This is a genomic window from Rapidithrix thailandica (genome assembly GCF_039710355.1).
GTDB lineage: Bacteria > Bacteroidota > Bacteroidia > Cytophagales > Flammeovirgaceae > Rapidithrix > Rapidithrix thailandica.
Genome location: NZ_JBDKWZ010000009.1, coordinates 1 through 57,671 on the forward strand (window position 1 = coordinate 1; position 57,671 = coordinate 57,671).

At 43.3% G+C, this 57,671-nt stretch carries 34 protein-coding genes (1 of these 34 running past the window's edge); 28 read left to right on the forward strand and 6 right to left on the reverse strand.

From position 1 onward, the window contains the following. The 6 genes from AAG747_RS16130 to AAG747_RS16155 form a co-directional block, all read right to left on the reverse strand. A partial coding sequence (locus AAG747_RS16130; RefSeq protein ID WP_346822231.1) for a PAS domain-containing protein occupies positions 1–1,488 on the reverse strand: 1,488 nt, incomplete at its 3' end. Positions 1,489–2,206: 718 nt separating this feature from the next. Further along, positions 2,207–3,868: a sensor histidine kinase gene (locus AAG747_RS16135; RefSeq protein WP_346822232.1), complete on the reverse strand. Its 1,662-nt coding sequence runs from the start codon at positions 3,866–3,868 to the stop codon at positions 2,207–2,209. 233 nt (positions 3,869–4,101) lie between these two features. Beyond that, on the reverse strand, positions 4,102–5,442 hold the full coding sequence (locus AAG747_RS16140; RefSeq protein WP_346822233.1) for a serine hydrolase domain-containing protein: 1,341 nt from the start codon (positions 5,440–5,442) through the stop codon (positions 4,102–4,104). A 79-nt stretch (positions 5,443–5,521) separates the two neighbouring features. After that, positions 5,522–5,944 (reverse strand): hypothetical protein, encoded by a 423-nt coding sequence (locus AAG747_RS16145; protein WP_346822234.1) that lies wholly within the window; start codon positions 5,942–5,944, stop codon positions 5,522–5,524. Positions 5,945–5,980: 36 nt separating this feature from the next. Continuing rightward, positions 5,981–6,418, reverse strand: coding sequence for a c-type cytochrome (locus AAG747_RS16150; RefSeq protein WP_346822235.1), 438 nt, complete (start codon positions 6,416–6,418; stop codon positions 5,981–5,983). After that, positions 6,399–7,004 (reverse strand): SCO family protein, encoded by a 606-nt coding sequence (locus AAG747_RS16155; RefSeq protein WP_346822236.1) that lies wholly within the window; start codon positions 7,002–7,004, stop codon positions 6,399–6,401. Before AAG747_RS16155 ends, AAG747_RS16150 begins: the two co-directional genes overlap by 20 nt. A gap of 298 nt (positions 7,005–7,302) precedes the next feature. Here AAG747_RS16155 and AAG747_RS16160 point away from each other — a divergent pair, with 298 nt between their 5' ends. The 28 genes from AAG747_RS16160 to AAG747_RS16295 form a co-directional block, all read left to right on the forward strand. Further along, entirely contained in the window at positions 7,303–8,130 is an 828-nt protein-coding gene (locus AAG747_RS16160) for a serine O-acetyltransferase (protein WP_346822237.1), read from the forward strand. 110 nt (positions 8,131–8,240) lie between these two features. After that, positions 8,241–9,137, forward strand: a complete 897-nt coding sequence (gene cysM, locus AAG747_RS16165) for a cysteine synthase CysM (protein WP_346822238.1) — start codon at positions 8,241–8,243, stop codon at positions 9,135–9,137. A 234-nt stretch (positions 9,138–9,371) separates the two neighbouring features. Further along, complete coding sequence (locus AAG747_RS16170) at positions 9,372–11,084, forward strand: glycoside hydrolase family 3 protein (RefSeq protein ID WP_346822239.1); 1,713 nt, start codon at positions 9,372–9,374, stop codon at positions 11,082–11,084. A 274-nt stretch (positions 11,085–11,358) separates the two neighbouring features. Then, positions 11,359–12,603 (forward strand): DUF2264 domain-containing protein, encoded by a 1,245-nt coding sequence (locus AAG747_RS16175; protein WP_346822240.1) that lies wholly within the window; start codon positions 11,359–11,361, stop codon positions 12,601–12,603. Between the two features lie 233 nt (positions 12,604–12,836). Continuing rightward, complete coding sequence (locus tag AAG747_RS16180) at positions 12,837–13,418, forward strand: RNA polymerase sigma factor (protein WP_346822241.1); 582 nt, start codon at positions 12,837–12,839, stop codon at positions 13,416–13,418. Positions 13,419–13,626: 208 nt separating this feature from the next. Continuing rightward, positions 13,627–14,598, forward strand: a complete 972-nt coding sequence (locus AAG747_RS16185; RefSeq protein ID WP_346822242.1) for a FecR family protein — start codon at positions 13,627–13,629, stop codon at positions 14,596–14,598. A 145-nt stretch (positions 14,599–14,743) separates the two neighbouring features. Next, positions 14,744–18,313 carry a SusC/RagA family TonB-linked outer membrane protein gene (locus AAG747_RS16190; RefSeq protein ID WP_346822243.1) on the forward strand — a complete coding sequence of 1,190 codons (3,570 nt, stop codon included), beginning with the start codon at positions 14,744–14,746 and terminating at the stop codon, positions 18,311–18,313. Positions 18,314–18,341: 28 nt separating this feature from the next. Next, complete coding sequence (locus AAG747_RS16195; RefSeq protein WP_346822244.1) at positions 18,342–20,057, forward strand: RagB/SusD family nutrient uptake outer membrane protein; 1,716 nt, start codon at positions 18,342–18,344, stop codon at positions 20,055–20,057. Between the two features lie 67 nt (positions 20,058–20,124). Then, the gene (locus AAG747_RS16200; protein ID WP_346822245.1) at positions 20,125–21,441 is read left to right on the forward strand and encodes a sulfatase family protein; all 1,317 of its coding nucleotides are present in this window, start codon (positions 20,125–20,127) and stop codon (positions 21,439–21,441) included. A gap of 55 nt (positions 21,442–21,496) precedes the next feature. After that, complete coding sequence (locus tag AAG747_RS16205) at positions 21,497–22,861, forward strand: sulfatase family protein (protein WP_346822246.1); 1,365 nt, start codon at positions 21,497–21,499, stop codon at positions 22,859–22,861. Between the two features lie 148 nt (positions 22,862–23,009). Further along, positions 23,010–24,560 (forward strand): sulfatase family protein, encoded by a 1,551-nt coding sequence (locus tag AAG747_RS16210; protein WP_346822247.1) that lies wholly within the window; start codon positions 23,010–23,012, stop codon positions 24,558–24,560. 285 nt (positions 24,561–24,845) lie between these two features. Beyond that, on the forward strand, positions 24,846–27,248 hold the full coding sequence (locus AAG747_RS16215; RefSeq protein WP_346822248.1) for a glycoside hydrolase family 95 protein: 2,403 nt from the start codon (positions 24,846–24,848) through the stop codon (positions 27,246–27,248). Between the two features lie 427 nt (positions 27,249–27,675). Next, positions 27,676–28,236, forward strand: a complete 561-nt coding sequence (locus tag AAG747_RS16220) for an RNA polymerase sigma factor (protein WP_346822249.1) — start codon at positions 27,676–27,678, stop codon at positions 28,234–28,236. 351 nt (positions 28,237–28,587) lie between these two features. Beyond that, complete coding sequence (locus tag AAG747_RS16225) at positions 28,588–29,565, forward strand: FecR family protein (RefSeq protein ID WP_346822250.1); 978 nt, start codon at positions 28,588–28,590, stop codon at positions 29,563–29,565. Positions 29,566–29,571: 6 nt separating this feature from the next. Further along, on the forward strand, positions 29,572–32,829 hold the full coding sequence (locus tag AAG747_RS16230) for a SusC/RagA family TonB-linked outer membrane protein (RefSeq protein ID WP_346822251.1): 3,258 nt from the start codon (positions 29,572–29,574) through the stop codon (positions 32,827–32,829). A gap of 31 nt (positions 32,830–32,860) precedes the next feature. Beyond that, positions 32,861–34,288 (forward strand): RagB/SusD family nutrient uptake outer membrane protein, encoded by a 1,428-nt coding sequence (locus tag AAG747_RS16235; protein ID WP_346822252.1) that lies wholly within the window; start codon positions 32,861–32,863, stop codon positions 34,286–34,288. Position 34,289: 1 nt separating this feature from the next. After that, on the forward strand, positions 34,290–34,745 hold the full coding sequence (locus AAG747_RS16240; RefSeq protein ID WP_346822253.1) for a hypothetical protein: 456 nt from the start codon (positions 34,290–34,292) through the stop codon (positions 34,743–34,745). Between the two features lie 4 nt (positions 34,746–34,749). After that, positions 34,750–37,551, forward strand: a complete 2,802-nt coding sequence (locus tag AAG747_RS16245) for a M16 family metallopeptidase (protein ID WP_346822254.1) — start codon at positions 34,750–34,752, stop codon at positions 37,549–37,551. A 15-nt stretch (positions 37,552–37,566) separates the two neighbouring features. Continuing rightward, positions 37,567–39,315, forward strand: coding sequence for a DUF5018 domain-containing protein (locus AAG747_RS16250; RefSeq protein WP_346822255.1), 1,749 nt, complete (start codon positions 37,567–37,569; stop codon positions 39,313–39,315). Between the two features lie 366 nt (positions 39,316–39,681). Next, the gene (locus AAG747_RS16255) at positions 39,682–41,235 is read left to right on the forward strand and encodes a sulfatase family protein (protein ID WP_346822256.1); all 1,554 of its coding nucleotides are present in this window, start codon (positions 39,682–39,684) and stop codon (positions 41,233–41,235) included. Between the two features lie 150 nt (positions 41,236–41,385). Further along, the gene (locus AAG747_RS16260) at positions 41,386–42,003 is read left to right on the forward strand and encodes an RNA polymerase sigma factor (protein ID WP_346822257.1); all 618 of its coding nucleotides are present in this window, start codon (positions 41,386–41,388) and stop codon (positions 42,001–42,003) included. A 248-nt stretch (positions 42,004–42,251) separates the two neighbouring features. After that, positions 42,252–43,286, forward strand: a complete 1,035-nt coding sequence (locus AAG747_RS16265) for a FecR family protein (RefSeq protein ID WP_346822258.1) — start codon at positions 42,252–42,254, stop codon at positions 43,284–43,286. Positions 43,287–43,549: 263 nt separating this feature from the next. Continuing rightward, positions 43,550–47,044 (forward strand): SusC/RagA family TonB-linked outer membrane protein, encoded by a 3,495-nt coding sequence (locus AAG747_RS16270; RefSeq protein WP_346822259.1) that lies wholly within the window; start codon positions 43,550–43,552, stop codon positions 47,042–47,044. 12 nt (positions 47,045–47,056) lie between these two features. Beyond that, a complete protein-coding gene (locus AAG747_RS16275) occupies positions 47,057–48,535 on the forward strand; it encodes a RagB/SusD family nutrient uptake outer membrane protein (protein WP_346822260.1) in 1,479 nt (492 codons plus the stop codon). 215 nt (positions 48,536–48,750) lie between these two features. Then, positions 48,751–50,478, forward strand: a complete 1,728-nt coding sequence (locus AAG747_RS16280) for a tetratricopeptide repeat protein (protein WP_346822261.1) — start codon at positions 48,751–48,753, stop codon at positions 50,476–50,478. Between the two features lie 152 nt (positions 50,479–50,630). Continuing rightward, a complete protein-coding gene (locus AAG747_RS16285; protein ID WP_346822262.1) occupies positions 50,631–52,100 on the forward strand; it encodes a sulfatase in 1,470 nt (489 codons plus the stop codon). A gap of 180 nt (positions 52,101–52,280) precedes the next feature. After that, positions 52,281–55,622, forward strand: a complete 3,342-nt coding sequence (locus AAG747_RS16290) for a ThuA domain-containing protein (RefSeq protein WP_346822263.1) — start codon at positions 52,281–52,283, stop codon at positions 55,620–55,622. Between the two features lie 165 nt (positions 55,623–55,787). After that, on the forward strand, positions 55,788–57,671 hold the 5' portion of the coding sequence (locus AAG747_RS16295; RefSeq protein ID WP_346822264.1) for a right-handed parallel beta-helix repeat-containing protein. The gene runs 207 nt beyond the window's last position; 1,884 of the gene's 2,091 nt are visible here — the first part of the coding sequence; its start codon is at positions 55,788–55,790; the stop codon falls past the right edge of the window.

Consider the following 57,671-nt stretch of genomic DNA (forward strand, 5'->3'; position numbering starts at 1 on the left):
CTCATTGATGAGTTGATGCATCTTCAATACATTATTGTTGATGATACTGATAACCCGCTTTCCCTCTTCATCCAGTAGTTCAAAATAATCTTCTTTTAAAATATCGCTGTAACCGGAAATGGCGCTCAATGGGGCCCTTAAGTCATGTGACACGGAGTAATTGAATGCTTCAAGTTCTTGATTGCGCAATTCGATTTCCTGCGTTCGCTTTTTGATTTCTTCTTCCAGGTGGTTGCGTATTTTCTCCAGTTCAGTAGTGCGTTCTTTTACCTTTTGTTCCAGGTTTTCATTCAATACATGAATTTGATTTTCATTTTTTTTCTTTTCGGTAATATCGCGGATGGCTGCCGAGATGAGCTGACCTCCCTCCACATCGATAGGGCTTAAGGCAATTTCAACGGGGAAAAGCGTGCCGTCTTGCCGCTGCCCTTGCAGTTCCAGCCCTTCGCCCATCATCCTGACTTTAGGACTTTGGTTGTATTTCTCTCTGTAAGTTTCATGCCCTTTTCGAAGAACTTCGGGCATGAGCATTTCTACTTGTTGGCCTATCAAAGCTGCTTGGGAGTAGCCGAAAAGTTTTTCGGTTTGGGTATTGGTCAATTGAATGTTACCTTCTTGGTTTACAATGACCATGGCATCGGGAGCGGCCTCCAATAGCTTGCGAAACTTCTTTTCCGAATCAACTAAGGCCTTTTCATTTTTTTTCTTTTCGGTAATATCGCGGATGGCTGCCGAGATGAGTTGATCTCCCTCCACATCGATAGGGCTTAAGGCAATTTCAACGGGGAAAAGCGTGCCGTCTTTCCGCTGCCCTTGCAGTTCCAGCCCTTCGCCCATCATCCTGACTTTAGGATTTCGGTTATAGTTACTTCTAAATGCTTTATGCCCTTTCCTGAGCATTTCGGGCATGAGCACCTCCACTGGCTGGCCTATCAAGGCGGCTTCAGAATAGCCAAAAAGTCTTTCGGTTTGTGTATTGGTCAATTGAATATTCCCTTCCCGGTCTACAATGACCATGGCATCGGGAGCGGCTTCCAATAGTTTGCGAAACTTCTTCTCAGATTTGCTTAAAGCTTCTTCCTTCTTTTTTTGCTTTGTGATATCTCGAAGGATCTTCGTAAACCCAATGACTTCCTGTTGCTCATTATGCAAGGCTGTGATGACTGCATTTCCCCAAAATAATGATCCGTCTTTCCGCAGCCGCCAACCGGAGTGTTCGGCTTTGCCCAGTTTTTTGGCCTGGTCTAAAACCAGTTCCGGAATTTGTTGTTGCCGGGCATCCTCCGGGTAGAATACGCTGAAGTTTTTCCCAATAATTTCCTCGGAAGTATAGCCCTTGATTTTTTCAGCTCCTCGGTTCCAAGTCATCACATTGCCCTGAATGTCCAACATGAAAATGGCATACTCCTCTATCTCGGAAATCATGTTCCAGACAAAGTCTTCCTTCTTTTGTGTGAAGCTTAAGTTTGACGTTTTATTTATATCCATAATTCAAGTATCAGGTGAAGCTGAAAAAAATATAGATTCTATAAAACCGCTAAGTTGTGAATGAAAACTATTGCCAGCTCATTTAAAGGGATTGCATTGGCAGAGCTGATAGAATGATTTCTTGCGAGGTAGGACTTGGTTTTTTTACTCTATGAATGTTAGTAAACAGGTGTAATTGTTTTGTCAACAAAGGGTTCTTCTTTATAGAATTTCTTCTCTTTCTTTTGAAAAATCACCCGGTAGAATTGACCAAATTTTTTGGCAACGCAAAGAATAATAGCATTTAATAAAAAATTGAAAATGATTAACCAGCTTTCCCGATTACCTCACAACTGTTAATTATGGTGATTGCTCAGCTTTAATAGCTTTCTGCTTCAGCCTATAGATTTAACCGGCAATGTTAGTTTCTTCTGATTTATATTTTTTTATGTAATTTCTAGTATACAAAGTTTATGGTTTGTTTTCCTGATCTATAAGGTAGATTATGCACAATATACTTCATTAATATAAAATTTACTAGTGTTTTGGATTAATTTGTATGTAATACAAGGTATTTGCCAGTTCGGGTAAATGGCCGGGTTTAACAAGTTAAAAATACTATTTCTTCCCCTGTTTTTCAAGGTTGTACAATATTTTTAAGCGAGTATTTTTCTATAAAAATGGGTATTTTGGATAGAGGGGATCAGGGATGGACTCCGGGGGAAGGTTACATTTCTCTTTATTTATCACTCAAGGGCTCAGAGAGTTCCTGTAAAGGCTTTTGGGTAGCCGCTTGTGGGTAGTTGTCAAGTGAAAAATAAAATACGGCTCCTTCTCCTTTGGTCGCTTCCGCCCATATTTCTCCATTATGTATTTTAATGATTTTTTGGGCTATAGCCAATCCAATACCCACGCCATCAAACTCATCTTGGTGGTGTAAACGGTGGAAGACCATAAAAAGCTTGTCGTAATGTCGCATATCAAACCCGTCTCCATTATCTTTTATGTAGTAAACCGTCTTATTTGCTTGAGTGAATGCGCCGATCCGGATTTGGGGGGTGGTTTTTTTGGAAGAGTATTTAATAGCATTGGAAATAAGCTTTTCAAGTAGTTGTAAGATTAAGTTTTGGTCTCCATAGGCCGGGGGCAATGATTCAATGGTTACTAGAGGGGTATTTTCCATGGAATCGATGGTTCTTTCCACCACCCTGGTGACTAATTGCTGCATATGGATGCACTTTTTGTCGATACCTTTTTTGGCAATTTCCACAAAGCTCAAGAGAGAATCGATGAGTATTCCCATTTTTTTGCCATTGTGAGAAATGATATATAGAAGCTTTTGTGCTTCCTCATCCAAGGGGTAATCATGCAATAAGATCTGGGCATAACCATCTACAGCCCGGAGAGGGGCTCGCAAATCATGACTGATAGAATAAGAAAAGGATTCTAACTCTTTATTGGAAGTTTCCAATTGTGTGGTCCGGGTTTTCAGGTCTTCGATGGTTTGTAAAAGTTTGGCCTCCGCTTTTTCCCTGGCGGCATCGGCTTCGTTTAAGGAGCGGATAATGGGCATGCAAATGACAAAGAAAAGGACGATGATGCCCAAAGTATAAATGGCCGCACTAAAATCGGAGCCGAATAGCTTCCGCCACTCTAACAACAACAAACTTCCTCCTAGCATTATAGGAATTAAAATGACTGCTACCAGGATTTTCCGGGCGACAACTCCTCCTGCCCGGTGGCTGGTTATATGCCTCATGATGCCTTGGTTAGGATAGCGATAAATAATGGCTTGTCCTATGAGAAAAAAGCTTAAGGAAGTATGAAAGGCCATGGGGATTTTTTTCAAAAAAGCATAGAACACATCTACTACATAAAGATAACCTATGATCGAAAGCAGTGAAATCAATAAAATGGTAGTTGCCAGATAATCAGCAATCCTTTTGCCCGAAACAGTATGTTTATCCATTAAATAAAGCGAAGTCCCTAACAGTACGAAACATGCGGCAGTATTGATGGCTAAACTATTGGACAAATTCTTTTTTTGATCGATAATCAATTCGCTTTTAAATAGAATTGTATCAATGCCATTTTGTACCTCTAATCCGTATTCAAGTAATTTAACCCCCCCAAGTAAGGCTGTGAGAATAGCTAAGAATTTTCCCAGTTGTTTGTACGGCTTTTTTGGAGTGGCTATGAACAGAAAGGCCATGCCTGAAAAGACAAATAACAGGGCCGTCAAAGGGTTCATGGCGACAACCCCAGGAATGATTCTTTTTAAAAAATCAATCGAAAAAAACCAACCTCCTAAAACGGCAATCGCAATTGTAATGACGATGTAAACAAAGATGTATGCACTGATGAAAAATTGTTTTTGGGCTTTACTTGCTAAAGGTTTCATGCGGTTTTGAAGGGGGCACTTAAAGTTAAAAATCTCCCGGGCTTTAATTTTGAGAGGGAATAAGCAAAAGAAACGTATCCTTTTCATCTAAGCCTGGTTAAACGTAAAAGAACAAAAAATACTTAATTATTAGTACTTTTTAATGAATTATCTTTTGTTAATCTTACTCCTTGGCAGGGGGATTTTTTAAGTGAACTCTGTAATTTAGATGGAAATAAAGGAGATGAAAAGGCTCAATCCTTAAATGCTTTCAATACCTTGTTGATAACTCCTTCCATATCATAGTCCTCTTTTCTGAGGGTTTGTCCCAAGCGGACAATGAGCAAACTATGAGAAGGAATTACCATTACAAACTGACCTTCAAACCCGGAGGCGTAGTAAAGGTCATTGGGTAATGAGGGCCAAAAGCGCTTTTCCGGATGGTCTTTTTCCCCGGCATTCAGCCAGAAGTGCGCTCCGTATCGCCCCATTTCAGCGGCAGGGTTTGGCTGTCGGCTGTAGTCTACCCAGCCTTCCGGCAAAATGCGTTCTCCTTCCCACACACCGTCATTTGCATAAAGCAGTCCGAAGCGGGCCCAATCGTGGGCGGAAGCAAACATAAAGGAAGAACCTACATACAATCCGTTCGCATCGCATTCCATTTCGGCACTGTGCATGCCGGTTTTGGCAAAAAGCTCTTGGTAGGGAAAGTTGTGATAGCTGGCTCCAAGAATTTCACGAAGTTTGAAAGAAATGATATTGGTGGTACCGCTGGTATAATCCCAAAAGGTGCCGGGAGGATATTTTAATGGCTTTTTCAATACAAAGTCAGCTACTGAGGGAGAGTCAAATAACATTTGGGTGACATCCGTACGTCCCAGGTATTTTTCTTTGAATCCCAAGCCGCTACTCATTTGCAAAAGTTGATGAATGGTGAGTTGGTTGCGCAGATCACCGGAGGGCCAAAGATTTACCGGTGCATGAATGTCCAGGCGTCCTTGTTTGACCAGGATTCCTACTAAGGCATTGATCACACTTTTGCACATCGACCAACCCGCTTGTGGTAGTTGGGCATCAAACCCTTCGGCATACTTCTCCATCACCAATGTAGAGTGATGAAATACCAGAAATGCCCGGGTGTTGACTTTCTTAGGTTGGTGAAAGGCATAGTCGAAAGCCTGTTCTAATTGCCGGAGGTTTACCACATGGTCTTGCTCCTTTGCATGAAGACGTAATTGTTGAGGAGGGGTGGTAAAGAACTGATCCTTGTCCAAGCAGTTTTTGGTAACGTCTTCCTCTTTGCTGCCCAGCAATAAAGAACAGCCTGTGCCAGGTTTGTATACAGCGGTTTTAGAAAAAAAACCTCCAAGCGATGCCGTTACTTTTCGAGCTTCCTTGTCAATATTTACATTGACGAAGGGTACCAAAGCCAATTCCCCCTGACTCACAGAAGCAGGGTTCCGGCGGGAGGTAAATACACAGGAAGCATATACTTTGGCAACAAAGGCTGTGAGGATCGGACCCAGCCGAAAAAAGATGTATAGAAAAACCAGGCAGAGGGCAAGCAGCAAGGAAAGGGCAATGAAAAGGATCATGAAAGCATCAACTTAGTATGTAGTATGGGAGGGAAACGGAAACCTTCCGGGTTGTCGACAACCCGGAAGGTTTAGAGGGTTATGGGTATTGACTGATAAATTCTTCAGCTGCCTGAATACTGTTGTTCGTAAGCGTTTGCACTTCAGTAATTTTCTCCTTTTCGCTAAGTAAGTACGTTTTTACTTCTTCCGCTGGAGTTTCTTTCGCAGGTTCTTTGTATGCTTTCATCCAGTCCATCATTTCCGCATCGGCTTTTTGTAAGGAAAGGATTAAGTTACGGGCTTTTTCAACCGAAGGAGTATCCGTAGAATCAATTTTTTCGGTGATAATGTTTTCAAGTTGAGTGGAGAGCTCTTGCAAAGTGCCCATTTTGGCCATGGCATCATCGTGAATTTCCATCACTTCTTTGTGCAATGTTTCATTCTCATTTTGTTTTTCACAGCTTGTGAAAACAGCGAACAAACATAGCAGTAGTACATGGGTCAATTGTAGATGTTTCATAAGAAATTAAGTGTTGTTTTTAAATAATTTGCCTTTTTATGGTTGTGAGTTTTTACAATTTTTCAAATGTTTTTTTACCGTGGCAGCACTTACGGGCTTTGCATCATTGCCCCATTGTTGGTTGATATAATTGATAATATTGGCAATTTCCACTTCGGTAAGTTGGGGAATCCCGGGCATGCTCTGATTGTAAGTGGTTCCGTTTACCGTAATTTCACCACTTTGGCCATACCGAATGATACAGGCAATTTTTTCAGGGTGATTGGTCAAATAATCCGAGCCGGCCAAAGGCGGAATTAAACTTTTTAAACCTTCCCCGTTTTCCATATGACAATTGCCGCAATGGGTTTCATAAAGTGCCTGACTGCGGTTGTCCCCTTTGGAGCTAAATAAGAGTGCCATCGGAATGCCTGCCAACAGTGCTACCGGAAGAATGATTTTTAATAATTTGGAACTACTGGGCTTCTTGTCCATGGAGTAATTGCTTGATATCTTGAATCAAATCTTGGGTTTCGATTTCCTGAGTGCCATCGTATACACCCCGTACTTGTCCTTCGGGGTCTACCAGTATAAAGGCTCCACTATGTGCGTAACCTCCGGGAGAATTGGCATCTTCCATGGCGGTAACCATATAGTGTTTGGCCATTTCAAATATTTCTTTTTTGTCGCCGGTCACAAAGCGCCACCGTTGCCGGTCTACCCCCAGTCTTTCGGAGTATTCTTTTAAAACCGGTACGCTGTCGTTGCGGGTATCAATGGAATGAGAAAGCAATAAGAGTTGATCTTGGTCTTTGAACTCCTCATAGACCGTTAGCATTTGCGCTTTCATTTTGGGACAAATGGTAGGGCAAGAAGTAAAGAAAAAGTCTGTAACATAGTATTTCCCTTTGACCGTTTCATTGTTCACTACCTGGCTGTCTTGGTCTACAAATTGAAATGAACGGGTAACCTTTCCAATTACTGGCAAAGTTTGCTTTTCTTTTGCTGTCTGACAAGAAGCGCTTAACCCTAATAGGATCAACAGACCGAAACCGATATACTGACTAATAAGCTTGTTCATGTTATGTGCTTGTTAATTTTTAGTACTATTTGAATTAGTTATATATAAATTCAGTTTAAGGGTAAAATTTCAAGATAACGAGAGTATCTTTGACGTGATACATGAGTGAGGAGTTGAAACTGTTTTTCACTCTGAAACTTAACGACTTTCCATAACACCAATAATTGTCTGCAAAGGGAGTATTTTATAGTGAAATCCTTTCAGATACAAACCTACTATCCAATTGGGGAAAACCATATGTTTTCCTGCTCCTTTCTCATCACATAAACTATTGGTGAATCCTAATTCAAATGTAAACATGAAAGCCGACTTTATTAAGGAATTGCAAAAAAGGCATGAGAACACAACGATTTTTCCCCCAACGTCTACCATTTGTAAATTAATTACCCGGATTCTGTTGATCATGTTTCCGGAGCAAACGAAACGGAGGCTGCGTTCGGTGAAGGATCTTGAACGGGCTTTTCGAAATATAGAAAATCAGTTGACGGAAATTTTAAAACCCATCTCCGAACAATTGGACGATACTCCCGAGCGGGTTACCAGAGCTTTCATGGAGAAGCTGCCGGAAATTTATCAGCTCTTACAAACGGACATCGTAGCAATTGAACGGGGCGATCCTGCAGCAAAAAGTACCTATGAAGTGATCCGGGCTTACCCGGGGTTTTATGCCATCGCCTTTTTTCGCTTAGCGCATGGGTTGTTTGAATTGAATGTGCCTTTGCTACCCCGCACCATTACCGAATATGCCCATTCAAAAACCGGAATCGATATCCATCCCGGAGCGACTATCGGATCCCCTTTCTGCATAGATCATGGCACCGGAATCGTCATCGGAGAAACTTCCGTCATCGGGAAACACGTGAAGGTGTACCAAGGGGTGACGATCGGGGCCTTGAGTGTTTCTAAAGAATTGGCACTGACCAAACGGCATCCCACCATTCAAGACAATGTGGTGATCTACTCCGGAGCAACCATCTTAGGAGGGGAAACTGTGATTGGGCATGATAGCATCATCGGGGGAAATGTATTTTTAACCAAAAGTGTGCCTCCGCTGTCCACAGTGTATCACCAACCGCAAACCAAAGTAAGGCCTTCTGAAAAGGTGCCGCTCACGGCAAATAATTAACAGGAACACAGCAGCATCCGTATAAGCCGTAGGGGTAGTAATAGCTTCATGCTATAGATCCTGCTATTCTTTACCTTTATAAAACACTAACCAGCAATCATTTTTCAATTATGTCATCATTATTAGATTTTGTAGGAAATACACCTTTGGTGCAGGTGCGTCATATCGTACAAAAACCAAAGGTGAAATTATACGCCAAGTTAGAAGGTCATAACCCTGGTGGGAGTGTGAAAGATCGGGCTGCGTATGGTATGATTAAAGGAGCCTTGGACAGAGGGGAATTAAAACCGGGAATGAAACTGATTGAAGCTACCAGCGGAAATACGGGAATCGCCTTGGCAATGATTGCCCGTTTGTTTGACTTGGATATCGAACTGGTGATGCCGGAGAATGCCACCCGGGAACGCGTCATGACCATGAAGGCATTTGGGGCCAAAGTGACATTGACTCCTCAGAAGGAATCAATGGAAGGGGCGATTGATTACGCTCATGCGAAAGTGGCTGAAGGTGGGTATTTGATGTTGAATCAATTTGCCAATCCGGATAATTACGGAGCACACTACCGGACTACCGGCCCGGAGATCTGGAAAGATACCCAAGGGAAAATTACCCACTTTGTGTCAGCGATGGGGACTACCGGGACGATCATGGGAGTGTCCCGCTTTATGAAAGAGCAAAACCCCAATGTCCAAATTATCGGTGCACAACCGGCTGACGGTTCGCAGATACCAGGCATTCGCAAATGGCAGGAGGCTTATTTACCTAAAATATTTGAACGGGACCGTGTGGACCGTGTCATCGAAGTCTCTCAGGCAGAAGCCACTCAAATGACCCGTAGACTAGCCCAAGAAGAGGGCATTTTTGCCGGGATGAGTAGTGGAGGGGCAGTAGCTGTCGCCACCAAGTTGATCGAAGAACTGGAGGAAGGGATAGTGGTTTGTATCATTTGTGATAAAGGAGACCGTTACTTATCCTCCGATTTGTTTTCCTCCGGAGAGAAGGGTTGATTTGTCGGTTTTTTCAAGAATCTATCTCAACCATCAAATTGACACCTCCTTCTATATGTAAAGGAGGAGGTGTCCGCTAACGTAGGTTGATAGGTTACACTCATTAAAATAGATCCAATCTGTTGTGAAGTTTCCTGCTTGAATTTCAATTGCTTCATTCAGTTTTCTTTTCTAATCCTCAAATAGGAAAAAAAGCTTTGATTGACTAATTTGGAGGGGAACAATTATACCTCTATGAAAAAAACTCCTTTTCACTCGTACCTTCAATCGGAGTGGGTCCAAAGTCAATTAAAACGTCTGAGTCTTGAAGAAAAAATTGCTCAATTAATTCATATTGCAGCGTATTCGAACCGGGACGAATCCCACTATCAAAAAGTTTTATCTCTTGTTAAAACCTATAAGATCGGAGGCTTGATCTTTTTTCAAGGTCATCCGCTCAAACAAGCCGAACTGACCAACCTGTATCAGGAACACAGTGATATCCCTTTGATGATATCGATGGATGCCGAATGGGGTTTGGGAATGCGCCTGGACGATACGTTGAGCTTTCCTTATCAAATGGCCTTGGGGGCTTTGCAAGACAATCGCCTGATTTATGAAATGGGAGCGGAAATAGCCCGTCAATGTAGCAGGCTAGGGATGCAGGTGAATTTTGCTCCGGTAGTGGATATTAACAATAACCCGGCAAATCCGGTAATCGGTTTTCGCTCTTTCGGAGAAGAGAAGGAAGCCGTAGTACAAAAGGCCAAAGCGTATATGCAGGGTATGCAAGACCAAGGGGTTATGGCTTCTGCCAAACATTTTCCCGGTCATGGAGATACCGCTACCGATTCTCATTTTGACCTTCCTGTGATTCATCACAACAAAGCCCGTCTGGAAGAAGTAGAACTATACCCTTTTCGAGCGCTTATTGACGAAGGAATAGGAAGTATGATGGTCGCCCACTTGCAAATTCCTGCATTGGATGACCGCGAAAACACGCCTTCTACCGTTTCCAAGCCCATTGTTACCGGGTTGCTGAAAGAAAAAATGGGCTTTGAAGGCTTGGCTTTTACCGATGCGTTGGATATGAAAGGTATTGCGAACCTGTACGAACCCGGAGAGGTGGATTTGAAAGCTTTTTTAGCAGGGAATGATGTCTTGTTATTTTCGGAAGATGTGCCAACTGCCGTAGAAAAAATTGCCCGGGCAGTTCGCGCTGGTGAAGTTGCCGAAGAGGAACTGGATTTGCGTTGTGCAAAGAACCTGGCCGCTAAGCAATGGTTGGGTTTGACCAGCCACCAACCGGTTGTTCTGGAAAACCTGGTGGAAGACTTGCATCCCCAATCAGCGATCGAGTTAAATCAACAATTGGCCGATCAAAGTGTTACATTATTGAAAAAGCAGTCCACAGGCTTTCCTATGGCTCATTTGGCGGAGGAGCGATGGGCCTCTATAGCCTTCGTATGCCAGACAGAAACTTCCGCTTCAGGCGCCTTACAACATCATACCATAGACAAAGGCTTCCAAGAAAACACAGAGAGTTCTCTGGTATTTTTGCAGCAATTATTGGAAAAGCAACTTCCTGGGAAAGTCAGCCATTACCAGGTTTTCAGTCAAGATAAAAAGAACCTCGACATTGCTCAACTTCTGGAGCAATACGACCGGGTACTTGTGAGTATTCACGGCTTGAAAATGAAGGCATTGGACAATTTTGGACTTTCTCCTGATTTTATTGAAAAACTAAATCGTTTGGCCGCTTCCGGAAAGGCAACCATTTGTTGGTTAGGCAATCCGTATGCTTTGGGTTTGATTGAAAAGAGCCACCAGGCCCGGGAGGTTCTGTTAACGTATCAAGAATCAAGTTATACACAACAGGCGGCGGCTAATTGGCTATTGGGCAAGTTGCAACCTCAAGGCAAGTTGCCTGTTACAGTCAACCAACACTTTGTAAGAGGGCAGGGTTAATAAGCTCTTTCGAAGTAGTTAAAGAGCCTTCTTCATATTCACTATGGGGAAGGTTTTCAATGGCTTTCGGAAAAAGGAGGAAGCTGTGGCTTTAAAAGATTCACCCTGTCTCTTTCACTTGAAAGTCGTATTTTCCTAAAATATTCTCTATTTTTATATGTGTTAATCAAAGACCGCTATGGGTTTTTGATGGATATAAATGTTAGTTGTATATAGCAAATAAGCTGTTTTTGGGATAAAAAAGTACTGGTACTTAATGATGAAATAAATAGATATGAAAAGAAGAGATTTTACCAAAGTATTGCCTGCATTTGCTGCGGTTCCGGCTATTTCGGTTTCTGCTTTCGGAGCCTCTGATTCCCCGGTAAAAAATAAATCCGAGCGCGATTTTTGGGTAGAAACTATACAATCGATTGCAGATCCTTTGCTAAAAGCCTTGGCAAAGGGAAAGTTGAAAGAAAAAATGCCCGTAGAGGCCCGGAAGGGCAGTGAAGAAGGCCGGAAAAAAGTGACGTACCTGGAAGCTTTTGGCCGCTTATTGGCAGGAATGGCTCCTTGGTTGGAATTAGGGGAGGAGGACAGTAAAGAGGGCAAACTCCGGGAAAAATACATTCGCCTGGTACATAAAGCTACGGAACGGGCCGTGAACCCCAAATCACCGGACTTTATGAACTTTACGGAAGGGTATCAACCCTTGGTAGATGCCGCTTTTTTGGCCCACGCTTTTCTCAGAGCCCCTAAGCAACTGTGGGAAAGGCTGGATGACAAGGTGAAACAACAAGTGCTCGAAGCGATGCGATCATCCAGGGAGATTACCCCTTGGTACAATAACTGGCTGTTGTTTAGCGCCACCATTGAAGCCTTTTTTCTCAAGTTTGATCAACAGTGGGATGAAATGCGAGTGGATTATGCCGTCCGTCAGCATTTGGATTGGTACAAAGGAGACGGAATGTATGGAGACGGTCCTGACTTCCATTGGGACTATTACAATAGTTTTGTGATTCAACCCATGTTATTGGACATCGTAAAAGTGCTTAAAGAGAAAAACAAGCGCCTGGGCAAACAATATGAAACCTTATTGAAACGCTCTCAGCGCTATGCGGCAATTCAGGAGCGGTTAATTTCCCCGGAAGGTACCTTTCCGCCTATTGGGCGCTCCTTACCCTATCGTTTTGGGGCATTTCAACTATTAGGACAAATTGCCCTGGAGCATCAATTGCCCAAAGAGGTCAAACCGGCGCAAGTAAGAGGAGCTTTGACCGCTGTGATCCGGCGAATGATTCAGGCGGAAGGGACTTTTGATAAAAACGGATGGCTGAAAATCGGTTTTTGCGGACACCAGCCGGACATTGCGGAAAGCTATATTTCTACAGGTAGTTTGTACCTCTGCTCTGTAGGGCTGTTGCCACTGGGACTCCCCGAAAACGATCCTTTCTGGACTGCCCCTGCAGAAGACTGGACCGCCAAAAAAGTATGGAAAGGTGTCGATATTCCGGCAGACCATGCCTTGTACGGATAATGACAGGAAAGAGGTTAAGAAGGGACCGGCTCTTCTTAACCTGTTCTTCTATAGTGTCGGGGAGGCATTCGGAATTTTGAAAATTTATCTATATTTGAATGACTCTCAGCAATGATCAATCACTTCTAAAAGGCCGGATCTATTTTGTATTCAAACACTCCCATTAGATTTTGGTAAGGAGAAGACTATTTATTTTTAAGAATATGAATTTGAGAAACTAACAATGTAAGGGAATGGAAGGCATGGACGATATAAGCTTATTTAAGGCTCTTCAGCAAAATGACGAACGGGCATTCAAGTTGTTGTACAACCGCTACTGGGAGACAATTTATTACCTTGCCCTGCACAAAACGCAATCTCCAACAGATGCTGAAGACCTTACCCACGAAGTATTTTTGGATCTTTGGAAAAACCGGAAAAAAACCACGATTCAAAGCTCCTTTGCCGCCTATATTACCACGGCTGTAAAGTACAAAGTCTTTCGTTGGATAGATGCCAAATCAGTCAGAAGAAAGCATGCCCGTCATCTGAAAAAGACCGCACCTTTGGAGTATAACCCAGTGGAGCAACAACTTACCTTTAAAGAATTGTATCAGCAGATTGAGCAGAATATTGACAAGTTGCCTGAGAAATGCCGCCTGGTATTCAGGCTGAGCCGTGAACAAAATTATACGGCAAAGGAAATAGCACAACAACTCAATGTATCACCCAATACCGCTCAAAATCATATCAACAAAGCTTTGAAAATCCTGAGGTTAGAGCTGAAAGAATTTTTGCTCTTGGTATTTTTCCTTTCCTATTGGATTGGGAAATAAACGATTGATTAATAGTGTCTTATATTTGTTATGGTTTGAATAAACCTTCCTCCCAAAAGAATATTTGCTCCTTTTTTAAAAAAAATCACTGGTTGAGTAGTTGTTCCCCTTGACTTACCTCACTATATGGTAAAGGTCATCTCTCTTTAAGAGATACTATGCTAAAGTGATCCGCTATTGACAATAGCATTTAACTACGAAACAGATAATGAGTAACAAGGAACGAATTAGCCAATTGGTGAATAAGCTAATGACCGGGAGCATTACAAAGAGCGAATTACAAGAGCTTAATGAATGGTATGACACTTTTGAAGAAGCCCCGTTGGAGTTACCCGGAAAAAGAGAGGATCTTCAAGACCGAATCTATCAAAGGCTTCAAAAAGACCTTCACAAGCCCCGTGTTGCAAAAGCGAAGAAGGACCAATGGAAATATTATATGGGTGTGGCAGCCAGCTTACTACTGATGGGAGTAATGGCTTATGGCTTCATGACCTATTTGAACCTAAAAGAGGGAGAACAACCAGAAGTAACCTATTTAACCACAGAGAATCCATCGGGGCGTTTCACAAATGTGAAATTGCCCGATGGCTCGAAAGTGCGCTTGTACGCGGAAAGTAGTTTACGTTATCCGGAACAATTTACCGGGAATACCCGGGAAGTTTGGTTGAATGGAAAGGCCTATTTTGAAGTTTCTCCGGATACCAATAAGGCATTTATCGTACACTCCCAAGGTTTTTACACCAAGGTACTTGGGACTTCTTTTAATGTAAAAAGTGGAAAAAAGATAGAAGTGTCGTTGGTAGAAGGCCGTGTGGAAGTAGGAAATAACAACCTGCAAACCACAGGCGATGCCGTAGTGCTTGCTCCGGGAGAAAAGGCTGTGTGCCAACCCAAAACGGTAAAAATCAGCAAACAGAAATTGGATTATTGGAGCGATGTAGCTTGGAAAGACGGGGTGTTATATTTTGAAAATGCCACCTATGAAGAAGTTAAAGAAAGGCTGGAGAGCTGGTATGGGGTAAAAATTACAGAGAGCAACACCCGGTCCGTTCAATGGAATTATCAGGGGAAATTTAAGAAAGCCAGTTTGGAAAGGGTACTGGAGCGAATTGCTTATGCGGAAAACATTGAATTTAAAATAGAAGGAAAATCAGTTGTAATCACCTTTAAACACAAATAACATGGAGAAACTCTACGGATTTACTTAAAAAAACCGGTGACAGATTACTACCACCGGCCTCTGTCTCTACCCGGTAAATGTTGGCGCATTCGGGGTAGAAGCAGATTGACAATGAATTATTACTTAATAATCATCCCTTAAAATTATGAAAAATAAACTACTACGAGTAATCATCATGTGCTCAATTTACTCAATGGTAGGTTTAGTAGTACAGACCATGCTTCTGACTGTGCTACTGGCTTCGCCAAATTACGCTCAAAAGGGAAAGAGTGTGAAAGAAATTTACCTGACACTCCGGCTGAAAAACGCAGATTTGCAGACGGTGATTCAGGAAATTGAGGACCAAACCGACTTTTACTTTTCATACGATTTGAAACATCTGGATTCCCGGCGTTTATTTACATTTAACTCCAGGAAAATTTCCTTGAACAAAGTTCTGCAGGAGCTTGCCAAACAAGGCTCATTGAATATACGCAGAATTAACAATGCCATAGACCTGAAAAAAGCGAGTGAGAGGAATAGGGGGTTGGAGGAAATAATGACTCCGGTACAGGACGTGGTGGTATCGGGGAAAGTCACCTCGGGAGAAAACGGAGAGCCTTTGCCAGGAGTAAGTATCCTGCAAAAAGGTACTACCAAAGGAACCAGTACGGACTTTGAGGGCCGTTATTCCTTAAGGGTTCCGGAAGATGCAATTTTGCAATTCAGTTTTATCGGTTACCAGACCAAAGAAGTGACCGTAGGAAACCAAACGACTATCAATGTGGTCCTGCCTTTGGATATGGCAGAATTGGAGGAAGTGGTGGTCGTTGGATATGGCGTCCAGAAAAAAGAAAATCTCACCGGAGCTGTTGAGGTAATTTCCAATGAGCAAATTGAAAACAGACAGTCTCCCACGGTTTCCCAGTTGTTGCAAGGACAATCTCCGGGGTTAACATTCTCTGTAAACAATAATGGATTTCAGCCGGGGGCCAACGTAGGAATAGACATCAGGGGCATTGGTTCCTTAAATGGAGGAGAACCGTATGTGATCATCGATGGAATACCCGGGGATATGAACCGGTTAAACCCGGAGGATATTGAATCCATTTCCGTATTAAAAGATGCGGCAGCCTCTGCGATTTATGGGGCGCGTGCTCCGTTTGGTGTGATATTAATTACAACCAAATCGGGAACCGCCAATCAGAAAATCACGGCTACTTATTCGGGGAGTGTTTCGTTCGCCTCTCCTCAGCGTCTTCCCGAAATGCTGGATTCGCATACACATGCCCGGGTGCTCAACGAAGCTGGGGTACATGGTCGTGGTGGCCAGCCCTACTCCAATGAAGTGATTGACCGGATTGTAGCTTACCAAGAGGGCGATTTTGACTATCTCAAACAGTTTACTGTGCCCGATGCCATTTACTATGAAACCATGCCAAGACCGAATGGTACTTGGGGCTTCAATCAAAATGGCAATGCGAATTACGATTGGTTTGACGAATATTATGGCAATGCCTTGAACCAAAAACATAACTTATCTTTCCAAGGAGGAGGACAAAAAACATCTTTTTACTTCTCCGCCGGTTATTTGGGGCAAGAAGGGGTGTTGAACTATGGCACGGACACCTATGAAAGGGTGAATGTAATGGGGAAAGTGAAAACCAAAATAACGGACTGGTGGGATTTTTCCTATCAACCCCGGTTTATGAAAAGCAATAGGGTGATTCCGAATATGGATAAACAAGGGTCATACGATTTGATTTTTCATCAAATTGCCCGTACCATGCCCAGCAATGCCAAGTACGATGGCTATGGCAATATTATGATCCAATCCAAAATTCCCTGGGTGGATAACGGGGGAACGGATAATATAGAAGTTACGGAAAACTGGCAAACCTTTTCTACGGAACTCCGCCCGTTGAAAGGATGGAAAGTCAATGCAGATTTTGCTTACAAGTCCGTAGATTATTTCAGGTCTGATCAGGAGTTGACGGTATATGATCACTTAGTAGATAAAAGTACCATTCCCAGTGGGAATACGGTGCCTAGCAATATTCAACAATACCATCAAAGCAACAGTTATTGGACTTCCAATATCTATTCTTCGTACAGTCTTACGATCAAGGAGCAGCATAATTTTATGCTCTTAGGTGGGATGCAATTTGAAGTAAACAAAGGGCGAAGCCTAGATGTGATTAAAAACAATATCCTGGTGCAGGATGTACTTTCTTTACAAACCGCTACCGGTGAACCCGCTGCCACAGAGAGTTTAAGTCACTGGGCGACACAAGGGTTTTTTGGACGGTTTACATACGATTTTAAAGGCAAATACTTAGTGGAAGCCAATGTAAGAAGAGACGGGACTTCAAGGTTTAGAGAAGGCAATCGTTGGGGCTTTTTCCCTTCCTTTTCCGTAGGATGGAATGTACATGAAGAACCGTTTTGGAAGGGCTTGAACAAAATTGTAAATACCCTGAAATTTAGGGGCTCGTGGGGAGAGCTAGGCAATCAGAATGTAACCGCTTATCAAGATTTGGCCTTGATTCCGCTCCGTTCAAGTGCTTTGAACTGGATTTTTGATTATGGGCAAACCCGGCCCGTAGGGTATACTGGCACACCAAGCTTAGTCAGTCCCGATTTGACTTGGGAAACCGTAAGTACTAAAAACGTAGGGATAGATGCCGGTTTTTTCAAGAATAAGTTGAAAGTGAATTTTGATGTATTTGAAAGAGAAACAAGTAATATGATTGGTCCCTCGGAGGCCCAACCGGGGGTGTTGGGAGCATCACTGCCTCAGGCCAATAATGCAACCTTGCGTACCAGGGGATGGGAATTGGCTGTGAGATGGAGTCAAACATTAAACAATCAACTTACCTACTATATTACCACCAGTTTGTATGACAGCAGGGCAGTGGTCACCAAATATTTGAATCCTACCGGAACGCTATCCTCTTGGTATGAAGGCAGGGAGCAGGGAGAAATCTGGGGATATACTGTAAACGATTTATACCGCTCACAAGAGGAAGTGGATGCCTATACTGAAGAAATGGACTTAACGGCTATTTGGGGAGGAACCTGGCGGCCCGGAGATGTGAAATATGAGGATACCAATGGCGATGGTGCTGTGAACAATGGCTCTTACACAGTGGATGACCATGGTGATTTGTCTATTATCGGAAATAGCACTCCGCATTATCAGTACGGGATATCTGCCGGGGTGAATTTCAAAGGTTTTGATTTCTCTATGTTATGGCAAGGAACTGCTAAAAGAGACTTGTATTTTAATGGAGATCAAAATATGTATTGGGGTTTCAGAACCTGGAACCAATCCTCTTTATTCCCCGAGCATCTTGATTACTACAGAGATCAAGAAGGGGATAAATATATAGGAGTGGCTATGGGAGCTGACAACCTTAATACCGATGCCTTTTGGCCCAGACCTTATATCCACAACGGGGAAAACAATAAAAACAGGATCGCCTCCACAAGGTATTTGGCCAATGGGGCTTACCTCAGGTTGCAGAATGTACAACTTGGATACAACCTCCCGGAGACTTTTTTAAACAAACTCAGCCTTCAGAAATTAAGGGTGTATGCCTCCGGGGAGAATTTGTTCACCATCACCAAACTGCCTAAAGGCATCGACCCGGTTGCGATAAATAGTACCAGGGGAGTGGGGAAGACCTATGGAGCCGACCGGATTATTTCACTGGGTTTGACTGTCACTTATTAACCGTTTTCTCATTTTAAGCTTGATAAGTATGAAATTTCTAAAATATATTCTTTGCATTCCGGTGTTGGGTCTGCTCGTTTCCTGTGAGGATTTTTTAGACCGTCCCCCTTTGGATGCCATTGGTACGGACAGTTATTGGAAGACCGCCGGAGATTTGGAAAATTATGTGATGCAATTTTACCCGAAGCTTCCCAGTCATGGAACCGGAGCCGGGATGCCCATTGAGGATGCCAACTCGGATAATATGATCTTGGCGGTGGCCAATGCGACTCTGAACGGGGAAAGGCCCATTACGACTGGGAATTGGATTGGTGATTGGGATGAAATTCGCAGCTTGAATATATTCTTCGATAATTATCAAAAAGTGGAGGATGGTTTTGATACCTACAAGCATTTTGTGGGCGAAGCGCATTTTTTTAAAGCTTGGTTTTACTTCCGCCTATTGAGAGTTTATGGAGATGTGCCCTGGTATGCCAAAGAGTTAACACCTGGTGATGAAGATTTGACAAAAGCCCGTGATCCAAGAACCTTGGTGGCCGATTCTGTTTTAGCACATATTGACAAAGCCATTGAATACCTTGATCCCCGCTCAGATGCCGGAAACAGCCGGCTCAACAAAGAAGCTGCTTTGGCTTTTAAAACCCGGGTGGCTCTGTTTGAAGGAACTTGGCAGAAGTATCATGAGGGGACCCCGTTTGCAAGTGAGGGCGCTGATCCGGCAAAATACTTTCAGGCTTGTGTAGACGCTGCCGAAGAGTTAATCAACGGCTCTTATACCAAAGGGATTTACAATACCGGTAGCCCTGACTGGGACTACTACACCCTCTTCGGTTTGGACAATATGTCGCAAGTAGAGGAAGTGCTCTTGTACCGCATCTCCAATTCCGGGGAGTCAATGGGGAATAATGTACAGTTTTATACTACTGTCAGGACAAACGAAATGGGCATCACCTGGTCTTTGGTATCCTCTTATCTGGGAAAAAACGGTGAACCTTATGATTACCTCGGCCTTGCCTCAACTACCAAAGGAAATGCATTTCTTAGTCAGGTAGCGAATGATTGCGATCCCAGGTTGAAAGCTACGGTTTGGATTCCTGGCGATTTAAGGGTTGCTTCTTCGGGAGAAGTATTCGACAAGCCTTTTATTGATAAAGGTGGCGAAGAGGTATGTCCTACGGGTTTTCAAGTGAAAAAATTCTCTAATCCGGGTTCTCCGGGAGCCGGCGGGGTTTGGGGAGGCAATAGTGAAACCGGATATATCCTTTTCCGCTATGCCGAAGTACTTTTAAATTATGCCGAAGCAAAATATGAAATGGAGGGTACGGTTGCTTATGATGCATTGAACTTGCTTCGCCAAAGGGCGGGAATGCCTGACTTTTCGATCAACCCGCAAGGTGCCGACTTAAATCCGGTTGACTATGGTTACCCGGTGACAGATGCTCTTTACGAGATTAGAAGGGAAAGGCGGGTAGAACTCGCTCTGGAAGGGCAACGCCAGGAAGATTACCAACGATGGGCCGCTCATGGATTATTTAAAGGGAAAAAACCATTAGGTTATCCTTTTGATGCTTCGGAGTTTCCGGGCTTTACCCCTCCATTAGATCCGAACGGCCTGATTGACTACTTTGCTAATCAGTTGCCCAGTGGTTTCCAATTCAAAGAAAACCGGGACTATCTGGACGATATTCCTCAAACAGAATTAACCTTAAACCCTAACTTGGAACAGAATCCGGGCTGGGAATAATCAATAGCGGGGTAGTTTATAAACTACCCCGCTATTGTGGTTTTAAAATGTAAAACAAAAATTGAAAATGACTTTTGAGGATTGTAAGCGGTTTGTATTTGGACTCTTAGTATTGTTGACTATACATAATACCTATGGGCAGGACCTGCCGCCGGAAAAGCCCAATATTATCCTCATTATGGCGGATGACCTGGGCTATGAAACTCTTGGCTGTAATGGAGGGGATAGCTATCCTACGCCCCGGCTCGATCAGTTATCCGAAGAAGGAATGTTGTTTGAAAATTGTTTTTCAACTCCACTCTGTACCCCTTCCAGAGTACAGTTGATGACTGGAAAATACAATTTCAGAAATTATATAGGGTTTGGCTTACTTGATCCCTCAGAAAAAACGTTCGGGCACTTTTTACAAGAAGCCGGTTATACAACTTGTATTGCGGGCAAATGGCAGTTGTATGGCAATGCCCGTCAACAAAAGCTGGCCGGAGGACGCACCGGAACTTTGCCTCAAGACGCGGGTTTTGATCAGTATTGTCTCTGGCAGGTGAAAGAATTAGGCTCCCGCTATAAGAACCCTACTGTGGAAATGAACGGCATAGGTACACGTACTTTTGACAAAGGGTATGGCCCCGATATTTTTGTGGAGTATATAGAGACATTTATAGAAACTCATCAAAACCAACCCTTTTTTGTCTACTTTCCCATGTGCTTGACACATGACCCTTTTGTTCCTACTCCGGCATCTTCCGAGTTTGAAAACTTTGATAGCAAGAGCAAAACCAATGATCCGAAGTATTTTGGAGAAATGGTGGGCTATATGGACAACGTTGTAGGCCGCCTGGTAGATAAAGTGAATGCTTTGGGCCTGAGAGAGAATACCTTGATTCTCTTTATCGGAGATAATGGGACGGACCGAAAGATCACTTCTGTGATGAAGGGCCGGGAAATAAAAGGGGATAAAGGTCATACAACGATGGCCGGTACGCATGTGCCTTTTATAGCCAGTTGGAAAGGGAAGGTGAAAGCCGGAACCCATAACAAAAACCTGATTGACTTTACCGATTTTTTGCCCAGCTTGTTGGACATTACAGGCCAAACAACGCAAAAGAAAAGCGAGCGAACCGATGGCTTGAGTTTCTATCCGCAACTCTTAGGGAAAAAAACAAAGGCAAGGGAATGGGTATTTTGTCATTACGACCCCAGGTGGGGAAAGTTCGAACCTCAGCGGTATGTCCAAAATACACAGTGGAAATTGTACGAGACAGGGGCAATTTTTAACTTGCAGAAAGACCCGGAAGAAAAATTTCCTTTACAAGAAAAAGATTTGCCGCGGAAAACCAAGTCCCTTATCCGGCAATTCTATCAGGTGTTGGAAAATTTACAATGATTGTAATAAGCGTTTTTTATTGTCTATCAAATAAGTATAACAACAAGTGAAGAACATGAAGCGAAAATTAAGTACAGGCCTTTTGGGTTACCTTATTTTGAGTGTATGGATGCATTCCTCCCTTTTTGCACAAAGTAAAAAAAGGAAGCCGGCTCCTAATATCATCATTCTATTTTGCGATGATATGGGCTATGGCGATGTCGGGGTATACGGACACCCAACCATCAAAACACCGAATATTGACCGCATGTCTCAAGAAGGGATGAAATTCACCAGCTTTTATACAGGTTCACCGGCTTGTACTGCCAGTCGTTACTCTTTGCTAACCGGGAGGTATCCGGTCATGTCGGGGTTTGGCTGGGTATTGTATCCGAAGTCCGAAAGAGGCATCCATCCGAAAGAGCACACCTTGGCCGAAGCTTTGAAAGAAAAAGGATATACTACGGCCATGTTTGGCAAATGGCATTTGGGGAGTACGAAAAAAGAGTATTTGCCCCGGCAAAATGGGTTTGACGAATATGTAGGCTTACCATATAGCAATGATATGTTACCACCGAAGTGGCCGGATATTCCTTTACTCCAAGGAAATGATACATTGGAACTCAATCCCGATCAAACCAAACTCACCGAATTGTATACACAAAAGGCAATTGAGTTTATCCGGAATCACAAACAAGACCCTTTCTTTATCTATTTGCCTTATGCAATGCCTCATGTGCCTTTGCATCCGGGGAAGAAGTTTGCCGGAAAGTCTCGTAGAGGCACGTATGGCGATGTGGTAGAAGAGGTCGATTGGAGTGTGGGACAAATCTTGGAAACATTGAGAAAAAACGGGCTGGATAAAAATACCTTGGTATGGTTCACCAGTGACAACGGCCCTTGGCTGATTAAAGGGGCTGATGGAGGTTCGGCCGGTTTGTTGAGAGATGGGAAAGGAAGTACTTGGGAAGGAGGAATGCGGGTACCTTCCGTGGCCTGGTGGCCAGGGCAAATTGAAGAACAGTCCGTAAATGGTGAACTGACCAGCACGATTGATTTATACCCGACTTTGCTCTCATTAGTAGGTGGGACAGTACCGACCGACCGGCTGATGGATGGTAAAGACATTGCTGCTTACCTCTTTCCGAAAAAGAACCGGAACGTAACCACTAAACCTTTCTTTTATTATGGTTTTAATCAAACAATCTTTGCTGTACGTAAAGGCCCTTGGAAATTGCACATAAGAACGCACAGCCAATTAAAGGTGGATTACTTTAATAAAGAATTGCCTCTCTTGTTTAATTTGGAGGAAGATCCTTCTGAAAAATATAACTTGGCAAAACAGCATCCCGAAATAGTGAATGAACTGTTGAAAGAAATCGAAGCACAACAACAAAGGGTAGCTGGAAACCCGGATTTTTATACCCTATCGGCTCATTGATACAATCAGGTGAACAAACGCTAGAAAAGCAATCTGTGATTTCTTTCTTATTTTCGTAGGAATCATTTCACTTCATGATCAAATTGCGGTTCATGAAATTGTTATCGATCACTTTTTAATACTAGCCACAATTAAAACCTCATTCAGCATGAATAAGAACCTACTATTCCTCTTTCTATTGTTGTCGGGAATGTTTGCTTGCAAGCCGGATAAAGAGAAAGCCGAATCGGAGGCAAAACCTCCCAATATCGTCTTTATCATGACGGACGATCACTCTTATCAAACCCTCAGTGCTTATGACCGGCGTTACATCCAAACGCCTAACCTGGACCGGATTGCGAACGAAGGAGTGAAATTTACCAATAGCTTTGTGACCAATTCTATTTGCGGACCCAGCCGGGCGGTAATGCTTACCGGAAAGCACAGTCATGTCAATGGTTTTGTGAACAACTCCGGTGAGTTTGACGGGTCACAACCTACCTTTCCCAAATATTTGCAACAGGCAGGATACCAAACGGCCCTTGTGGGGAAGTGGCATTTAAAAAGTCAACCGACCGGGTTTAATCATTGGGAGATTTTGATCGGGCAGGGTAATTATTACAATACGGATTTTATCGAAAACGGAGAGCGTAACCGTTCGGAAGGCTATGTGACCGATGTGATTACGGATAAAAGCCTTGACTGGTTGGAAAAAAGGGACAAGGAGAAGCCCTTCTGTCTATTGGTGCATCACAAAGCGACCCATCGCATCTGGATGCCGGATACGGCCTTGTTGAATTTGTTTGAGGGGCAGGAGTTTGACGTGCCGGAGAGTTTCTTTGACGGGTATGAGGGAAGGACGGCAGCAGCAGAACAGAAAATGAGTATTGATAAGGATATGGATTTGGTGTATGACTTGAAAATGCTGGACAAAGAAGGGGAGTTGTTGACCAAATACCGGAAAGCGTACGAAGGAATGTATGGCCGGATGAACGAAGAGCAAAAAGCCGCCTGGGATGCCTATTACGATCCGATCATTGAGGAGTTTAAAAAAGCCGGATTAAAAGGGAAAGAATTAGCATTGTGGAAGTACCAACGGTATATGCAGGATTATTTGAAATGTGTAAAATCGGTGGACAACAATGTCGGCCGTCTATTGGACTATCTGGACGAACAGGGTTTGGCTGAAAATACCTTGGTGGTTTATACTTCCGACCAGGGATTTTATATGGGAGAACACGGCTGGTTTGACAAGCGCTTTATGTATGAGGAATCTTTGCGTACCCCTTTACTCATGCGTTTTCCGAAAGGAATAGAAGCTAAGGGAAATCAGGAGGCGATGGTGCAAAACCTGGACTATGCACCCACTTTCCTGGATTTGGCCGGAGTCCCCGTACCTGAAGATATACAAGGAGCTTCTTTATTGCCATTGGTACAAGGAAAAGCCAAAGATTGGCGAAAAGCAATTTATTATCACTATTATGAATACCCCAACGAACATATGGTGAAGCGGCATTACGGCATCCGAACCGATCGCTATAAGTTGATTCATTTTTACAATGACATAGACGAATGGGAGCTATATGATTTGAAAAACGATCCGGATGAAATGGAAAATTTAATCGAAAAAGAAGGGTATTGGGATATTTCGGAAGAGTTAAAAACCGAATTGGTGAATTTACAGAGTACCTATCAGGATACCGATAAGGCTACATTTTAGTCAATGATCAGTAACGATAAACCTTCCGGAATTCCAAAACCCGGAAGGTTTTTTTATTGCAAACGTTTGATTGCCTATTTCTACGATCCCCTTCTTATCTTTAATTCGTAACCTCAAAAGAGCTTTACAATAATTTCGAGATGCATTTAGTAAACCACCTTTGTTTTCGAGAAAAGGTTTACCTATTCGTACAAAAGCCTTCCTTGCCTGAGGAGGGCCTTTTACCTTGTAAGTCATTGTCCTTTCTTGTAAATACTTGATTATACATACACATACTTTGAATCAATGAAGTCAACCGTAACGTTTACAAGCCTTGTCTTCCTGATATTGGGATGCCTTGGCAGTTTAATTGGCTGTAAAGAAAAGCCTGAGGGGCAGGCATTACAGCACCAAGAGCCTTTGCGACTTTGGTATACCCGGCCGGCACAGGATTGGATGCAAGAAGCCCTTCCTTTGGGGAATGGGTATATGGGCGCCATGTTTTTTGGCGGCATGGAGGAAGAACATATTCAGTTTGCAGAAGAATCATTATGGGCGGGTGGTCCCGGTTCACATGACAAATACAAGTTCGGAATTCGCAACGGTGCTCATCAAAATTTGCCGAAGGTGCGGGCGCTGTTGAAAGCCGGTAAATTGGAAGAAGCTCACCGTTTGGCCAACCAGGAATTGACCGGGGAAATTCATAAATCGGAAGAGAACCCTACTTCTTTCGGAGACTATGGTGCTCACCAAACCATGGGTGATCTCTATATTTCTGTGAAACAGGAAGGAGAGATACAAAATTACCAAAGAGCCTTGGATCTGAACGAAGGAGTCGCTACCGTTACTTATCAAGCAGGGGATGTACATTATCAGAGAAAGTTCTTTGGCAATTATCCCAAAAGGGTAATGGTTTACCATTTTGAAAGTGATGCTCCGGAAGGAACGGATTACCGTATTCGCTTGGAGTCACCCCACCAGAAACTTTCCGAAAAGTTTGAAAACAACACTTACCGTTGGGAAGGGCAGCTTCCCGGTAACAACCTTCGCTTTGAAACGTGTTACCGAGTGCTGACAGACAAAGGGATTGTAAGCTTTGAAAAGGGAGCAGTTTTGGTAAAAGGGGGTAGTTCGATCACCATCATTCATACTGCCTCTACGGAATATCAGGCTTCTTACCCTGATTATAGAGGAAGGGATTATAAAGCATTAAATCAACAAACCTTGGCAAAGGTAGAGGGGCTGACCTCTATAGCTTTGTACAAAGAACACCAACAGGATTATCAGTCTTTGTTTCACCGGGTGACGTTGAATTTAGGAGGGCACTCCAGAGACAGTTTACCCACCGACCAACGGCAAAAAACATATTATGAGGGAACCTCTGATCCAGGTTTGGAAGCTTTGTATTTTCAGTACGGTCGCTATTTAATGATATCCGCATCCCGCCCCGGAACCATGCCCATGAACTTGCAGGGTAAGTGGAATCACAGTGTTGACCCTCCTTGGGCTTGTGACTATCATATGAATATCAACCAACAGATGATCTATTGGCCTGCCGAAGTTGCCAACTTATCCGAATGTCACGAGCCTTTGTTTGACTATATGAAAAGTTTGGTAGCACCAGGTCAGGTGGCGGCAAAGGAATTTTTTAATACCCGTGGTTGGATAGTCAATACCATGAACAACGCCTACGGCTTTACCGCTCCGGGTTGGAGTTTTCCTTGGGGATTTTTCCCGGGGGGAGCCGCTTGGCTATGTCAACACACCTGGGAGCATTATGCCTTTACCCAGGACACCGTTTATCTGCAACATACGGCTTATCCCCTTATGAAAGAAGCAGCTTTGTTTTGGATGGATTACCTTACGGAAGATGAAAACGGGCAGTTGGTTTCCTTTCCTTCTTACTCACCGGAACATGGGGGGATTTCTACCGGAGCCTCTATGGATCATCAAATGGCGTGGGACCTGTTGAACAATTGTATTCGGGCTGCGGAAATTTTAAATACTGACGAAAAATTCAGGGAAGAAGCCAAGCAGGTGAGAGACCGGATTTGTCCGCCTATGATTGGAAAATGGGGGCAACTGCAAGAGTGGAAAGAGGATGTGGACGATCCTGACAATCACCACCGTCATGTTTCGCATTTATTTGCTTTGTACCCCGGTCATCAAATTTCCGTGACCAAGACGCCCCAACTGGCAGAAGCTGCTAAAGTGAGCTTGAATGCCCGGGGCGATGACGGTACGGGTTGGTCCTTGGCATGGAAAGTATCCTTTTGGGCCCGCCTTCGCGATGGCGACCGGGCGTATAAGCTTTTCAAAAGGGTATTGAAACCAATCGTGGAGAAAGGATATAATATGACGGATGGGGGAGGCTCTTATGCCAATTTACTGTGTGCGCACCCTCCTTTTCAAATTGATGGGAATATGGGAAGTACGGCCGGTATAGCGGAAATGCTTTTACAATCTCATGCCGGTGTCCTGGATATATTGCCCGCTTTGCCCGGTGTATGGGCACAAGGCAGCGTAAAAGGCTTGAAAGCCAGAGGGGGCTATACAGTGGATATTACTTGGGACAATGGAACACTCAAACAGGTAAGAATCCTGGCAAACCGCCCTGGTGCATGTACCGTGAACCATGGTGAAAAGAAAATTACCTTGAACTTTCAAAAAGGAGAAACAAAGACCTTGGACGCTTCGGAATTTGAGTAGCCGGATATAGACGGTAAGAAATTCAGCAGAAAAGCTATTGGGGTATCTTGCATGCGTCAATAGCTTTTTTCTTTAGGTGTATCAAACAAATACCCAACAGAGTCAGAAGATTGGAATAATCTGTTTTTCCACTCACTTTTTCACTATTTCTTTCATTCACCACTTCTGTGGAAGTAAAGTGCTAACACCGCATATCTTCCTTCCTGTGATTTTTAAATAATTTTTTACTCTTGATTTTAGTGACTAACTTGAGGGCTTGTTTAAGAAGGGATTGTGTTCTGTGGCTTATCTCAGCTGGTACAAATGAATATTCATGTGAATGAACAATCCCCTTTTTGAACCGGACAAGGCATGTCAAATACACAAGCATAAAATCGGAACATCAACCTTCATTTTTCGGTCTACACGTTAAACCTAGGCTCATTGGATGAAAGAAGAGCAATCCAACAAACAGGAGCTTCCCTGGCAGGATAAGAAACGGTTCGAACAGTTTTATAAAGATCATTTTCTGACAATGGTGGTCTTTTGTGAACATGTAGTAAAAGATAAAGACCTTGCTTGTCAGTTAGTACAAGAAGCCTTTTTTAAAATTTGGGAAAAAAGAACCAAGCTTCAGGAAATCAAAAACCCGGAGGCCTACTTGTATGTAGCTGTCAAAAATGTAGCCTTGGATTACCTGCGTAAATTTCAACATGAACTCTTTGTCTTACCGGAGGAGCAAGTTGATGAAGAAGCAACGTTCCCATGGTCTGAAGATGAAAGCTTGATGCCGCTCATCAAAAAACTCACCAAACAACTACCGGACAAATGCAGGGAAGTATTTGAATTAAGTTATTTCCAAGGGTTGACCAAAGACGAAATTGCGGAATATTTAAAGATTTCGCCCGAGACAGTGAAAAAGCAAAGGACGATCGCCCTCAAAAAAATGCGCAGTGCCTTGTCTCCTTATGTGAAAAGTTTGCTCATTTTGATTTCCTTCTTAGGATAGGAAAGGTTGCTACATTGAGCAAACTTGACTTTATCCAAAAACATCTTTGAGAATTTTCGTATCCCTATTTTAGCTCATGGTTTTAAATATGGGCCGCCATAAGCGCTTCATAATCACAGGGTAAAGTTCTTAAATCGTTGAGCCGGGTTATTGTTGAAATTCAAGTGTCCGAAATTTTTTTTGAAAAAGTTTTACCCCCCTTTCAATTGGCATCCGTCACTCTATCAAAGGGTGGCCTGAAAGTACATAAAAAAGGCTCTGTAGATAATCATAACCGTGCAACAACATAGCACAAATGTTTAAAAGAAAGCCAGATGGCAGAAATACCATATAGATGAGCATTGGATAGCCTTGTTACAGGCTTATCAGGCAGGGAGCGTGACCCAAGAAGAACAGGATACGGTCAATACCTGGTTGGCTCAAGCTCCTGAAAACCGCTTGGTATATGAGGGCTTGGTAAAAACCAATAAGACAAAGCCGGAGCTTCCGGGTTGGACGCAGTCGATTGATGTAGATGCTCATTGGCAAAAGCTTGCAGTGCGAATAGATGCTTCCGAAAAGCTGAAAAGCCGGCAAGTTTATTTGCAAAAGAGAACCATTAGAAGACGCATGGCCATTGCCGCCTCTTTGGTACTAGTGGGATTAGCAGGGCTTTTGACTTGGTATTCGTTGGGTGAGCAGACGATTCAGGTGACAGCCGGCTTGCAAACCAAAGAAGTAACCCTTCCCGATGGATCGAAGCTCTTGTTAAATAAAAATACCCAACTGGAATATGGAGAGGATTTCGGGAAAAAGCATCGCTCTTTAACAATGAATGGACAGGCATATTTTGAAGTAGCTCCTAATAAAAAGCTGCCTTTCAAAATCCATTCGGAACATGCGCTGACCACTGTAGTCGGGACAAGTTTTGATTTGAAAGACTATGCGCAATCCAAAGAGCCGGTAACATTGTCGGTAACCCATGGGTTGGTGAGCTTTTCAGTGCCGGAAACTACCGGAAAGGAATGGTTGGTGAAAAAAGGTGAACAAATCCGGCTGGATACCCAAAAACGACAAATTGCTCATTCGAAGAGCTTTAATTCGGAAACACTTTTGTGGAGCGGGCATTTGTATTTTGACAATACAAAGATGAAAGAGGTATTGGGAGCTTTGGCAGCAAAATATTCGAAAAATATCCGACTGGAAAATAAAGCCTTGGAAGACTGTTTGTTTTCCGGGAAATTTTTTGAAGAGGAGTTGGAAGAAGTGCTGGAAGTGTTGAGTAAAACTCTTTCCATCAGCTGGAAATATACAAACGGAGAATATATCTTGAGTGGTAAATGCCAATAATTCTTTATGAAAAACAACTACAATTTCCTAAGACTACTCTTAGTATTACAACTTTTCATCGGCTCGTATGCCATGGCGCAAGAGCAACACTTCAAAAGCTTTGATCTGCAAGCCGGAGAATTGGAATTGTCCGAATTTCTGGAAGTGTTGGAAGATTCCTACGGAGTGCATTTTGCCTACAGTCCCAGCGTCTTGCCGGTGGACCGTCTGGTCAGAACGAACTATCAGGAAAAGCGACTGGAAGATATACTGGAAGACATCTTTGATACGCTGGATATCGAATATTCCATCCAAGGCAACAGGGTGGTTCTTTCCAAAAAAACTTCGCCCCAGGTGCTGAAACAGGAACCTTTGGTGATTAGCGGGCAGGTAAAAGAAGAAGAAACCGGAGAAACCTTGGTGGGAGCAACGGTAACAGTGAAAGGAACCAATAAAGGGGCCGTTACGGATGTGGATGGAAACTACCGCCTAATAGTGCCTAATTTGAAGGTGGAACTGGTTTTTAATTTTATCGGAAAAATAAGTCAGACCATTGCGGCAAATGGGCGGACCAAAATCGATGTCTCTTTAAAAAACGATATTCTGGAACTGGAAGCCGTGGTGGTCAATGGGTATGGAATTGAAGAGAAGAAAGAAAATATGGTGGGAAGTGCCGAGCACATTACTTCCGAGCAGTTGAAGCGAAAGCCGGTTGCCCGGGTAGATCAAATGTTGGACGGGGTTGTCACCGGGTTGCGATATGAAGTACAAAGCACCGATGCCAGCAGTGCCCGGCCCCGTTTCCAAACCCGCATCCGGGGAGAGGCTTCCTTTATGGCCTCCAATGAACCGCTGTGGATTGTAGATGGTATCCCCTTGTACACAGGAAACCGTACTAATCTGATTCCGGGCGTCAATGCTTCGGTCAGCCCTCTTTCGTATCTGAATCCGAATGATATAGAATCCATTACTGTGTTGAAAGACGCGGCATCGGTTTCTATTTACGGAGCAAACGGAGCAAATGGAGTGATCTTAATTACAACTAAAAAAGGAAGTGCCAACCAAAGCCGGATACAGTTTAGCTACCGAACCGGGGTCAGTAAAATTACCGACACCAAATTTCAAGTGTTGTCCGGTGATGAATACCGGGTGTTGGCAAAAGAGGCATTTGAAAATTCCGGCAAACCTTTGAGCGAATACCCTTTCCCAACGGAAGCGGATACCACTAGCACAGATTGGTACGATACGTTTTTCCGGAATGGAATTACTTCTCAGTATAACCTTTCGGCTTCAGGGGGCAGTGGTCAGACTTCTTACTTTATGTCTGCCGGTTATTATAAAGAAAAGCAAACGATAATAGCCAATAACACCGAGCGCTTTTCGGCCAAGCTGAACCTGGATCAACGCTTTGGCGACCGGGTAAAAGTGGCGTTCCGGACCTCCGGTTCTTACAATAAAAATAACCTGTTTACCCCTAGGGATTTTTATTACGTTGCCCGGCCGAATATCGATCCCTATACGGAAGAGGGGGATTTTGCGCTGTACGATCGCTTGACCGGAAATAAACTGTACAATCATTTGGCAATTGCTCAGCAAAATGATCATAAACAAAGTTCCTTTACGGTAAATGGAAATATGGCCGTGACGGTTAAGATTCTGGACGGGCTTGATTTTACCAGCCGCAATGGAATTGATTATTTGAGTATTACCGAAGATCAATATTCTTCTAAGAAAAACTGGTCGGGCATGAACTTGGAAGGTGAGCCGGTAGGGTATTCCAGGCGAGCGCAAAACAGTTATCTCAAGTGGGTGAGTATTAATCGCTTGAACTACTCATTGGATCTGGGCAAACACTCCTTGAATGCCTTGCTTGGTACGGAGTCCAGTAGTAGCCGCAGGCGTTCTTCCGAAGGTACGGGCTATGGCTTTGCCAGCGATCAGATTAAAGAATTGGAATTTACCCCGGATGAGAATCAACGGGCTTCCAGCTCCGCGGTAGAAGAGACGGCCCTTTCTGTATTTGGCCGCTTGGGCTACTCTTGGGACGAGCGCTATTTTCTAACAATGAACTTCCGGAAGGATGGCAACTCCCGCTTTGGCTCGGATGTGCAGTGGGCTAATTTCCTGTCAGCCGGACTGGGTTGGACCATCAGTAACGAGGCCTTCTGGCAAAGTAAATTAATAAACTTCCTGAAAGTAAAGGCCAGCTACGGTACCAATGGCAATTCCCGGATCGGGACCTACCAGGCCAAAGGTTTGTACAGCTTTAGCAATGATTATGCATACAACCAACAACCCGGTGCCATCATCACTTCGGGGGAAAATCCCCATTTCAGTTGGGAAACGACCTATATGCTCAATACAGGTGTAAGTTGGGGTATTCTGGATCGGGTATACATTGATCTGGAATATTATAACAACATTACCAATGACCTGATTGACAAGGTGCCCGTATCGCAAACCACCGGAGAAACCCGGGTGTACAGAAACATCGGAAAGGTGAAAAACAGTGGCTTGGAGCTGACGGTATCTTCTATAAATATAAAAAATAAGCATTGGCAGTGGAATACCCGTTTTAACCTGGCAAAGAATCAAAATGAAATTCTGGAACTATACAATGGAATTGAGCAAAGGGCTGGAGTAAACATCCGGAAAGTAGGAGAGGACTCCAGAACCTTGTACCTGATTCGTTGGGCAGGGGTGGACCCCAGAGACGGTGCTCCTTTGTGGCTGGATGCCCGGGGCAACCTTACCCGGCAGTATAGTGCAGACAACCGGGTGCCTGTAGGCTCAACCAACCCTGACTTTTTCGGAGGGATGACTAATACAGTTACTTACAAAAATTTTACCCTGAGCTTTTTGCTGAACTATACGGTAGGGGGATATGCCTTTAGCACTTTAAGAAGAAATTCGGAGTCGGACGGTTTGAATATCTTGTCGGATAACCAGTCTAAAAACCAACTGGACCGTTGGCAAGAACCCGGAGATTTGGCTACGGTCCCACAATTGATTGCCAAAGTTTCGCAGCAGTCCAGTATGAATTCTACCCGTTTTTTACATAAGAAAACACATGTGCGCTTACAGAATGTCAGCTTGAATTACCAGTTGGAAGAACGTTGGGTAAAAAAGACTCCTATCAAAGCGGCCAGTGTGTATGTACAAATGGATAATGTAGGCTTCTGGACGCCTTACGCCAACCGTAAAGACCGGAATACCTATAAAAATTCCTTTTCGCCATTTCCTTTGGAGAGCGTTTTTTCTTTAGGGGTAGATTTGACTTTATAAGCAATTATCAATTGAGATATAATATAATACGATGACTTTCAAACCGCATATAAAAACCTGTTTGATCATAGCAGGATGGATGTTTTTGATGGGATGTAGCGAATTTTTGGAAAAAGAACCCATCGGGAAGGTGAGTAAAAACCTCCTGTTTGTAGATATGGACGGAGCGAGGGCGGCAATGGCTGGGGCTTACAACCGGATGGCATATTATTACGGCCGGGAATTTAGCCTTTACGGAGACATAGCCGGGGATGATGTGGACTTGTCTCAATCCGTAGAAAATGCAAACCTTCAAAATATCCATAATTTCCAAAGCGATGCAGAAAACGATTTGGGAACTGCCGGGTATGTCTGGCGCAATATTTTTGAAGCGCTGACCAATGTCAATAATATCCTGGAAGCCATTCCGGATTTGACAGAAAAGGCCCCCAACCATCAAGAAGAAATTAAATTTATTCAAGGGCAAACCTTGTTTTTAAGGGCCTTATGTCATTTGGATTTGAGTAAGGCCTATGCGCAACATTATACGTTTACCCCGGATGCCAGCCACTTGGGAGTGCCTGTTTTGTTAAAAACTCCCGGAGCGGAAGATAATGTGGCAAGGCAAACCATGCAAAAAACATATGAGCAAATTATCAATGACCTGAAACAATCTGCCGAATTGCTGGAAAATTTCGAAGCCGAAGATGCCTTTACGGTTTCACAAGAAGCGGCTTGGGCCTTGCTTTCCCGGGTATACCTTTATCAAGAAGAGTGGCAATTGGCGGTTGATTATGCAGACAAGGTTATTCAATCCGGACGGTTTTCCCTGACCGAAGCGGAGGAGTATAAGGATATGTATCAAACTTCCGAGGCCGGAGATGAGGCGATACTGAGGTTTTACTTGCGCGAAAAAGATAGTAGAACGCTTGCCGCAATGTATTCATCGGTTTCCAGTACCGTGTATTGTTCCCAACAATTGTATGATCAGTTTGCAGAGAAAGATGTACGGAAGACAATGTTTGAAGAGCCCCTAAGTGGTAAGTTGATTTCAGTGAAGTACGCTGTGAAAAACAATGAGACCAATTATGTTCCCATAGATCCTTTTGTGGTACGCTTATCCGAAATATACCTGAACCGGGCGGAGGCCTTCTGGCAATTAAACCAGCCAGGCAAAGCAGCTATGGATGTAAAGAAATTGTTGGAGCAGCGAGTGCCGGAGGTCGATCATGAAGCCGTACTGCATCTAGATAAAGAGCCCTTGTATTCCCTGATTTGTATGGAGAGAAGAAAAGAGCTTTGCTTTGAAGGGCATCGCCTCTATGACATTTCCCGGCGAAAAGAAAATCTCGAGCGGGGGGCGGGTTGTGCCTCTTCGGTTTGTCAACTTTCTTACCCCAATCCAAGGTTTATTTTGCCTATTCCCCGTACAGAATTAGATGCCAACGGCAATATGCAACCCAATCCAGAAATCAATTGATATGAAGACCTATATACTATTAGCATGTACACTGTTTGCGGGTCTTTTTATGGCCTGTAATAAGGAAGAAGTCGAGCCTTATGACCATCCTTTTTTTCATATTCATATGGAGAATCAGGATACGGTGATGGTAAGGGCCAACCGGAAAGATCAGGTAGATTATTCGATTTACCTAAGTGCCAAAAGGCAGTTTGAACCCATTACGGTGAAGTATTCCGTCATCGCCAAGGGCTTGGAAGAGGGAGTGCATTATCAATTGCTGAATACTTCGGATGAATTACTATTTAGCCCGGGGGTATTTGAAATGCCTGTGGGGATTCAGTGGATGGAAGGACCTTTAGATCCTGCTCAGGAAAATTCCTTGATTATCAAAATAGATAATAATAGTAAAAATTACACCTTGGGCTTGCCCGGACCGGACCAATTACAACAACAACTCGTCATTATAAGGAACTAACTATATGCATACAAGTAGAACATTTTTGGCACTGATTTTTTTAGTGCTCGGGCAGAGTATTGCCTTTGCTCAGGCATTGAAAACAGACCCGAACCTAACAAAAGGACAATTTAAAAACGGTCTGACATACTACATTTACCCACATGCTTACCCTGAAGGACAAGTCAACCTTCGCTTATATGTGAAGGCAGGCTCCCTTCAGGAAACAGAACAACAAAGAGGGCTGGCTCATTTTGTGGAGCATATGGCCTTTAACGGAACGAAAAACTTTGAAAAAAATGAATTGATCAGTTTTTTGGAGTCCAAAGGGGTGAAGTTTGGACATGATTTGAACGCCCATACCAGCTTTGATGAAACGGTGTATAAGTTACAATTGCCTGCCAATACCCTGCAGGAATTGGACGAAGCTCTAACGGTATTGTCAGACTGGGCATTTGCCATCTCATTTGACTCCTTGCAAATTGAAAAAGAACGGGGAGTAATTATGGAAGAGTGGCGTACCGGATTGGGAGCCAGAGGCCGTATGCGGAAGGCTTTTCTTTCCAGCTTGTTAAATGAATCCCGGTTTGTAGAGCGCTTGCCTATTGGCGATACCGCGGTCATACAGCATTTTAACCATCAGGAGATCAAAGATTTTTACCACAGTTGGTATCGCCCGGAATTAATGGCCGTAGCCATTACCGGAGATATAGACGCTAAAAAGGTAAAGAAATTAATTAAAAAGCATTTCCGGAAGCAAAAAAATCAGGAAAGGGCTTGGCCTGAAAGCTATCCCGTGCCGGAGCATAAAGATACCCTGGTAAACATTGTGACAGACCCTGAAGCCACTGACGTGGAAATGAGTTTGTACAAAAAGACCAAGGCTTTTGACCCTATTCAAACCGAAGAAAGTTATAATCAGTATTTGACGCGGAGCATGGTGAACCGCTTAATGTCACACCGGTTTAGTCAGATCAGCCTGAAAAACCCGGCTTACCGCAAAGCGGGACTTTCCATCGGAAATTTGGTGAGTACCAAAGGGGCTTTTGGTGGGGACATTTCACTGTATAAAGAGAAAATAGAGAAAGGCATTCTCCAATATATGCGTGAAAAAGAACGGATGATGCGCTATGGGTTTACCAACTCGGAGTTGAACATTGTCAAAAAGAACTACCTGCTTAAGTTGGAACAAGCTTTAAAAGGAAAAGAGGGTAAGGCTTCCGGTGCTTTTTTAGGAGATATTGAAAATCACTTTTACAAAGGGCATGCAATGGTCAGTAAAGAAGAAGAGCTGAAACTTGCCCGGAAGCATCTGTCCGATATAGATTCCGTAGCCTTACTTCAATATTTGCAAACATTTGATCAAAAAGAAGATGTAGTGGTAATTGTGACGGCCCCGGAGGAGATAAAAGACAAGTTACCTACCGAAAAGGCATTACTAGCTTTATTGCAAACAACAAAAGCAGAAGCCCTGGAGCCCTGGTCGGTGCATACGGTAGTCCCTGGTCAGTTATTGGCAGAAGAACCGATGGCAGGACGGATCGTAAAGGAAAATTCTTTGGAGGTAATTGGAGCCAAAGAGTGGGTTTTGTCCAACCAGGCCCGGGTGATTTTTAAACCCACGGATTTAGACCCGAACCGGGTGAACATGTCCGGCTTCCGGGAAGGAGGGTTATATGCCTTGGACTCTGCAGAGTACGTCACCGGGATGTTTGCCAAATCGGTGATTGGAATGAGTGGTGCCGGCAATTTTAGCCGTCAAGCCTTGAGTGAATACCTGGCTGGCAATACGGCTTCTGCTATTTTGATTTTGGCCAAAAACCGCGAAGGGGTGGTTGCAGGAGCTGATCTTACAGACCTGGAAGAGATGTTCCGCTTGATGTACCTGAAATGGACGGCCCCCAGAGTGGACTCTACCATGTTTGTTGCCACTCAAGAAAGAACCTTGGAAGCCATTGCCAATGCCCGGAAAAAGCCGGATTACTCATATAACCGTCAATTGGGCTTGTTGTTAAACGGCCGGAGCTATGTGACGGAAGGCCTGGATTCGGCCCGCTTGGAAAAGGAATTGGTATTGGATAAAATCATTCCGGTGTTTCAAAAGCGCTTTGGTTCGGCCCAGGGGTTTACGTTTGTTATTACCGGACAGGTAGAAGAAGCCGTTTTAAAACCCTTGGTAGAGCGCTATTTGGCGGCATTGCCTTCGGAAAATATCCGTAAGGACTATGTCTATCAAGGCCCTGCATTGAATCCGGAGAAAAAGGAACTGGTAGACTATGCCGGACAGAGTCCTAAAGCCAAGGTGAATATCTTTTTCCGGGAAACGGATTTTGAATATGACTACGCATATACGCTGAAACTGGAAATGCTGGAAGAGGTGCTGAAAATCAAGCTCCGGCATCAGTTGCGGGAAGAGAGTTCTGGCGTGTATGGAGTAGGAGTGAGCTTGTCTGCCACCAGCAAACCCAATAAACTGATGCAAGGCCGAGTGGTGTACACATGCTCGCCTGATAATGTGGATCGCTTGCAAAAAGAAGTCTTTCAAGAGCTGGACAAAATCTGTAAAGACCCTGCTTCTTTTGAAAGTGAACTGGTCAATATCAAAACGCAAATGTTGGAAGCCAGGAGAGTGAAACAGCAAAGTAACACCTTTTGGAATTCCGGTATTCGCAACCATTACTACCATGGATTTACAGACTGGGGATATTTCACCAACTATGCAGCCATGGTCAACGCCATCGATGCCGGGATGCTGAGCCGTATGCTCCAAAGGCAACTCGAGCAAGAGAATATTATAAAAGCAACTTTATTACCCATTAAAAACTAAACAATCTTATATGCTATGAAACACCTACTAAAATTGACAAGCTTGTTGATGGCTCTCCTCTGGATGACCACCGCTTGTGATAAAGATTCCGATCCGGTGAGTAATGAAAAACTCTTTGTAGAGTTTAACCTTGAAGCATCTTTGAACGAAGGAGTTGAAAATGATGTAACAGGAATTATCAAAGACCATGAAATCATCTTGGAAGTGCCTGCAGCCGCCAATATTTCCAACTTGATCCCGTCTTATACCCTTTCGAATGAGCGTACTATTGTATCTGTAGGAGGACAAGTACAGCAAAGTGGCAAAACCGCCCAAGATTTTTCCGAACCTGTAGCGTATAAGATTACTGCTGAAGATAACAGTAGCAAAACGTATACGGTAAAAGCAGTGCGTTCTGCCACCATCATTGCTTTTGGTTTTTATGCCGAAGACAATCCCGGGGTTTTATTCAAAGATTATGAGGCCAATATCAACGGAGTGGATGTTGAGGTTTCCGTTCCGGTAGATGCGGACATCACCAACTTGGTAGCCCGCTTCGAAACTACCAGCGGTTCTGTGGTGAAAGTAAGTGGCAATGAGCTGGAAAGCGGAGTCTCTGCGATCGACTTTACCAGCCCGGTAGTTTTTGTCGTAAGCGATGATAACCGTAGCGAAAACTTTACCATTACCGTAGGCCGTCTTACTGCTCCGGAGTGGTATATGATCGGCTTTGCAGGTTTTATCAAACCCCGTACAGATGAACTGGTGATCAACATTAATCCGGTGACACATATGCCTTACTTGGCGTTTCAGATTGATGGAGAGATTGATGGAGAGTCAGTACCCTCCGAAGAAGAAAAAGCGGCCGTAATGGCTTTTGATGGTACGGATTGGCAATACATAGGTCCTGAATCCGGGATTTCTGATGCCAAAGTGGATTATCTTTCACTTGCTTTTAATACAGAAGGAGTTCCTTATTTGGCATATAAAGACTTTTTTGAAAGTCCTAATAAAGCTACTGTAAAAGCCTATAACAATGGAACTTGGAGTACAGTGGGTAGCGAACGCTTTACCGAAGGCCGTTCTGACTATGTTTCAATGGTGGTAGCAAAAGACAATACACCTTATGTTTCATATAGTGATCGGTCTGGGGTAACCTTGCCAAGCCGTGGTTTTAATATTATGAAATATGCAGGAGCCTCATGGAGTACAGGGAATCCTCCGGCAGGAGTTATTACTGGGCATAATCAATTATGTAAGTATAACGAGCATGTATATGCTGCGATTATGGAACGTTCAAATGGTAGTAATAACCCTTCTGTCTATAAGTTAACAGAAGGTATTTGGACTGTGGTAGGAACACCACAATTTAGTGCTCATGAAGAAGCAGGATTTATACAAGTGGATTTTGCAATTGAGAATGAAGAAAAAATGTACTTGGCATACCAAGTAATCCAAACAGAAGGGAGAGTCAACTACGTAATGATGTACGATGGTACTGATTGGGCAGCCATCGGAGAAGGGGTGAATGTAGGATCAGAAAGAGACAATTTTAAAATTGCAGTACACCCTAACGGCACACTTTACTTTGCCTATGTGGATGCCAACGGATTACATGTGAGAACTTTTAACGATGAAACCAATAACTGGAATGAGGATTATCTATTGGTGGATCAAGAAGTAGAGAGTTTTGACCTGGAAATTTCTGCAACTGGTATCCCCTATCTCGCTGCTGTAGTAGGGGATTTGGATAAAACCGTTGTTTGGACATTTGACATACCATAAAGAATTGCTTTTAGTTGATGAATGGCTATTCATACTTCTCGTCTTGATGTTTTTTTATGCCATTCAATGAACAATCGTGCATAGCAATTCCCTAGTTTTTATTTTATTTTTGAACAAACCTGTCTATCCTGTAGGCAGGTTTGTTGGTTTTTATAAAGAACCTTTTAGCTTACCTTGCAAACAATCTCTGATCAGGGTGGCTTTGCATACTTAAGTAAGCAAAAAACACTCGCACTTTTATACCTTCTTTCCTTACCCGACCCTTTATCTTTTCATTGATCCTTCTGTACCTTTGTGGAAGATTGATTAATTTAAGCCCCTCAAAGTAACAACCTATTGTAAACCTTTTTAATTAATCTATTTAGTATGAAGCAAAATTTCAAGTTTTACTCCTGTTGTGCGTTGCTTGTTGCTGTGATATTAGCCGGCTGTGGCAAAACGCAAAAAACGGAAGAAAGTACTACTGAAACCGCCTCAAAACCCAAGCAACCCAATGTGGTGTTGATCTATGCGGATGACTTGGGCTACGGAGATGTGAGTGCTTATGGAGCTACCAAAGTAAGTACACCCAATATTGACAAAATAGCCAATAACGGAATGCGCTTTACCAATGCGCATGCTACCTCTGCCACTTGTACACCTTCCCGCTATTCCATGTTGACGGGGCGTTATGCCTGGAGAAAACGGGGTACCGGAGTGGCCCGTGGAAATGCCGGTTTGATCATCGATACGGCTCGTACCACTTTGGCTACGGTATTTAAAAAAGCCGATTACGCCACAGGAGTAGTAGGGAAATGGCATTTGGGCTTAGGGCCACAGGAAGGACCGGACTGGAACGGAGAAATTACTCCCGGTCCTAAACAATTGGATTTTGATTATTCTTTCTTGATTCCTGCCACCGGCGACCGGGTACCTTGTGTGTATTTAGAAAATGACCGGGTCGTAGACTTGGATCCGGCCGATCCTATTCAGGTAAGTTACAAGGAAAAAATCGGAGACGAGCCTACCGGAAAAGAAAATCCTGAGTTGTTGAAAATGAAGCCTTCACACGGACACGATATGACCATTGTCAACGGTATTAGCCGGATTGGCTATATGACCGGAGGAAAAGCAGCCCGTTGGGTGGATGAAGACATGGCGGATGTGATTACCCACAAAGCCAAAAAATTTCTGACGGAAAACAAAGACAATCCTTTCTTCTTGTTTTTTTCGACACATGATATTCATGTGCCCCGTGTACCTCATTCGCGCTTTGCCGGTAAGAGTGGAATGGGACCTCGTGGCGATGCTATCTTGCAATTGGATTGGTGTGTGGGGGAAGTCATGAATACCTTGGAAGAATTAGGCCTATCCGAAAATACCATTGTCATTTTTACCAGCGACAACGGTCCGGTGGTAGACGATGGCTATGAAGATGAAGCCGTGGAAAAGTTGAACGGGCATACGCCTGCAGGACCTTTGCGTGGTGGGAAATACAGTGCCTTTGATGCCGGAACCCGTATTCCGATGCTCATCCAATGGCCGGGAACTATTCAGAAAGGAAAAGTGACTGACGCAATGACCAGCCAGATCGACTTCAAGGCTTCTTTTGCATCCTTGTTAAAGGTGGAAGTAGATGCTTATGACAGTGAAAACCTCCTGGATGCATTGACCGGAAAAACCGCTACCGGAAGAGAGTACCTTATTGAGCATTCCGGCACTTTGGGAATTATCAAAGACGGATGGAAATACATTGAGCCGAGCAAAGGGCCAAAAGTTTTTGCCTATGTGGATATTGAATCAGGGTATACCGAAGAGCCTCAACTCTATAACCTGAATGAGGATATGGGTGAAGAAAAGAACCTTGCGGCAGAGCACCCTGAAAAATTAGAGGAATTAAAAACGTTGTTGGAAGAAGTGAAAAACCAGCAGGATATTTAATTGAAAAATGAAAGATTCGGTGTCGGGGAGCCTATTCCCCGACACCTGATTTCCATAAAAAGAAACCCCCGTTCCTATACCTTCCCTTCTGTATTCTCTTAATAATTTTTCCGGGTTTTGCTATTATCCCTGTAAAATATTCTAACTTTAATGCTCTTTTTCAGCATTCTAAAAAAATATAGCCCTTATTTGTCCAATCAAGAGTCCATACTGATACATGCTCTGAAAAAAGATGAAAAGGCTGCATTCCGGCAGTTATATAATTTATATGTAGGAAAAGTGTATCATTTTGCAAAGAAATTTGTGTTAAATCCGGACTACGCTCAGGAGGTAACCCAGATTGTGTTTATCAAAGTTTGGGAAAGCCGTCATAACATTAATCCTGACCAATCTTTACATGGGTATTTGTATGTCATTACCCGGAATGCCTCTTTTGATTTTTTGAAAAAAATAGCCAAAGACAGGGACTTGCGAGAGGAACTTTTGGACTGGAATGAAGTACAGGTAAATGAAACGGAATTTACGGTTTTGTTTTCCGAATATGAAAAATTAGTGTACGAAGCCATTGCGAAACTTCCGCCTAAGCGCCAGGAGATTTTCCGGATGGGGCGTTTGGAAGGAAAAAGTTATGAAGAGATAGCCAATCACTTGGGTGTTTCCAAAAATACCGTCAAAACCCACCTGCTCAAGGCCTACCGGTTTGTTCGCCAATACTTACACAATTATGCCGATATGATTATTTTATTGGCCATGGGTTTTTGGCTTTAGTAAGTTGATTCAGAGTTTACTGAAGTGGATTCTCCAATCCCGAGAATGCGTTTTCGAGTGCCCCTGCTGTCCTTTTTTAGTATAAATTCCGTTTGTTTATTTTGTCTTGATAATCAATATGTTACTTCATTTGTGAATTGCATATTAAAAAAATATTAAAAAAAATTAACCTGAGAGTCACCCTCATCTCCTTTCAGCAAGTACTATACAAAAGACCTGAATCGATGAACAGCCAATGTAGATAGATAATGGATTATCAAGAACTGTTAAAAAAGTACATAGAAGGGAAAGCAGGTAGGGAAGAGACCAAGCAACTACTAGACTATCTTATAGCCCATCCGGACGAAAAGGTGCCGGGATTTGTAGAACAAGTGTGGAAGGAAGCCAATGCTCAAACGGGGGAAGAGGCAATGTATGAGGAGATTTTTCAGAATTTGGAACAGAAGATTCAAACTCCGAAACCTGTAAATTTTTCAGCTCGTCATAGGCACTTACCCAAGAGGCGTAATCCCTTGATCTACTGGTTTACGATTGCGGCTAGTTTGACAGTCTTGTTAGTGAGTGTTTACCTGATCAATCAAAGCCTGCAACCTCAAAAGAAAGACGTGGTGAGCAAGCCTCAACCGGAGGTGGTTACCCATGCGAATCCGGAAGGACAAAAAACGCAGTTTTATTTGCCGGATGGTTCTTCAGTGTGGTTGAATGCGGGAAGTACTTTACGTTTTCAAAAATCCTTTGAAGGAAAAACAAGAGATGTCAAATTGGAAGGAGAAGCCTATTTTGAAGTGCAGCACAATCCTGCCAAGCCTTTTAGAGTGCATAGCGAAAAGGTAGTGACGGAGGCCTTGGGAACTTCATTCAACGTAAGGGCGTATCCGGAGGAAAGCAAGGTGAATGTGGCCTTAAATACCGGAAAAGTGAGAGTGGATTATGATGAGGAAGATGACAGTGGCCAAAATTTAGTGTTAAAACCGGGGGATGGAGCAATTTTCAATAAAGAAAAACGATCTTTGCAATCATTTCAATTTAATCCTAAAAAAGAATTTGGCTGGAAAGAGGGGTTGATCTTATTTGAACAAGCCTCTTTTGATGAAGTATTCGACGAACTTAAGCGCTGGTACGGGGTGGAGTTTACTTTTATCAGTCAACCACAAGATCCTAACTGGAAGTACACCGGAGAATTTGAAAAACAACCTCTGAGCAATGTGTTGCAGAGTATTGGCTATACTAAGAAATTCGATTATCGGATTTCGAAAAAGAAGGTACGAATTACTTTTCTATAACTAATACAAATATTTCTGAGATAACTATGAAACTGAATACCTCTTAATTTTAAGAAGAAAACAGCGCAGATTGGGGGTAGTATAACAACGTACTTCCATCTTTTACATGTCGGCTGCCTGCTTGATAACAAAGCATATGGCAGAAACAAAAAAGCTCCAATTGATCTAAAGGGCAAGGAAGATCAATTAGAGCGATAGGATATTTATTGTTCAACAAATACCGATACTAATATATGAAAAGGAATCCATTACACCTAATTCTTATGTTTTCTAAGCATTTCTTGGTCGGTTGTCTTATACAATGCTTGCTTTTTAGCTTGGTATACGCATCCGAAACAAATGCCCAACAAAACCGGAGCATCAATGATGTGACGGTGGAAATAAATATGCCTAGTGGTAAGGTGAGCGACTATTTTGCGCTGATCGAGTCACAAACGCAATTCAAATTTTCGTACGATAGAAAGGATCTGCAAAAAAATAACACATTGGTGCGGATCTCGAATGCCTCTACCGTAGCCGAAGTGCTTACGGAAATTTCCAGAACAGCCCGCTTGAAGTTCAAACAAGTGAACAAAAATATCAATGTAACTCCTATGGAGAAAACTCAGGAGAAAGAGGTGATTGTAGAACTCCCAATGCAAGAAGTGTTGGTTTCCGGTCAGGTGATTTCTTCAGAGGATAACACTCCCATGCCAGGGGTAAACGTAATCATCAAAGGAACCAACACCGGAACGATTACTGACATTGACGGTAACTATAAATTGACCGTGCCGGATGCCAACAGTACCTTATTATTCAGCTTTGTGGGCTTTGAGGCACAAGAAGTAACCTTAGGGAATAACACGGTAATCAATGTGAAGATGGATCCGGACTCGCAAGAGTTGGATGAAGTGATGGTAATTGCTTACGGTACTACTGACAAGCGTTCTTTTACCGGATCAATGACTCAGGTAGGTGCAGAGAAAATCGAGCAACGGCCAATTACCAACGTGAACAGTGCATTATCCGGTGCCGCACCGGGTATCCAGACCAACACCGGTAGCGGACAGCCCGGTTCAGGACCTTCTATCCGTATTCGTGGTTTTGGTTCTGTAAACGCTAGTAGTGATCCTTTATATGTAGTAGACGGAGTCCCTTTTTCAGGAAATATCTCTGACCTGAACGTAGGCGATATCGAAAACATCTCTGTGTTGAAAGATGCTTCTTCTGCCGCTTTGTATGGTTCAAGAGCTGCGAATGGTGTGGTGATGATTACGACCAAAAGCGGAAAAGAAGGGAAAAGTCAGATTCAGGTGAAAATGTCACATGGGGTAGTGAGCCGTGGAATTGACGAGTACGAAACGGTCAATGCCAAAGAATACTATCCTATGATGTGGGAAGCTTACCGGAATAACTTGGCATACCGTTCAAAAGACCCACTGAGCTTAGAGGATGCCAACAAACAAGCTTCCGGATTGGTCCCTGGTAAAGATGGAATCAAAGACTTATTAGGTTATAATCCGTTTAATGTAGCGGATAATGCTATTGTTGGCACTGACGGAACTTTGAATCCGAAAGCGGAATTGAGATATTCTTCTGATGATCTGGATTGGTTTGATCCTATCGAGCGTACCGGTTCCCGTCAAAACTATTCTGTGGGAGTGAATGGAGGAACTGAAAAGTCAGATTACTTTATCTCTTTGGGCTATTTGGATGAGAAAGGGTTTATTAAAAACTCAGACTACGAGCGGATCAATGGCCGGTTAAATTTAAATACAAGACCGACGGATTGGTTTAAAACCGGCTTGAATATTTCCGGAGCCTTGAGTAAGTCGAACATGACCAATGACGAAAGTAGTAACGGATATGCCAACCCATTCTACTTCAGCCGGAATATGGGACCGATTTACCCTGTATATGCCATTGGTGCTGATGGAGAGTATATTCCCGATTTACATGGAAAGCGACAGTATGATATAGGGGATATGACAGAACTAGGCTTGCCTTTACGGCCAAGTGGAGCTTTTTCAGGAAGGCATGTGATAGCCGAAAATGCCTGGAACAAAAACGAGATCAAGCGAAACCAGTGGAGTGCAAGAACTTATGGGGAAGTTACTTTTCTGAAAGATTTTAAATTCAGAACCAATATCAGTGTGGATATTTCCAACTATGAGAGATCGGCTTTTGATAATTCTATCGTTGGAGACGGAGCACCAGCGGGAAGGTCGCGGAAAATCAATACTACCACTACAGCTTATACTTTCAACCAGTTGTTGAGCTATGAGAAGTACTTCGGTAAGCACCATATAGATGTGTTAGCAGGGCATGAAAATTACGATTATACCTATAACTACAACTATGGAATGCGTCAAGTACAGGCGGCCACTGGAAACATGGAGTTGATTAACTTCACCACAACCAATGGCTTGGAGTCTTATACTAATAAACACCGGATTGAAAGTTACCTGTCCAGAGCCAACTACGATTACAACGATAAATACTTCCTTTCTCTTTCATATCGTAGAGACGGTTCTTCAAAATTCCACCGGGATTATCGTTGGGGAGATTTCTGGTCGGTAGGGGCTTCTTGGCGTATGGACAATGAAAGCTTTATTCAGAGTGTGGATTGGATCAATCACTTGAAAGTGAGAGCTTCTTATGGGGAGTTAGGAAATGACGGGCTTCAAGATGAGGATGGTGATAATATTTATTACGCTTGGCAACAATTGTACGGTTTAGGGTATAACAATGCTTATGAGCCTGGGTATTTATTACAAACATTGGAAAGCAAAAATTTGCTTTGGGAGTCAAATGCTACCTTTGATGTTGGGGTTGACTTTGTGTTGTTTCAAGACCGTATCAATGGTAGTGTAGAGTTCTTCCATAGACAATCGGATAACCTTTTGTTTAGAGTTCCTGTGCCTGTATCTAGTGGTTTTGATGATAAAAATGAGAATGTGGGTACTATGTGGAACCGGGGTTTTGAGATCCAATTGGGGGTAGGTATCATTCGCAATGAAAACTTTAACTGGGACTTAGACCTGAACTGGACAACCGTTGAAAACAGAATCACAAAACTTCCGCAAGAAGAAATCATCAACGGAACCAAAAAACTGAAGAAAGGTCAGTCCATTTATGACTATTGGTTGAGAGACTGGTACGGAGTAGATCCTGAAACAGGTGATGCCTTGTATGTAGCTGAAACGTATAATGCGGAAAATTCCAAGATCATCGATGGAGATACGGTAACCACAGATCACAATAATGCACGCTATCATTACAGTGGTTCCGCGATTCCTGATTTTTACGGTGGGTTTACCAATACTTTTGCTTACAAAAACTTCACTTTGTCCGTATTGATGACCTATCAAGTGGGTGGTAAAGTATACGATGCAAACTATGCTTCTTTGATGCATCCGGATGACTACGGTAGAGCTCTGCATAAAGATATGTTGAATCGTTGGCAAAAGCCAGGGGATATCACTGATGTGCCTCGAATGGATGCAAGTAATGGAGGAATTTATAATGCCCAGTCGGATCGTTTCTTGACGGATGCTTCCTTCTTAACACTTCGTTCGGTAAATCTAATGTATACCTTGCCAAGTCAGCTTGCTTCCAAGTTGAAAGTGCAAGGCGCCAATGTGTATTTAAGCGGGGAGAACTTGTGGATAGGCAGTAAACGGAAAGGAATGAATGTAACCCAATCGTTTACCGGAGTTACTTCGAATGCTTATTTACCGGCAAGAGTGATCACTCTAGGTTTGAATTTGACCATTTAAACAGCTATGACAATGAGAAGATTAATATATAGAATCAGTTTGTTATTCTCTGCACTCTTGATTTTGAATTCCTGTGCAGACGATTATTTGGATACAACCCCTACGGATGCCATTGACAAAGATCAGGCATTTAGTACGATAAAGAACGTATGGGGGGCTCTCAACGGAATCCACCGGGCCATGTTTATGCAATATGACCGTATGGATCAAGCCGGACAAGGGTCAATGATGATCAATTTTGATATGTTGGGAGAGGATTTGGTCATGAACTCATCCGGAAACGGTTGGTTTAATTCTACTTACAAATGGAGAAACCACCGTAGTGAAAGCAGTTCAATGACTTTTTATTCTTATCGCTTTTATTACAAGTTGATTGCCAACGCCAATATGATCATTCATAATGTTGATGGGGTGGTAGGACCTGAGGAAGAGAAAAAAGCAATCAAAGGCCAGGCTTTGGCTTACCGAGGTTGGGCACATTTCATGTTGGTGCAGATGTTTGGCGAACGCTATGTAGCTGGCCAAAACAACAAGCAATTGGGTGTTCCTTTGATGACTGAAGTGACGATCGAACCCCAAAAAAGAGCTTTGGTGGAAGAAGTGTATGAGCAAATCAACAAAGACCTGGACGAAGCGATTCTGAATTTAGACGCAGGTATCGGGAGAGAGTATATTTCCCATATCAGTGTGGAAGTAGCAAAGGGTGTGAAAGCAAGAGTGGCCTTGGCTATGCAAGATTGGGAAACAGCCGCTACTTATGCCAATGAAGCCCGAACAGGCTTTGACTTGATGAGTGAAAAAGAATATCTGTCAGGCTTTAATTCGGTAGATAACCCTGAGTGGATGTGGGGAAGCGAGCAAATTTCTATTCAGAACAATTACTTCTACTCCTTTTTTGCTTTTATGTCAGCAAACTTTAGCTCTTCGAATATCAAGTCTAATCCTAAATCGATCAATTCCACGCTTTACCATCAGATCGCTGATACGGATTACAGAAAGCAATTGTGGTCTGAAACCGGACAAGAAGATGATTTTCCTATACCTCCGGGAGGAAAACGATATCCTTATATAAATAAGAAATTTTTGGCCGAAAATAGTGGAAGTAGTATCGGAGATATCCCTTATATGCGTGCTTCGGAAATGTATTTGATTGAGGCTGAAGCAAAAGCTCAATTAGGCTTGTATGGTGAAGCGGCAGATTTGTTGTATGCTTTAGCAATTCAAAGGGATGAGAAGTATGTAAAATCTACTAAAATCGGACAAGAGTTGATCGATGAAATTATGTTACAGCGAAGAATTGAGTTATGGGGAGAAGGTTTCCGTTTTCTGGATTTGAAGAGAACAAATAGCAAACTTGACCGGACCGGAGCAAACCATAAAGAATCGCTTAGTATTGTGATGGAAGTAGCACCTGGTGATAAGAAATGGCAGTTCTTGATCCCACGGGATGAACTGAATGCCAATGACTCTATTGCTCAAAATCCATTATAAAAATCTTAGGCTTAGCCAATAAACAAAACTATCACTTGGACCAAATGACTCTTTTTACCTTCCGGAATTTGTTTTCCGGAAGGTATTTTTATGCCTGATGCTCTCTTGTTTTCCCTCTCTCCTGATTTCAGTTTCTTGTATATACAACTTTTGCTCCTTATATTTCCACGTGCATTATTTGTAATGACTTGCACAGAACTATGAACTTATCCTGTATGCAAGATAATTACCCTGTTACCTATCTCCCTTTCTTGATAAAGGCAATGCTTCTCTTTTGTATCAATATTACACCATTGCCAAGAGCCTTTGCGGAAACCTCATTGACTGACAGTTTACATCATCAAATGATTCAGAAAATTGAAAAAGAGGAAAAAGATTCGGCCTTTGTAAACCGGGTCAATGCCATTGCTTGGGCTTATTTAAATACGGAACCGGATTCGTCTCTTTACTATAGTGAGAAAGCTCTGGAACAAGCCCGGAAAATCTTCTACTTACACGGGCAAGCGCATGCGGTCATTAATATGGGCCGCTATTACCGGAATAAAGGAAATTTTCCCGAAGCTTTAAAACATTTGCTGGAGGCTCTCCGCTTGTATGAGCAGGATGGAGATTTAGCACAAGTAGGGCATTCCTATACGGATATAGGGGTGGTTCATAATATGAATGGATCGAAAGACCTCTGTCTGAAAAACTTCTTAAAAGCCAAAGAGGTATTTGAAAAGTTAGGGAATAAAAAAGGCATTGCCCATAGCTATAATAACCTGGGTATTCTGCATGAATACAATGGGGAGGACTCCCTGGCTCTTGCCTATTATCAAAAAGCATTGGAAATTAAAAAAGAACTGGGGAATAAACAGGAAATAGGCGTGTCGTTAAACAATTTGGGAGGCTTCTACAACGATCAAAATGACTATTCAAAAGCCATTCAGTATTATGAAGAGGCATTGAATTACTTTAAGGAATCCAGCCATCCCATCGGCTTGATTTCTACTTACAGTAGCATGGCGAATACATATTTAAGTTTTCATCAACCGGGTATAGCCAAAAAGTATTACGAACAAGCGTTGGAATTAACCGAGAAAATCCAATCGGGAGTGTGGAAATCCAAAGTACTGGAAGATTATATCACCTATTTTGAGAAAACCGGAAATTACAAAAAAGCTTCCTTCATGTACAAAGATTTTATCGGTTTAAAAGACAGTTTGTTCAATTCGGAAAAATCGAAGCAGATGGCCGAAATGCAAACACGCTTTGAAACAGATCAAAAAGAACAACAAATTGCCTTGTTGGAAAAAGAGAACCAACTGGACCAAATTAAAAAGTATGCCTTGGGGGCAGGCTTGTCATTAAGTTTGGCTTTAGGTTGGTTATTGTATTATTTCCAACAAATGAAAAGAAAGTCAGAACAAGAATTATATCAAAAGGAAAGTAAGTTGCAACGGGTTCAAACTGCTATGGCCCAAAAAGAACGGGACGAAGCCCAAATGGAACTTACCTATAATCAAAAAATGCTGAACTTTTATATGAATCACTTCAAAGAGAAAAATCAGCATATTGAACAACTCAAAGTCCAGATCGAAGTTTTAAAAAATCATAAAAAGACCTCTAAGGAGCTTCCCGATGTCCATTATTTCCAATTATTGAATTCTACATTGATGACTGAAGAAGAATGGGCAGAGTTCAAACAATTGTTCGTACAAGTACACGGGATATTTTTTGAGCAAATCCAACGGTGGGAGCCTGCCTTTACCGAAGAAGAAATCCGTATAGCTGCCTTGCTGAAATTAAAAATGCAAACAAAAGAAATTGCCGGTATGCTAGGCATTGCCCCTGAAAATGTTATTAAATTCAAGTATCAAATTAAAAAGAAACTCCACATTCACGATGATCAGAAGTTGGAGTCCTTTATTGAAGAAATGGGTGCGGAAGGAAAAGATACATGACGAATGCTCATTAAGGCCCGGAAATAAAAGCAGATAGATATAAAACCTTTATCTGGCTTACTTACTTTTAGTGAAATTTGGACAGGGTCTTATCTACCCTGAAGGCCCATATTAAGGACTTCAAGACATTTTTTTAAAACAGTCATATTACTATGATCCGGCAAACACTCCTTTTAATGGTAGTCGCTTACATGTTCGGGGCTTGTCATACCCCGGGGCCTCCCAATGTTTTGTTTATCGCAGTGGATGATTTGAGGACTGAGTTGGGGGTTTATGGAAATCCCATTGTACAAAGCCCTCATTTGGACAGGCTGGCTACAGAAGGGCGTTTGTTTACGCATCATTATGTACAAGTGCCGACTTGCGGAGCTTCCCGGCATGCTTTACTCACAGGGAAATATCCTACACAACAAAAGCATTTAAGCAATGATATCACGGCCGAAACCCTGGCCAAAGCTCCTGAAAATACGCTTCCCGAAACTTTTATCCACCATTTCAAAAGAAACGGTTACTACACGGTTGGTATCGGCAAGATCAGCCACTCAGCGGACGGTCAAGTTTACGGTTATGAAGAAGCCCCTTCCGGGAAAAGGGAGTTGCCCTATAGCTGGGACGAACTGTTGTTTGATCCGGGCAAATGGGCAACCGGATGGAATGCATTTTTTGCCTATGCTGATGACGAAAACCGGCAAAGCAGGAAGCGACAAGTGAAACCGTATGAGCAAGCGGATGTTACCGATGAAGGTTATCCGGATGGCTTAACAGCCCAATTGGCTGTTGCCAAACTCAAGGAGTTAAAACAAAAAGAACAACCCTTTTTCTTAGGAGTAGGCTTTTTCAAACCCCATTTGCCCTTTACCGCCCCGAAGAAATACTGGGACATGTACGAGCGGGAATCAATCCCTTTATCGCCCAATCCTAACATTCCCGAAACTGTACATCCTCTTAGCCTACACGGCAGCGGAGAGCTCAATGGCTATTACCTGACCGATGAAAAAGCCGGGTTAAAAGAGACTGTTTCAGAGGAATATGCCCGCAAGCTGCGGCATGCCTATTTTGCTTGTATCAGTTATGTGGATGCGCAGATCGGGAAGGTACTGGACGAATTGAAAAAGCAAGGATTGGATGAAAATACCATTGTCGTGGTTTGGGGCGATCATGGTTGGCATTTGGGCGACCAAATGGTTTGGGGAAAACATACATTGTTTGAAAGAGCCTTAAAAAGTTCTTTGATTGTGAAAGTACCGGGAATGCTCCAAACTGGAGTTCCGGCAGAAGGCCTGGTAGAAACCATAGACATTTACCCAACCCTTTTGGAGCTATGTGGTTTGAAAGCATCCATCCCTCTGGATGGAAAGAGTTTTGTGGCTCAATTGAATTCTCCGGAAAGTGACGGTAAAGTAGCTGCTTACGGCTTTTTTCGCAAGGGGATTTCTATGAGGACAGAACGCTACCGTTTGACCAAGTATTTCCGGAAGGAGGAACCCCTATGGGAATTATACGATCATCAAACGGATCCCGATGAGACGAAGAATATTGCCCGTGAAAAGCCCGAATTGGTGAAGAAATTAATGCCTCTTTGGGAAAAAGGAAATACGGGAATTTATCAAAGAAAAAACTGACCAAAGTTCAACTCGGGCATAAAGACAATAAATTCCGGATTCAATCAGCTCGGTTAATCTGAAAAAGATGTAATGACTCACGTAAAAAAATTTGTGAAAAGCTAAGAAAATAGCTAGCTTAGAGTCAAAAAGACTATAAGTTTGATTCTACACAAGTTAATCTATTTAAATTTGATGAAAATGAGGAGATTATGGTACTGGATTGCTTTTGCGATGAGCTTTGCCGCTTTACTTTCCTGTAGCTCAAAACAAGAGAAAAAAGTTTTGGTATATTCCCGTACCGAAGGCTTCCGGCATGGCTCTATTGAAGCCGGGCAGCAAGCCATTGAAAAATTGGGAAAAGACAATGGGTTTCAGGTGATACTGACTGAAGATCCTAATTACTTTACCGAAGACTCTCTCAAGGATATTTCGACGGTGATTTTTCTCAATACTACCGGAGATGTATTGAATTATTACCAACAGGCCGACTTTGAGCGCTATATCCAGTCGGGTGGAGGCTATGTAGGTTTGCATGCCGCCACCGATACCGAATACGAGTGGCCTTGGTACAACCGGTTAGTGGGGGCGTATTTTGACGGTCATCCTAAAATACAAGAAGCAAAACTGAAGGTGTTGGACAAAAACCATCCTTCTACTTCTATGCTGCCGGATGAGTGGATACGGAAAGACGAGTGGTATAACTTTAAGGACCTCAATCCCGAGGTGAAGGTGTTGATAACCATTGACGAAACCTCTTATGAAGGTGGGAAAAACGGAGATCCGCATCCGATGGCCTGGTACCATGCATTTGACGGAGGGCGTGCCTTCTACACCGAATTCGGCCACACGGATGAGTCTTTCGAAGAACCTTTGTTTTTGCAGCACTTGTTAGGAGGAATTCAGTACGCGATGGGAGACAATCAGAGGGATTATACCAAAGCCACTACTGACCGGGTGCCATTGGAAAACCGCTTTGTCCGTACTGTGTTGGCGCAAAACCTGGAAGAACCCATGGAATTGGAATATTTACCCAACCACAAAATTTTATTTATCGAAAGAAAAGGGGCCGTGAAAGTATACAACCTGGCTACGGAAGAGTTGAAAACCGTAGCGGAAATCCCGGTGCAACACGAGCCCGGAGAAGACGGTTTGTTAGGCTTGGCTTTGGACCCGGACTATGAGCGAAACCACTGGATCTATCTATACTACACACCTGAAGGGGAAGAGTCCGTGCAGCGTTTGTCCCGTTTCGAATTTGCCAAGGACGAATTAAATTTTGCCTCGGAAAAAGTATTGTTGAAAGTACCTACGGAGAGAGATTGTTGTCATTCAGGCGGTTCGGTTGAGTTTGGTCCGGACGGTTTATTGTACCTGTCAACCGGAGACAATACCAACCCTTTCGAATCTAATGGTTATTCTCCTTCTGACGAGCGGGACGGGCGTGCAGTCTGGGATGCTCAAAAATCTTCGGCCAATACCAATGATTTAAGGGGGAAAATCCTGCGGATCAAACCGGAGCCGGACGGAACCTATTCTATTCCGGAAGGTAACTTGTTTCCCGAAGGAACATCTAAAACCCGTCCGGAAATTTATGTGATGGGACTTCGCAATCCTTTCCGGATATCCGTGGACCACAAAACAGGCTATCTCTATTGGGGTGATGTAGGCCCGGATGCCGGAAAAGACGGTGAAAAACGAGGGCCAAAAGGCTTGGACGAATTGAACCAGGCCCGTAAGGCCGGCAACTGGGGTTGGCCATATACCCGGGGGAATAATCAATTGTATTACGATTACGATTTTGAAAAGAAAGAACCCAAGGCACCTTTTGATCCGAATAACCTGATCAACAATTCGCCTAACAACACCGGTTTGGAAAAACTGCCTCCGGCACAACCTTCCCTGATCTGGTACTCGTACGATAAGTCCGAAGAATTCCCCTGGACAGGTACCGGAGGAAAAAACCCGATGGCCGGGCCAATCTACTATGCCGAACAATTCAAAGAAATCGACAGCCGTTTTCCGGATTATTTTAATGGCAAAGTCTTCTTCTACGACTGGATGCGCGATTGGATTTATATCATTACCCTGGATGAAAACCAGAACTATCAAAAAGCAGAGCCTTTTATGCCTAATTCCGTATTTAACAATCCCACTGATATGATTTTCGGGCGAGATGGAAACTTGTATGTATTGGAATACGGGGAGAAATGGAGAGCACGGAACCTGGAGGCGCGTTTGAATAAGATTGAATATGTAAAAGGAAACCGGGCACCTATTGCCAGAATTGAATCTGACAAAACTATTGGGGCTGCTCCGTTTACCGTACAGTTTTCCGGCTTGAAATCCGAAGACCTCGAAATGGACCCGCTCAGTTATCAATGGAGCTTTGAAGGCGGTGAGATTCAGGCTAACGAAGCTCAGGCAACCTATACTTTCCAACAACCCGGCACTTATAAAGTAAGGCTGACCGTAAAAGACTCCAAGGGAGTAAGTGCAGTTGCTACAAAAGAGATAATTGTGGGTAACGAACCACCGGTGGTCCGGGTAGAAATCGCCTCAGCACACGCCTTTTACAAAGACAATGGCAAAGTTGCTTATACGATCAAGGTCAATGATAAGGAGGATGGAAGTACGGAAGATGGTCGTATAGCTGCTGAAAATGTGACCGTTTCCCTCACGTATCTGCCGGAAGGCAAAGATATTATTCAGGCCAGTAAAGGGCATCAACCGAACCTGACACCGAAAGGAAAGATATTGATGGACGGCTCGGATTGCAAGGCTTGTCATGCGGTGGATAAAAAGATCAGTGGGCCGAGTTATCAACAGGTAGCAGAAAAATACACTGAAAAAGACACGGACTACTTAGTAAGCAAAATTCTGGAAGGGGGCTCCGGAGTTTGGGGGGATGCGCCTATGTCGGCCCACCCACAGCTCAAAGAAGGCGAAGTCAGGGAAATTGTGAAATATGTCCTCTCCCTTAAAAAGGAGGAACACGCCCAATTGCCTTTAAAAGGCTCTCTGCGATTTGATCAGCACCAAAAAGGAAATACCAATGGCGTGTACATTCTCACAGCAACTTATACCGACCAAGGAAACGGAGCCATTACCTCTATTACGGCTCAGGAACAATTGGTATTTAAAGCACCTTTCTTGGAAGCCAAAAAGGCGGACGAAATTAGCGATGGCGTGTCTGCCTGGAATGGAGGCGGAAAAAGTGTGCTGGGAGGAATCAAACATGGGAAATCTTTTGCTTTTAAGGAGGTACTGCTGACCGGCTTAAAGTCTGTGGACCTTTCCGCGTATTATGTGTCTAAATACGATTACGCAGGAAAAGTAGAAGTAAGAAAGGGAAGTAGAGAAGGGGAGAAGATAGGCGAAATCCAATTGGGCTATTCCCATGCGCAAAAGGATGCCTATAAAACGTATACGATTCCTTTACAATCGGCTTCCGGGAAAAGCGATTTGTATTTTGTCTTTGTCAATGAACAAGACAAAGACCGCTATGTTGCGAATGCCCATGCCGTGTATTTGAATTATTAACTGACTGGTAAACCTTCCAGGTTTTCAAAACCTGGAAGGTTTCAATAAGTCATACGGATAGTTTAAAAAGTAAAACCGGTTATTTTTTATTTCCGGAATTAAAGGCCACCTATTTAAATCCTTATGCTTTGCAATAGAAATCTTAAGCTAATATTTGGCTGTTTTTTGTGTCTGAACTTGCTTTGGGCCTGTACGCGTCCCGAGCCGGGAATACGCTTTTATATAGCCCAGGAAGGAAGTGATCTCAACCCAGGCACCAAACGCAAACCCCTGGCTTCTTTGACGGGCGTCCGTGATGCGATCCGGAAGTATAAAGCAGAAAATTCCGTCACAGATACCATTTGGGTATTGGTGGAAGGAGGGCGTTATTTTATGCAAGAACCCTTGATGTTGACCGAAAAAGACGGAGGAACGAAAACCTATCCGGTAGTTTATAAAGCACAGGATAGTGATGAAATTCCACAATTTATCGCAGGGAAAAAAATCACCGGTTTCCAGGTGGATGCACAAGGAATTTGGAGAGTTAAAGTGCCGGAAACGCTTTATTATGGTTGGCAATTCGACCAGTTGTATGTCAACGGTCAGCGAGCTTCCATTGCGCGGACACCAAATACAGGATTTTACAAAATTGACAGTATACACCAAACCATTTGGGAGAGGGGCACCGGGCGGGTAGCGGAACGGGCCCGGCAATTGGTCGGTTTGTCCGAAGAGGAATTTTCCTTGTTTAAAAAAGTGAAGAAGGAGGAAGAAGACAGGGTGCGCTTCCGGGCGTATCACAAATGGGATTTTACGATTCGCTACTTGGATAAGGTGGAGCAGGACAGCCTTTGGATGTACACCTCAGGAAAGGGTATGAAACCCTGGAACCCCTTGCAAAAAGGCCATCGGATTGCCTTTGAAAACTTTGAAGCCGCTTTGGATACTGCCGGTGAGTGGTATCTGAGCAAAACAGGAGAATTGAGTTATTATCCTCGGAGGGGAGAAACTCCGGAAAATTCCGAAGTCATTGCCCCCGCCTTACCGCATTTTATGCTGATCAAAGGGCAATTAGAAAAAGGACAGAAAGTACAAAATATACGGTTTGAAGGACTGAGCTTTCAGTATTCACACTACAAAATACCTCCTTCGGGTTTTGAACCCAATCAGGCGGCAACGTCTGTCAATGCGGCCATTGAACTGGAAGGAGCGGAAAACATTACTTTTCAAAACTGTGAAATCAGCCATACCGGGCAACATGGCATTCACTTTGGCCAAGGGACCCAGTATTGCAAAATAGAACAATGCCATCTGAATGACTTGGGAGGCGGAGGCGTATACATCGGTACCAATACCATCGTAGCGGAAGAACTCACTACACAGCATATTGAGGTGCATAATTCCATCGTACAAACCGGAGGCCTGGAGTTTTCGCCTGCGGTAGGTATTTGGATCGGGCATGCGGCCAATAACCGGGTGACACATAATGACATTGGAGACTTTCGCTATTCGGGTGTCTCTGTCGGTTGGCGATGGGGCTATGACCACAGCCCTGCCAAAAACAATAAAGTGCTTTACAACCATATTCACCATATCGGTTGGGGGCTCACCAGTGATATGGGGGCTGTCTATACCTTGGGTTCTTCCGAAGGGACGGAAGTAAGTCATAACATTATTCACGATGTGTATTCTTACTCATACGGAGGCTGGGGTTTGTATACGGACGAAGGCTCTTCACATGTGAAAATGGAGAATAACCTGGTGTACAATACCAAGAGTGGTGGCTTTCATCAGCATTATGGAAAAGAGAATAGTATACGGAACAATATTTTTGCCTTTGCAGATTTCAACCAGTTGCAGGCAACCCGGGTAGAAAAACACCGTTCCTTTGATTTTACCCATAACATCATCGTGTACGATTCGGGTACCTTACTGGCGGGCGCTTGGGAAAAGATAGATGCTCAGGTAGACAACAATTGTTATTGGGCCTATAAACAGGATACGGTGTGGTTTCAGAACAAAGACCTGGAAAATTGGCGACAAACAGGCAAAGATCTAAGTAGCATCGTG

Coding starts and splice junctions, on each gene's coding strand:
- AAG747_RS16255 (WP_346822256.1), top strand. CDS start 39,682: ATGAAGCAAAATTTCAAGTTTTACTCCTGTTGTGCGTTGCTTGTTGCT.
- AAG747_RS16185 (WP_346822242.1), top strand. CDS start 13,627: ATGAGTAACAAGGAACGAATTAGCCAATTGGTGAATAAGCTAATGACC.
- AAG747_RS16200 (WP_346822245.1), top strand. CDS start 20,125: ATGACTTTTGAGGATTGTAAGCGGTTTGTATTTGGACTCTTAGTATTG.
- AAG747_RS16290 (WP_346822263.1), top strand. CDS start 52,281: ATGAGGAGATTATGGTACTGGATTGCTTTTGCGATGAGCTTTGCCGCT.
- AAG747_RS16195 (WP_346822244.1), top strand. CDS start 18,342: ATGAAATTTCTAAAATATATTCTTTGCATTCCGGTGTTGGGTCTGCTC.
- AAG747_RS16155 (WP_346822236.1), bottom strand. CDS start 7,004: ATGAACAAGCTTATTAGTCAGTATATCGGTTTCGGTCTGTTGATCCTA.
- AAG747_RS16190 (WP_346822243.1), top strand. CDS start 14,744: ATGAAAAATAAACTACTACGAGTAATCATCATGTGCTCAATTTACTCA.
- AAG747_RS16170 (WP_346822239.1), top strand. CDS start 9,372: ATGAAAAAAACTCCTTTTCACTCGTACCTTCAATCGGAGTGGGTCCAA.
- AAG747_RS16140 (WP_346822233.1), bottom strand. CDS start 5,442: ATGATCCTTTTCATTGCCCTTTCCTTGCTGCTTGCCCTCTGCCTGGTT.
- AAG747_RS16145 (WP_346822234.1), bottom strand. CDS start 5,944: ATGAAACATCTACAATTGACCCATGTACTACTGCTATGTTTGTTCGCT.
- AAG747_RS16245 (WP_346822254.1), top strand. CDS start 34,750: ATGCATACAAGTAGAACATTTTTGGCACTGATTTTTTTAGTGCTCGGG.
- AAG747_RS16240 (WP_346822253.1), top strand. CDS start 34,290: ATGAAGACCTATATACTATTAGCATGTACACTGTTTGCGGGTCTTTTT.
- AAG747_RS16175 (WP_346822240.1), top strand. CDS start 11,359: ATGAAAAGAAGAGATTTTACCAAAGTATTGCCTGCATTTGCTGCGGTT.
- AAG747_RS16280 (WP_346822261.1), top strand. CDS start 48,751: ATGCAAGATAATTACCCTGTTACCTATCTCCCTTTCTTGATAAAGGCA.
- AAG747_RS16260 (WP_346822257.1), top strand. CDS start 41,386: ATGCTCTTTTTCAGCATTCTAAAAAAATATAGCCCTTATTTGTCCAAT.
- AAG747_RS16160 (WP_346822237.1), top strand. CDS start 7,303: ATGAAAGCCGACTTTATTAAGGAATTGCAAAAAAGGCATGAGAACACA.
- AAG747_RS16215 (WP_346822248.1), top strand. CDS start 24,846: ATGAAGTCAACCGTAACGTTTACAAGCCTTGTCTTCCTGATATTGGGA.
- AAG747_RS16205 (WP_346822246.1), top strand. CDS start 21,497: ATGAAGCGAAAATTAAGTACAGGCCTTTTGGGTTACCTTATTTTGAGT.
- AAG747_RS16235 (WP_346822252.1), top strand. CDS start 32,861: ATGACTTTCAAACCGCATATAAAAACCTGTTTGATCATAGCAGGATGG.
- AAG747_RS16265 (WP_346822258.1), top strand. CDS start 42,252: ATGGATTATCAAGAACTGTTAAAAAAGTACATAGAAGGGAAAGCAGGT.
- AAG747_RS16250 (WP_346822255.1), top strand. CDS start 37,567: ATGAAACACCTACTAAAATTGACAAGCTTGTTGATGGCTCTCCTCTGG.
- AAG747_RS16180 (WP_346822241.1), top strand. CDS start 12,837: ATGGAAGGCATGGACGATATAAGCTTATTTAAGGCTCTTCAGCAAAAT.
- AAG747_RS16210 (WP_346822247.1), top strand. CDS start 23,010: ATGAATAAGAACCTACTATTCCTCTTTCTATTGTTGTCGGGAATGTTT.
- AAG747_RS16150 (WP_346822235.1), bottom strand. CDS start 6,418: ATGGACAAGAAGCCCAGTAGTTCCAAATTATTAAAAATCATTCTTCCG.
- AAG747_RS16285 (WP_346822262.1), top strand. CDS start 50,631: ATGATCCGGCAAACACTCCTTTTAATGGTAGTCGCTTACATGTTCGGG.
- AAG747_RS16220 (WP_346822249.1), top strand. CDS start 27,676: ATGAAAGAAGAGCAATCCAACAAACAGGAGCTTCCCTGGCAGGATAAG.
- cysM (WP_346822238.1), top strand. CDS start 8,241: ATGTCATCATTATTAGATTTTGTAGGAAATACACCTTTGGTGCAGGTG.
- AAG747_RS16270 (WP_346822259.1), top strand. CDS start 43,550: ATGTTTTCTAAGCATTTCTTGGTCGGTTGTCTTATACAATGCTTGCTT.
- AAG747_RS16275 (WP_346822260.1), top strand. CDS start 47,057: ATGAGAAGATTAATATATAGAATCAGTTTGTTATTCTCTGCACTCTTG.
- AAG747_RS16230 (WP_346822251.1), top strand. CDS start 29,572: ATGAAAAACAACTACAATTTCCTAAGACTACTCTTAGTATTACAACTT.
- AAG747_RS16135 (WP_346822232.1), bottom strand. CDS start 3,868: ATGAAACCTTTAGCAAGTAAAGCCCAAAAACAATTTTTCATCAGTGCA.